Origin of the sequence: Paraburkholderia humisilvae, from assembly GCF_902859855.1 — a bacterium.
In the GTDB taxonomy this organism is placed as follows: Bacteria; Pseudomonadota; Gammaproteobacteria; order Burkholderiales; family Burkholderiaceae; genus Paraburkholderia; species Paraburkholderia humisilvae.
The window spans coordinates 114,769-171,706 of record NZ_CADIKH010000017.1; the positions used below are offsets into that span (position 1 = coordinate 114,769).

Below are 56,938 nucleotides of genomic sequence, written 5' to 3' on the forward strand. Positions count from 1 at the left end.
ACCTTCGCCGTGCGGCCCGCGAACAGCGCGGACAGCTTCGCGAGACGCGGATTCGCGAGTTCGCGGATCGCGGCGTCATTGGCGAGAATTTCACGAATCAACTCGTATTTGCGGCCGCGCTCGTCATCGTCGAGATGCACGCCCGCTTCGGCTTCTTTCAGACTGTCGACCAGACTGCGATACTCGTTCTGCATGTGAGCCAATTCGCCCCACAGCGCATCGCGGGCGGCCATCAACATCCGGCACGATATTGCCGCGATCGCCTCATAGCGGGCGAAGTATTCCTGATTCGCAGTCATCTCGCCGCTTCCGCGGATCCCTGTGCCGCAATCCGCGCCACCTCCGGCCCAATACCCGTCCATGCTTCCTCGAGCGTTGCGAGCAGACCGTCAACTTCGATCAGCATCGCTTCATTGCTTTTGATATTCGCTTCCAGCAGGCGCCTTGCCATGTAGCCGTACAGCGCATTGAGCCGCTCGGCGATTTCGCCGCCGGCATTGCGGTCCAGCGATGCCTGCAGGCCGCTCTCGATGATCGAGATCGCCTTGCCGATCGTTTCGCCGCGCCGTCCGACTTCGCCCTGCTGCAGATGAAAGCGTGCCTGTCCAATTGCCTTGCGCGCACCCTGAAACAGCATCGCGATCAGGCGATGCGGACTTGCCCCCATCACCCCTGTCTCGTTGCCCACGCGTGCGTAAGCGTTGGCTCCGGCGTGCCCTGGGGAAAACATCGGCGCTCCTCCTGTGTGATGCGCGCTGCGGTTGATCCAGACAAAGCCAGCCCCACTGCTGCGCGAAGGCGCGCTGCGGTGACTGTGTCCGTGTTATCGGACGGTCAGGACAAAGCTTTAGGGTGCCGAACGAGGGACTGCCGGGAGCGCTTCGCGCCGATCACACCTGCATCTGCATGATGTCGTTGTACGCGGTCACCAGCTTGTTGCGCACCTGCAGCGCGAACTGGAAGCCAATACCGGCCTTCTGGCCGTCGATCATCACATCGTTCAACGACACGTTCGGCGCGCCGACTTCGAACGCCTTCGCCTCGTTGTCGGCGCTCATCTGGTCATTGCTGACTTTGTCGAGCGACGCTTTCAGCGCGGCGCCGAAGCTGCCGGTGTACGTGGCGCCTGCTTGCGCGCCCGGCGCGGCCGGGTCGCCGGCCGCTTCCGACGCCATCGACTGGATCTGCTGCAGCGCGGAAGTCAGCGGGTTCGCGACGGTCATGATTGCTCCAGGGAAAAAGAACCGGCGCTGCGCGAACCGACCACGGCCGCCATGCCGGATTGACGGGAAGCATAAACGCGGGAGTCTTACGGACAGCCGCGAAACTGGGGGGAAAACCCTGCTCTATTCGGCCAATCACGTTGCATCCCGCCGTGGAAAATGCCCAACGTGAAAGTCTCTGTCCGCGCGCCCGCTGCGATTGCCGCGGCCCCCGCGGACCGAGCCCTGGCATCCCCGGAGAACCCCGACGCATGGATTCGTCAGCCAATTCTTTGATCAACCCCGAAAGCCGCAGCATGGGCCTCGCCAACCCGCAGCCCGCCGCCGCGGGCACGGCGGGCGCCGCTGCCGGCCAGGCTGCCGCAGCGGCCGACCTCGGCCTCGGCGGCAATTTCGCGCAGCGGCTGTCGTCGTTTCCGTCGTCGATTTCCCAGATGCGCGGCAACCCGCGCGCGCCGCTGATCGTCGCCGTCGCGCTGCTGATCGCGATCGTCGTCGGGCTCGTGATGTGGTCGCGTGCGCCCGACTATAAGGTTCTTTACAGTAACCTGACGGACCGCGACGGCGGCGCGATCGTCGCCGCGCTGCAGCAGGCGAACATTCCGTACAAGCTGTCCGACGGCGGCGGCGCGATCATGGTGCCCGCCGACCAGGTGCATGAGATGCGCATGCGCCTCGCCCAGCAAGGTCTGCCGAAAAGCGGTTCGGTTGGTTTCGAACTGCTCGACAACCAGAAGTTCGGCATCAGCCAGTTCGCCGAGCAAGTGAACTACCAGCGCGCGCTCGAAGGCGAGCTCGAACGCACGATCCAGACGATCTCGACCGTGCAGTCCGCACGCGTGCATCTGGCCATTCCGAAGCAGTCGGTGTTCGTGCGCGATGCCGAGCCGCCGTCCGCATCGGTGATGGTGAATCTGTATCCGGGCCGCGTGCTCGATGAAGGCCAGGTGAACGCGATCACGCATATGGTGGCGTCGGCGGTGCCGCAACTGTCGCCGCGCAACGTGACGATCGTCGACCAGGACGGCAACCTGCTCACGCAGCCGAGCGCCGGCACCGGGCTCGACGCGAGCCAGCTCAAATATGTGAAACAGGTCGAGCGCGACACGCAGCAGCGCGTCGACGCAATCCTCGCGCCGCTCTTCGGCGCCGGCAATGCGCACTCGCAGGTCAGCGCCGACATCGACTTCTCGAAGGTCGAGCAGACCGCCGAAACCTATCAGCCGAACGGTGGCAACCCGGGCCAGTCGGCAATCCGCAGCCAGCAGTCGAGCAGCGACGTGCAGACGCAGCAGGCCGGCGCATCGGGCGTGCCGGGCGCGCTGACGAACCAGCCGCCGCAGGCGACGCAGGCGCCGATCGACGCACCGAACGGCGCGAGCGGCGCCACCCCGCCGACGCCGATCAGCGATCACAAGGATTCAACGACCAACTACGAGCTCGACAAAACGGTGCGCCACTTCCAGCAAGGCGGCGGCGGCATCCGCAGGCTGTCGGTCGCGGTGGTGGTCAACTACATGCCGCGCGTCGACGCGAAGGGTCACACGACGATGCAGGCGCTGCCCGCCGATAAGCTCGCGCAGGTCGAACAGCTGGTGAAGGACGCAATGGGCTTCGATGCGAAGCGCGGCGACTCGGTGAACGTCGTCAATAGCCCGTTCACGGTGCCGGTCGACCCGAACGCGAACCTGCCGTGGTGGCGCCAGCCGGACATGATCGCGCTCGGCAAGCAGATCGCGACGTATCTGGGCATCGCGGCCGTCGCGCTGTTCCTCTACTTCGTGATGGTGAAGCCGGCGCTGCGCCGCGCGTTCCCGCCGCCGGCCGAGGCGACCGCCACCGCGGCGCTGCCCTCGTCCGACGAACCGATGCTGCTCGACGGCATGACAGCCGCCGAGAAGGCCGAAGATGGTCCGGACGCGGCGCTGCTCGCGTTCGAAAACGAGAAGCATCGCTTCGAGCGCAACCTCGAGTACGCGCGCACGATTGCCCGCCAGGATCCGAAGATCGTCGCAACCGTCGTCAAGAACTGGGTGTCCGATGAACGCTGAAGGCATAACCAAAAGCGCGCTGCTGCTGATGTCGATCGGCGAGGAAGAGGCGGCGGAGGTATTCAAGTTCCTCGGCCCGCGCGAGGTGCAGAAGATCGGCGTCGCGATGGCCGCGCTGCGCAACGTGACCCGCGAGCAGGTCGACGAGGTACTGCAGGAGTTTGCGCGCGAAGCCGAACAGCACACCGCGCTATCGCTCGATTCGAGCGATTACATCCGCTCGGTGCTGACCAAGGCGCTCGGCGAAGACAAGGCCGGCGCGATCATCGACCGCATCCTGCAAGGCAGCGACACGAGCGGCATCGAAGGCCTCAAGTGGATGGACTCGGCGGCGGTCGCCGAACTGATCAAGAACGAACACCCGCAGATCATCGCGACGATTCTCGTGCACCTCGACCGCGATCAGGCATCCGAGATCGCCGCATGCTTCAGCGAGCGGCTGCGCAACGACGTGCTGCTGCGCATCGCGACGCTCGACGGCATCCAGCCGGCCGCGCTGCGCGAGCTCGACGACGTGCTGACCGGCCTGCTGTCGGGTAGCGACAACCTGAAGCGCAGCCCGATGGGCGGCATTCGCACCGCGGCGGAAATTCTCAACTTCATGCCGAGCAACCACGAGGAGTCGGTGCTCGAAAACGTACGGCAGTACGACGCCGAACTCGCACAGAAGATCATCGACCAGATGTTCGTATTCGAGAACCTGCTCGACCTCGAGGACCGCGCGATCCAGCTGTTGCTGAAGGAAGTGGAATCGGAAGCACTGATCATCTCGCTGAAAGGCGCACAGCCCGCGCTGCGGCAGAAGTTCCTGTCGAACATGTCGCAGCGGGCGGCCGAACTGCTCGCCGAAGACCTCGACGCGCGCGGCCCGGTGCGCGTGTCCGAAGTCGAAACGCAACAACGGCGCATCCTGCAGATCGTGCGCAACCTCGCCGAAAGCGGCCAGATCGTGATCGGCGGCAAGGCGGAAGATGCTTATGTCTGAACGTGAGTCCGCGCGCAGCGACAGCCTGTCGGCGTATCAGCGCTGGGAGATGGCATCGTTCGACCCGGTGCCGGAACCCGAACCCGTTGATGAACGCGACATCGAGGCCGAGTTGCAACGGCTGCGCGACGCGGCACACGCGGAGGGCGTCGCATCCGGTCACGTGGCCGGCCAGGCGCTCGGCTATCAGGCGGGCTACGAGCAGGGACACACAAAAGGGGTCGAGCAGGGGCGCGCCGAAGCGCGCAAAGAAGCCGAGCGCGTAATCGCGATCGCCGATTCGTTCAAAGGCGCGCTCAACGCCGCGCAAACGGAAGTGGCCGAGACGCTCGTCGCGCTCGCGCTCGATATCGCGCAACAGGTGGTGCGCCAGCACGTGCAGCACGACCCCACTGCGCTCGTCGCCGCCGCGCGCGAAGTGATCGCCGCGGAGCCGGCGCTGTCCGGCGCGCCGCATCTGATTGTGAGCCCGGCGGATCTGCCGATCGTCGAAGCGTATCTGATGGAAGAGCTGCGTGCGCGCGGCTGGAATGTGCGCACCGATCCGGCGATCGAGCGCGGTGGCTGCCGCGCGCAGGCCGCCACCGGCGAAGTGGACGCGACCCTGAGCACACGCTGGGAGCGCGTTGCCGCCGCGCTCGGCAAGGTCAGCACATGGTAAGCCCGCCGACCCTCGACGAAATCGCCACCAGCGACCTCACGCCGCTCGAGCGCGAACTCGCACTCGCGTCGTTCGGCTCGAACCCGCCGCATGCGCAGACAGGCGTCGCGGCAGACAACCCGCATTTGGAGGCATGGCGCGCACGGCTCGACGGGCTGCGCACGCGCAATGCGATCGCGAAGCCACTACGGGCATGCGGGCGCCTCACGCGCGCAGCGGGTCTCGTGCTCGAGGCGGTCGGCCTGCGGCTATCGGTCGGCTCCGAAGTGATGATCGAACTGCCGCCCGGCAGCACGCTCGCGATGGCCGAAGCAGAAGTCGTCGGCTTCGCCGGCGATCGTCTGTTTCTGATGCCGACCACCGAAGTGCACGGACTGCTGCCCGGTGCACGCGTATTTGCACTCGAAAGCGCGCCGGTCGAAGACCCGATGACGGGCGCCAAGCGCCTGCCGGTCGGCTGGGGCCTGCTCGGCCGCGTGCTCGACGCATCCGGCAAGCCGCTCGACGATCTCGGCCCGCTCGCCGCCGTCGACGATGCGCCGCTGACCGCGCCGACCATCAACCCGTTGCATCGCGAGCCGATCCACAAAGTGCTCGACGTCGGCGTGCGCGCGATTAATGCGCTTCTGACCGTCGGCCGCGGCCAGCGGATGGGCCTGTTTGCCGGCTCGGGCGTCGGCAAGTCTGTGCTGCTCGGCACGATGGCGCGCTACACCAGCGCCGAAGTGATTGTGATCGGCCTGATCGGCGAACGCGGCCGCGAAGTGAAGGAATTTATCGAGCAGATTCTCGGCAAGGAAGGCCTCGCGCGATCGGTCGTCGTGGCGGCGCCAGCGGACGTATCGCCGCTGTTGCGGATGCAGGCTGCCGCGTACGCGACATCGCTCGCCGAATACTTCCGCGACCAGGGCAAGCACGTGCTGATGCTGATGGATTCGCTGACCCGTTATGCGATGGCACAGCGCGAGATCGCGCTGGCGGTGGGCGAACCGCCGGCGACCAAGGGCTACCCGCCTTCGGTGTTCGCGAAGCTGCCCGCGCTGGTCGAGCGTACCGGCAACGGACCCGCGGGCGGCGGCTCGATCACCGCGTTCTACACCGTGCTCACCGAAGGCGACGACCAGCAGGACCCGATCGCCGATTCGGCTCGCGCGATTCTCGATGGCCATATCGTGCTGTCGCGTGTGCTCGCCGAGGCCGGACACTACCCGGCGATCGACATCGAAGCGTCGATCAGCCGTGCGATGAACGCGCTGATCGACGACAAGCACCTCGAAAAGACCCGCATGCTCAAGCAGATGCTGTCGCGCTATCAGCGCAACCGGGATCTGATCAACGTGGGCGCCTATACGAGCGGACGCGATGCGCTGCTCGACCGGGCGATCGCCCTTTATCCGCGCATCGAAGCGTTCCTGCAGCAGGGATACCGCGAATGCGCACCTTATGACGCGAGCCTTAAAGCGCTCGGCTCGCTGTTCACCGAAGGAGGCTGACGATGTCGGACCCCACGCCGCTGCAGATGCTGATCGAGCTTGCCCAGGATGAACTGGATGGCGCAGCCCAACGCCTTGGCCGCGCGCAGCGCGAACGCAACGACGTCGAAGCGCAGCTCAACGCGCTGATCCAGTACCGCAACGAGTACTACACGCGTTTCACGACGTCCGCGCAGCTCGGCATGGCGGCCGGCAACATGCGCAACTTCCAGGCGTTTATCGATACGCTCGACGCGGCGATCGAGCAGCAGCGCAGACAGCTCACGAACGCGACCGCCCGCGTCGAGGCGGCCAAGCCCGAGTGGCAGAAGCAGAAGCAGAAGCTCGGCTCTTACGAAGTGCTGCAGGCGCGCGGCGACGCCGTCGAAGCGCGCAAGAGCGCGCGCCGCGAACAGCGGGATGCCGACGAGTTCGGCGCACGGATATTAAGAATGCGTACCGGCAACGCGTGACGCGAGTCACGCGGCCGGGTTTTCTGGACCAGGTTTGAGTAACGGCTTTGACCGACGGGAAACATCATGTCGAGAATTTCGATGATCGATTCGCTGCTGAGCGCGCAAGGCGCGGCAGTCAGCAACGCGTCCGGCGCAAATAGCGCCGCGCTTTTCGCGCAGACGCTGCAGCAAAGCATCAACGCACAGAACAACGCGGCCAATACGGCGGCCGCGCCGGCGCCGGCTGCGCAGCAGCAGCCGCCGTCGACGGCCAATCCATCCGGTTCGCAGCCGCAGCAGAACAACAGCGCGGACAATGCGAGCGCATCGACCGGCACAGGCACCGTGCACCCCGGCGACAGCGCACCGGCCTCGTCACAGCCGGCGCAGCCGGACGCGTCGCAGGACGCTTCGACGACGAAGCCGTCGTCATCGTCGTCGACGGACAACAGCACGCAGCAGGCCGGCAAACCGGATAGCGACAAGAACGGCGACACGGGTTCGAAGTCGCAGGACACGCAGGCGTCGAACAGCGCGGATGCAGCGGCAACAGCAGCGGCCGCCGCTGAAGCTGCCGCGCAAGCGCAGGCACGCGCCAACGCGGCAGCGGACGCGGCCAAGGACGCGAGCGCGACCGCCGACAACGCAACCGCGGACGACGCGGCCACCGCGCTTGCCGGCGGCGCAAAAGCCGGCGGCGTCGGCGCTCACAAAGGGCTCGCGGGCGACGGGAAATCCGTGCATCAAAAGTACGATTCGGTTCTCGCCGCACTCAACGGGCGTCAGGATCCGACCGCGCTGCCGGTGCAGAATCTTGCGGCGGGCGCGACCAGCGCCGCGACGGGTGACAAGGTGAACGCCGATCTGAGCGGCGGCGGCCACGGCACCTCGCAGGGCAAGGGCTTCGGGCTCGGACCGATGCTCGGCGACAGCAAGGCAGCGGCGGACAATGGCGCGAAAAATATGATGCCGATGGACAACAACGGGTCCGCCGCCACGACCGCGGCAACGCAAGCGGCGCAAGCCAGCGCGACGAGCGCCAGCGCCGCTGCGGCGGCCGCCGCGACGAACGCCGATAGCGCGGCGGCGGCGGCGAACAGCCTGCCTGTGGCAGCCGGCAACGGCGACGCGCTGAACGCGGCACTTGCCGCGACCCAAGCGGGCGCGGCAGCAGCGGCCGGAACCAGCGGCGCAGGCGCGTCGCAATCGGCAAAATCGGGAACGGCGGGCTCGGCGGCCGACGCGCTCGCGCCGCAAGTCGGCAGCACGGACTGGGACGAAGCGCTCAGCCAGAAGGTCGTGTTCCTGTCGAACGTGCGCCAGCAAAGCGCGGAACTGACGCTGAACCCTGCGAATCTCGGGCCGCTGCAAGTCGTGCTGCAAGTGGCGGACAACCATGCGCACGCGCTCTTCATGTCGCAGCACCAGCAGGTGCGCGACGCGGTGGAAGCCGCGTTGCCGAAGCTGCGCGAGGCGATGGAGCAGAACGGCATCAGCCTGGGCAGCGCGAGCGTCAGCGACGGTTTCGCACGACAGAACGGACAGCAGGCGCAGGACGGCGGCAGGAGTGGCGGCGGCCGGGGTGGCTATGGCGACATCGCTGCCGATGATGCTGCTGCAACGTCGGCGGCCACAGCGGTGCCGACGCGCCGCACAGTGGGATTGGTCGATACGTTCGCGTAGGGCAGGCGAAGTCAACGCAGGCGGGACGCCCGGCAGTAGAACACGGTATGGACCGGCGCTCCGCCCGTTGTGCGTGCATGCGCGCGCAGCGCCGTACGTACACAGCGACGCATGCCCGCATTTGCCGCCGCGAGCCGATCTCGAACCCACGAGCTAACCGCGAATCCCCCCTCTTTTCGACCCATCGCACGGCTTGCGTTTAACGAACAATGCACGGTAACAAACTGACTTCACGCTGACCTCGGGCAGCCGCCGCCTTCACAGACACGACACATGGCCACCACGACCGCAAACCAGCAAGTCGCCGCGCAGCCGCGCTCGCCAGGGCTTATCAAACGCACGCTCGTGATCGTGCTGATCGCGCTCCTCGCGGCCGCACTGGCCGGCGGCGGCACCTGGTTCTACATGAACCGCCACGAGAGCGCGCCGGCGCAAGGGATGCAAGCGCAGAAGCAGGCCGTCGCGCCGGTCATCCCGGTCTTCTTCGCGCTCGAGCCGATGACCGTCAATCTGCAATCGGACGACGGCGAGGCACACTATCTGCGCATCGGCCTCACGCTGAAGCTCAACGATCAGCAGACGCAGGAACACCTGACCGCGCACATGCCGGAGATCCGCAGCCGCGTGCTGCTCGCGCTGTCGAACAAGCATCCGGAAGATCTCGCACCGCTCGACGGCAAACGCGCGCTCGCGAAAGAACTCGCCACGCTGATCGAACAGCCGACCGAAACCGGCGCCCCGCCGGTCCACGTCGACGACGTGCTGTTCACCGAGTTCGTCGTGCAGTGATGACGCGTCGCGCCAGAGCGCGTCTTCCCCAATCGCGAACCGACGCACAAGGAATCTAGATGGGCCACGAAGAGTTCATGTCCCAGGAGGAGGTCGATGCCCTCCTGAAAGGCGTCACCGGCGAGCACGACGACAAGTCCGAGCAGGCCGACCGGGCGGGCGTACGCCCGTACAACATCGCGACCCAGGAGCGCATCGTCCGCGGCCGGATGCCCGGCCTCGAAATCATCAACGAGCGCTTTGCGCGACTGATGCGCGTCGGCATCTTCAACTTCATGCGGCGCACCGCCGAGATCTCGGTCGGTCCGGTGAAGGTGCAGAAGTACAGCGAGTTCACGCGCAACCTGCCGATCCCGACCAACCTGAATCTGGTGCACGTGAAGCCGCTGCGCGGCACGTCGCTGTTCGTGTTCGACCCGAACCTCGTGTTTTTCGTGGTCGACAACCTGTTCGGCGGCGATGGGCGCTTCCATACGCGCGTCGAAGGGCGCGACTTCACGCAGACCGAGCAGCGCATCATCAGCAAGCTGCTCAGCCTCGTGTTCGAGCACTACACGACCGCGTGGAAAAGCGTGCGCCCGCTGCAGTTCGAGTTCGTGCGCTCGGAAATGCACACGCAGTTCGCGAACGTCGCGACGCCGAACGAAGTGGTCGTCGTCACCCAGTTCTCGATCGAGTTCGGCTCGACCGGCGGCACGCTGCACATCTGCATGCCGTACTCGATGATCGAGCCGATCCGCGATGTGCTGTCCTCGCCAATCCAGGGCGAAGCGCTCGAAGTCGACCGCCGCTGGGTGCGCGTGCTGTCGCAGCAGGTGCAGGCCGCCGAGGTTGAGGTAACCGCCGACCTCGCGCAGATCCCGATCACGTTCGAGAAAATCCTCAACATGAAGGCGGGCGACGTGCTGCCGATCAACATCCCGGAATTCATTACCGCGAAGGTCGACGGCGTGCCGGTGATGGAATGCGGTTACGGAATTTTCAATGGTCAATACGCGTTGCGGGTCCTGAAGATGATCAGCGCCGCGGACACAATGAAGGAAGGCGGATATGAGTGACCTGAACGGGACCCCCACCCCGACCCCGAACCCGGTTCCGGCTATGCCGCTGCCGGAAATTGCCCCGGGTGCCGAAGCCGCGGCTGGCGAAGCAGGCGATCCCGCGCTCGACGATTGGGCGGCCGCGCTGGCCGAGCAGAACGGCAACGATGTGACGCCCGCCGCGGCAGGTGTCTTCCAGCCGCTGTCGAAGGTGACGTCGACTGCGACGCGCAACGATATCGACATGATTCTGGACATCCCCGTCCAGATGACCGTCGAGCTCGGCCGCACAAAGATCGCGATCCGCAACCTGCTGCAGCTCGCGCAAGGCTCGGTCGTGGAACTCGACGGCCTTGCCGGCGAACCGATGGACGTGCTCGTCAACGGCTGCCTGATCGCGCAGGGTGAAGTGGTGGTCGTCAACGACAAGTTCGGCATCCGCCTCACCGACATCATCACGCCGTCCGAGCGGATCCGGAAACTGAACCGATGAAACCCGCAGTGGTCGCGGCCGGGCATCGGACGTCCGCGCGCGACGGTTTATGGCGCTTCGGGAAACGCGCGATGCGCATGAACCGCGGCGCCTGTATCGCAACGGTCATCGCCGCGTGCGCACCGTTGTCCGCCCAGGCGGCGGACCTCAACGCAGTCAACCACGCCGCGCAGATCGCATCCGGCGTCGGCGCAGGCTCTGCCGTGCCGGCGCTCGGCGCGGGCGCGATCCTGCAAACCCTGATTGGCCTGGCCGTCGTGATCGCGCTCGTGTTCGGCTGCGCGTGGCTCGCGCGGCGCCTCGGCTTGCAGCCCGGTCAGCGCGGCGGCCTCGTGAAAACCATCGGCGGCACATCGCTCGGCGGCAAGGAGCGCGTCGCGGTCGTCGAAATCGGCGACCGCTGGCTGGTGCTGGGCGCGGCGCCCGGCAACGTGCGGCTGCTGTACGACATGCCGGCGGGGTCCACCCACGCCGGCCCGGGCGGGGCTGGCAATCCGTCCGCGGATGATTCCGCCCCGTCCGGCGGCGGCCTGCCCGGCACATTTGGCCAGCGCTTTCGCGACGCGCTGAAAAGCGAAGCGGCGAAACGTCTGCAACGGCACACCGGCGGAGACCGATAGATGCAAGCGAATCGTTCCGCCTTGCGCCGCGACGGCGCAGCTCATGCATTGATCCGAGTGGCGCGGCGCCTTTCGTCGGTCCGGCTGCGCACCGTCGCAGCGCTTCTGTTGCCGGCCCTGATGCTGGCGCTGCCTGCTGCCTCGTTTGCCCAGGTGGCGGGCCTGCCGGCGCTGAATGCGACCCCCGGCCCGAACGGCAGCACGACCTATTCGCTGAGCGTGCAGACGATGCTCGTGCTCACGATGCTGTCGTTCCTGCCGGCGATGGTGCTGATGATGACGAGCTTCACGCGCATCATCATCGTGCTGTCGCTGCTGCGCCAGGCACTCGGCACGACCACCACGCCGCCCAACCAGGTGTTGGTCGGCCTCGCGCTGTTTCTGACGCTGTTCGTGATGTCGCCTGTGCTCGACAAGGCGTACAACGACGGCTACAAGCCGTTCGCAGCCGGCACGCTGTCGATGGACGACGCGGTGCAGCGCGGCGTCGCGCCGTTCAAGACATTCATGCTGCGCCAGACGCGCGAGACGGATCTCGCGCTCTTCGCCAGGATCGCGCATACGCCGCCGATGCAGGGACCGGAAGACGTGCCGCTGTCGCTGCTCGTGCCGTCTTTCGTGACGAGCGAGCTGAAGACCGCGTTCCAGATCGGCTTCACGATCTTCATTCCGTTCATCATCATCGACCTTGTCGTCGCGAGCGTGCTGATGTCGATGGGTATGATGATGGTATCGCCGGTCACGATTTCGCTGCCGTTCAAGCTGATGCTGTTCGTCCTCGTCGACGGCTGGCAGCTATTGATCGGCTCGCTCGCGCAGAGCTTCACGTAACCGTCGGCTATCCCCCGACGTTTTCAACCCAGGCACCGGAGTCGAACCGCGATGACACCCGAAACCGTGATGACCTTCTCGCACGACGCGATGCGCGTCACGCTGCTGCTCGCGGGGCCGCTGCTGCTCGTCGCGCTGACGGTCGGTCTGGTCGTGAGCCTCTTTCAGGCCGCCACGCAGATCAACGAAAGCACGCTGACCTTCATCCCGAAGCTCGCCGCCGTGGCGCTCACGCTCGTGATCGCCGGCCCGTGGATGCTGACGACGATGATCGACTACATGCGTCAGATCCTGATGAACATCCCGAACGTCGCAAACTGAACGCAACCGGTGCAGCCGGGCACGCGCCCGGCCGCCGCATTCGGGTCCATCCGCCATGTTCACCGTCACCTATGCGCAACTGAACGCGTGGCTCACCGCGTTCCTCTGGCCGTTCGTGCGCATTCTCGCGCTGGTCGCGAGCGCGCCGATCCTCGGTCACGCATCGGTACCGATCCGCGTGAAAGTCGGTCTCGCAGCGTTTATGGCGGTGATCATCGCGCCGACGCTCGGCGCGATGCCGCAAGTGACCGTCTTCTCGGCGGCCGGCACGTGGATTCTCGTCAACCAGTTGCTAATCGGCCTTGCGCTCGGCTTCACGATGCAGATCGTGTTCGGCGCGGTCGAAACGGCCGGCGGCATCATCGGCCTCGGCATGGGCCTTGGGTTCGCGACACTGTTCGACCCGCAATCGCATGGCTCGACCGACGTGGTGTCGATGCTGTTGAACATGATCGCGATGCTGGCGTTCGTCGCACTCGACGGTCACCTGCAGGTAATCAGCGCGCTCGTGATGACCTTCCAGGCGGTGCCCGTCGATGCGAACCTGCTGAGCGCGCCCGGCTGGCGCACACTCGCTGACTGGGGCGCGACGCTGTTCGCGGGCGGCCTGCTGCTCGCGCTACCGGTGGTCGCCGCGCTGCTGATCGCGAACCTCTGCCTGGGCATCCTGAACCGCGCGGCGCCGCAGATCGGTATCTTCCAGGTCGGCTTTCCGCTCACGATGCTGGTCGGTCTGCTGCTGATCCAGCTGATGCTGCCGAACATGATTCCGTTCTTTGCGCGGATGATCGACAACGGCATTGAGGAAATGGGCCGCGTCGCCCTTGCGCTACGGCCCACGCCGTAACGCGGCGGCTTTCGCCCGCCACCGGCAAGAAGGGTGCGACGCCTGCCGGCACCGCGCCCTTCTCTTGTCCTCGACCCGCTCGCGGCAAGTTCAGAGATTGATCATCCCGAACAGCCCTCCCCCTTGCGTAACCGACGCAAACGTCTTTTCCGTCGCGTTCAGCATCGCCTCGATCTGCGTGAGCTGGCTCAATACCGTCGCCGGGTCGGCCTGTGTGATGTCGCTCAGGTTGCTGGTGTTCTGCAGCGTCTGCTTCGAGTTGACCGATGCCATCGCTGTCGTCAGTTGCTCACGTCCAGCGACCGCCGCCTGCACGGTCGCGACGTTCGTCATCGTGTTGTCGACTTGCGTGTGCGCGGCGTTAATCGCGTTCTCGATGGTCGCCATCGCGGCCGGATTGCTTTGCGCCGGGTTTTGGAGCGCGGCGATTACCGAGTCGATCGTCTGAAATATGTCCGTATTGCCCTGTGCGGCCGGCGTGACCGTGAACGAGTCACCTGCGGCCGGCGTGCCCGTAAGCGTCACGCTCTCGCCACCGTTGAGATCGATCGCCTGACCGGCGGTAAACGGTTGCGGCGTGCCGATCGCGGTGGGCGGCGTGGTCGACGTGTCGTTCACCTGGTAGACGAGATCGCCCGTGGTCGGATCGTTGCTGAACACGATCGAATACGGCGTGTTGTTGGTCGTCGCGCCCGGCGTCGTGATCGATACCGCGCCGATCACGCCGGTGCCCGTATTGGTCGACGCACCCGCGGCCACCGGCTGCGAAATGCCGGGCAGAACGCTCAGGAACACGCTCGCGCCATTGTCGGCGGTCGCAACGGACGTCGTACTCGAGATTTGCAGCGTGCGCGTGCCGAGGTCGCCGTTGTAGGTCACCCCGCCATTCGACGCATTTGAAAACGGCGGCGTCCCACCCTGGAAGCCGGAGAAGATGTAGTTACCCTGACCGTCGGTGGTGTTCGCCAACGACATCAGCTGGCTGCGTAGGCCCTGAAGGGCCTGCGCAGCCGCCTGCCGGTTGCTGTCGTTGAGGTCGCCCGCACCCAGTGCATTCAGCTGCGTGAGGACGCTTTGCAGCGCGGTCGATACGCTGCTCAGTGTCGAATCCTCCGTTTTCAGCATGCTCGTCGCCGTGTTCTGGTTCGCCGAGAATTGCGCGAGAACCGAGCCCGTGGCCGACAGTTGCACGGCTTGCGCCGCACCGAGCGGATCGTCGCCCGGCGTCGCGACGCGCACGTTCGTCGAAGCCTGCTGCTCCAACTGCGCGAGCAGCGTCTGCTGGTTACCCATGTTCTCGATCGTTTGGGAATAGATCGTAGATGTAGCGATACGCATTGTTCAATGCCTCAGCTGATTGCCTGCAGGATTGTGTCGAACATCGATTGTGCGGTCTGGATAACCTTGCTGTTCGCCTGGTAAAGCTGTTGATACTGGAGCAGATTGGTCGCTTCCTCGTCGAGGTTCACGCCGGATACCGACTGCTGCTGCGCGGTAATTTGCGCGAGCGTCGCGCTCTGCGTCGTGCTCATCGCCAGCAGGTTGCTCGTCGTATTGCCGACATTGTTCACGAACTGCGCGTAGCCGTTGGTCAGCGTCGTGCCGTTGAACACGGTGCTGGTACTCAAGTTGAACAACGCGGTCGCATTGCTGCCGTCTTGCGTGCCGCCGCTGTTCGGGCCGACCGTGAAGGTATCGCCTGTGGCCGGCGACCCCTGCAGCGAGAACGAAATGCCGTTGGGCGACGCCGGCGGCGTGGCGGTGCTGTTGATCGTATAGGTTGCGCCGTTCGTCGGATCGTACGGCACGGTGTCCGTCGTCGCGCCGATCGTGATGGTTTGCGGCGGCGTCGTGTTGACCGTCACTGTCGTGCCCGGCGGGAAACCGGAGAGCGTGTTCGTCGTCGCGTTGTACGTGAGCGTCATCGACGAGCTGATCACAAAGCCCGAGCTCGCCGCACCGATCGCGATCTTGCCCGTGCCAGTGTTCGCGCTGCCGTTCGATGCGATGGCCGGCGACGATGCCGCGATCGCGGAGCCAGCGGTGGTGGCGAGTCCGAAAGTATCGAGCGCGCCTTCGGTCGGCTGGATCGTGAACGAATCGCCGGCGGCCATCGCGCCGGTAATCGTGATCGCCACGCCGCCGATCGGGTTGGTTGCGGTCGGCGGCGTCGTCGACGTGCCGAGCACCTGGCCGGTCGATGTGTTCGTGAGTGTGTAGTTCGTGCCGTCGAACGTCAGCTTGAGGTCGCCAACCGGTGGCGAAGCCGGATTGGTGAGCGTCGCCGTCGCCGACGCGCCGCCGGTGTTGTTCCGGTTCGCGATTACCGTCGGGTCCGCGACCTTGAACAGCGGACCGCCAGCGTTACCGTTCTGGTCAATGCCAAGTTCGTTTTGTGCGTTCACCTGTGCGGCGAAACTGGTCGCGATCGCGCCGAGCTGCTGCGCGGCAGGATCGAGCGTCTGGCTGCGATACTGAAGCGTGCCACCCAGCGAACCGCCGGAGATCGACGAATCGGACAGCACCGTCGTGACAAACTTGCCCGGATTGGCCGAATCCGGATCCAGATACGTGATCGCCAGTTCAGACGGGTTGCTCGGCGACGGAGTCGTGCCCAGTTGATAGCTCTGGGTTCCCTGGACGAGCGTCATCCCGTTCGGCAGCGTGACCGTATCGGTGCCGTCGCTTGACGTCTGAACGTTCACGCCGACCAGTTGTGTCAATTGCGAGACCGCCTGATCGCGCGCATCGAGCAGCTGGTTCGGCGGCTGACCGTTCGTGCCGGCGCTGGCGATCTGCGCATTCAGCTGCGCGATCTGCGTGGTCAGGCTGTTGATCTGCGTCACTGTACTCGTCAGCGTCGTATTGACGCCCTGCCGCGCCTGGTCGATCTGCTGGCCCATCTCGTTGATCTGGCTCGCGAGCGCTTGAGCGCTGCTGATCACCGTCTGGCGGGTCGGACCGTCGTTCGCGGAGCCCGCGAGCGTCTGCAGGCTGTTGAAGAAGCTGGAGATGGCCCCGCCAATACCACTGGTCGGGTCGCCGATCAGATTGTTCAACGTCGAGATCAGCTGCGAATACGTGCTCGTCGCCGAGCTTTTCGATTGCGTGCTGAAAAGCTCGCTCGTCAGCGTCGAGCTGAACTGGCGCTGGATCGTCACCGTGGTGACGCCAACGCCGAGGAAGCCGGAGCCGGTTTGCATCCCGTTTGATTCCGCGAATATCGCAAGCTCGCGGTTGTATCCCGCCGTCGCCGAGTTGGCGATGTTGTTACCCGTCGTCGACATGCCGAGCTGCGCTGCATTCAGCCCGCTCAGACCAATGCCGAATAGGTTCGATGACGACATGCGTGCTCCTGAAAGGCGGGTCAGCGGACAGCCGCCCGTTGCGTGAACAAGCGGTATATCGGCGCGGCCAGCCGAAAATTTAGGGATTGCACGGATGCCAGCCGCGCATCGGGCGGGTCACCGGGCTGTATTCGGCATGACGCGACAGACTTGCCGACGCTGCATTATCGGTAGCGTCTGTGCAAGTCAAAACGTAGAGGACAAAGGAAATCGGGTGCTATATCGGCCAGACGCGCCTGGGCCACGGTCCGGTCAGGCATCCGGCCAGTGGCGAGGAAGTCCGTGCAAGTGGCGAAGGACGTTGGAAACGGATATACTTGCGGCCAAGTAGATCATTCGGGGTTCCGACAGGGACGTCTACCTACCGCCTGCTCTCGCAGGTTCCGGCCGTGCCGGTTCATCCTGGTTCATCAGGCAAGCGTACCCGCGATATACCGAGGCCCCTTCACAGGGGCCTCATCTATTTCCGCTGCCGCCTTCTGCTTCTACCCGCTCTGCGCAGGATCGCGGATCGGTTCGCCCCGTAAGATTTTGGCAGCCATGACGGCGAACTTGATTCTGCCGCGGCGATTTCGTGGAACGCCAAGTTTCCCCTTGGCGGGATCGCGAATGTACGCGCTTTCAACCACGAGGCGAAGCGTGTGCGGTGCGTCGCCGCGCCTCAGGCGAAAGAACACCTCATACTCGCAGCGCCTGCCTTCGTCATCGATCAGGTCGATCGCTAGCCAGTTTTCGCGGCCGGTGAAGTAGAGCAGGTGTGATTGCCGAGCTTCGCGATGATGCCGGGCAATTGCATCGACCAGCGGTAGCGGTCAAAACAGAATACGCGTTCGACGCCGCGATGATCGTACACGCGACGCGCTCAGGCTTGTGAAATCGAACGTCTCCCCGTTGCCCAAAGGACCATAACTGACGCAATGCGATGTGTATTCGACCCGCATGCTGACCGGCAGCAACGGATACTTGCCGGTGCCGGGAATCGTGAACTGCACGACGCCGGCAAGCAGATGCGTCAGGTCATAGCGCCGGCCATCGACATCGAGGTGACCTTGTTTGAGGAGTTGATGCCACTGCATCGCGCGAACCGTGTTTCGAAACGGACATTCTCGCGAACGTCGTCGTTTGAAAACAGTTCAGCCGGTTCACCTAGGCCAGATGGACGAATTGACCGCGCGGCCTGTCGCCGCGCGCCCATATTGGTCAAACCCGCACAAGCGAGCGGCGTTTCATCTCAAGCTGCGTGATCAAACGCTGGAGCGTGTTTTCCGCGCTGCCCGGCAACGACATGAACCGCAAACCCAGCAGATAGCGCGTACCGCCTCCATGCGGCACCGGCATCGCACGCAGCGAGACGATTTGCAGATCGAGCGACAGCGTGCCGCTGCCGTTCAGATTCACTTCGACATCGGACAGCACCGTGCTCAACGGCAGTGTCGCCGCGCGCTCATCGCTCGTGCGCAGCCCGATGCCGCCAAGCGACAGGTCGTGAATCTCGAAGCGGAATGTGTCGCCGCCGGGCAGCTTGCCCGAGCAATAGTACGGGTTGAGGATCGGCGTTTCGACGCGGAAGTACTCGCGCCGCTGGATGTAGTACAACACCTCGGGAAACGCGGACTCGAACGCCGGGCGGCCTTCGAACGACGTCTCGCGCGGCGTGCCGGTGCCGAACTCGACGCGCACACCTTCCGGCGCCGCGAGGAAATGGCAATGAGGCGCGGCGAGCAAGCCCCGGTTCTGCTCGGGCAGCGCGCCCCAGTCGAATACGAAAGTCTGCGTGCGTACGTCGACGTCGAGGATGCGCGTCACCAGCTGGCCGCCCTTGTACTGCACGGTCAGAAAATCGCCGCGGTTGAAAAGATTGCGCAGCTGAACGCCGATTTCCAGCGGATTGCGTCGACCGAAGTGCTCGGTCGGCTCAACGGCGTCCTCCGGCTGGGCGGTCGACAGATTGGGTTCCATGATGTCGTAATCTCGCGATGCGAACCGCCGGCGTCGCCGGCGACACGCGTATTCTATGATCGATCTGCCGGGATCCTCCGGCAATCGATCTTTACGCTATAGCGGCAATTATTCGACGAAGTTTAGAGTCGGATCGCAAATAATTTTGGCACGAGCACACGCGAGGTAGGCGAGACACGTAGACGGGAAGCGGCGCTCAGCTCATCTGCTGCATGATCGACATCAGCTTGCGCGCGTAGTGCGGATCGGTCGCGTAGCCGGCGCGCTGCATGCCGGCCGCGAAGCCCGCGGCGCTCTTTGCATGGGAAGCGTTCAACACCGCCGCATAGCGCGGGTTGTTCTTCAGCATGCTCGCGTAATCGCTCATCGCGTCCTCGTACGACGCGTACGAGCGGAACTTCTCGACGCGGCGCTGCGGTTGGCCGTCCACATACTCGGTCGTGACGGTCGACACCGTGTCGCCGGTCCAATCTTTGGTCGCCTTGATGCCGAACACATTGTGGCTCGTCGAGCCGTCCGGCTTCTTGATCTCGCGCTTGCCCCAGCCCGACTCGAGCGCGGCCTGGCCGATAATGAATCGCGCGGGAATGCCGGTCGCGGCGCTCGCCGCCTGCGCCGGCGTAGCCAGCTTGTTAACAAACGTGTCGACCTTCTCCGACTGGCCGTTGCCGCGCACAGGCGGCGTCAGCGCGCTGTTGGCCGAGTAGCCGCGGCCCGACGCAAGCGCACCGTTTGCCGCCGGATTCGCATAGGCGCGTGCGAGCGAACCTAGCGTCGCGAGCGAGCCCGTGCCGCCACCGAAGATCGAGCCGTTACCGTCGTCCGCGATGTTCGCCTGACGCGCGAGCTGCTTGATCATCATGTCGGCTACGCCGATCCCCTTGGACGACATCTGCTGCGACAACTGTTCGTCCAGCATCGACATGAACTGGTCGCCGTCGCGCGAATCGAGCGGGCCATCGTGCGGCGTCGCATCGCGCATGCTTTTCATCATCATCTGCAGGAACACCGCGTCGAACTGGCGCGCGGCAACCTTCAGCGCGGATTGCGGCGCTGCCTTCGCCTGCGCGCGCAATGCGTCGAAGCCTTGTACGTCGAGTGCGAAGCGCTGGTCGAGATCCGTTACCGGCTTGGGAGAGTCCGCATTCATCGTCGTGCTTCCTGCTCAGATGATTTCCAGGTCGGCGCGCAACGCACCCGCCGCCTTCATGGCCTGCAAGATCGACATCAGGTCGGCCGGCGTCGCGCCGAGCGCGTTCAGCGCCTTGACGACATCGGCGAGGTTCGCACCGGCCGTCACGTACTTCAGCGAACCATTGTCCTGTTTCAGCTGGATCTGTGACTGGCGCGCGGCGACCGTCTGCCCGTTCGAAAACGCATTCGGCTGGCTGACCACCGTCTGCGTATTGACGACCACCGACAGATTCCCGTGCGCGACCGCGCAGCTTTCGAGCGTCACCATCTGGTTCATCACGATCGACCCGGTGCGCGCGTTCAGGATGACCTTCGCCGCAGCTTTCGCCGGCTTGATCTCGAGGTTCTGCAACTGCGCGAGAAACGACACCTGCGATGCGGTATCGCCTGGCGCGTGCAACTGGATCGTGCGGCCATCAAGCGCCGTGGCGGTCCCCATGCCGAACGCATTGTTGACGACTGCGACGATCTTCTGCGCGTTGTCGTAGTCCATGTCGTTCAGGTTCATCTCCATCACGCCGCCCGCCTGCGCGACGTTGACCGGCAAGGACCGCTCGACGATCGCGCCGTCCGTGATGCGTCCGGCCGCAAGCTGGTTAACCTGTACGCGGCTGCCGTTCGCGCTCGCGCCGGCGCCGCCGACCGCGAGGTTGCCCTGCGCGAGGGCGTACACCGAACCGTCGGCGCCTTTCATCGGCGTAAGCAGCAACGTGCCGCCGCGCAGGCTTTTCGCGTTGCCAAGCGACGACACCGTGACGTCGATCGCTTCGCCCGGTCGCGCGAACGGCGGCAGCGTCGCCGTCACCATCACCGCGGCGACGTTCTTCAGCTGCATGTTGGTGAGCGGCGACACACCGCCATTCGTCGCGCCGGCCTGCTGGTTGTTAATGCCGATACCAAGGTTCGCCAGCATGTTCGCAAGCGTCTGCGTCGTGAACGGCGTCTGCGTGGTCTGGTCGCCCGTGCCGTCCAGGCCGACGACGAGGCCGTAACCGATCAGCGGGTTGTCGCGCACGCCCTGGATCGACACGAGATCCTTCAGCCGCTCCGCATGCGCGGCCGGTGACGATGCGGCGACGAGCGCGAGCACCGACACGACGAACAGCAGCGCGCCCGCCACCTGCCGCACGGCCCGCGCGGAGCGGCTCGCGCCGACGCGTGCCAGTGAGCGCGCGAGTGACCGCGAAAACGGGCCCATCAACGCGTGACGAAGAGTTGAGGCATGCATCGTCATCACCATGGCGAAATATTCATGAAGAAGCGCTGCAGCCAGCCCATCTGCTCGGCTTCATCGATATAGCCCTTCGCCGAGTATTCGATTTTCGCGTCGGCCACTTCGGTCGAGAACACCGAGTTGTCGCCCGCCACCGTGTTCGGATTCACGACACCGGAAAAGCGCACCCACTCGTTGCCCTGATTGATCAGCATCTGCTTCTGGCCGCTGACGATGAGATTGCCGTTCGGCAACACGTTCGTCACGGTAACGGTGATCACGCCGTTAAACGTGTTCGACGCATTCGCGCCACCGCTTGCCTGGAACTGGTTCTGGCCGGTGCCGTTGATGTTCGTCTTGTTCAGCAGGCCGGACAGGAAGTTTGCCTGCGTGACCGCGACCGTCGTGTTGCCCGCGCGGTTCGCGTTTGCGCCGGACTGCTTGGTCGCGTTGATGTTTTCCGCGATGACGATGGTCAGGATGTCACCGACATTGCGCGGACGCTGGTCTTCGAACAGCGGATGGCCGGCCGTGCCCGGATTGAAGATCGAGCCGGGCGCCTGCAATTGTGGCGGGACCGGCGGCACCGCGGTCATCGGCTGCTGCACGATCGGGTCTTTGGGCACGAGCGCGCAGCCGGCCAACGCGCCGGCGAGTGCGAGCGGCAGTGCCGCGCGCGCGGCACCGGTGCGAACCATGAGACTGATGAGCTGCGACATCTTCGTGAGCGCCTACCTGATAACTATCTGTTCGAAGCGACGACGAACGTTCAAACCTGCATCTGACTGAGCGTCTGCAGCATCTGATCGGACGTGCTCACCGCCTTGCTGTTGATTTCATACGCGCGCTGGGTCTGGATCATGTTCACCAGCTCCTGCACGACGTTCACGTTCGAGGTTTCGACGAAACCCTGCTGCAACGAGCCGATGCCGTTCAGGCTCGGCTGGCCGACGTTGGGCGCGCCCGACGACTGCGTTTCCTGCACCAGGTTCTGGCCAATCGAGTCGAGACCGGCCGGGTTGATGAACGTGGCGATCTGAATCGTGCCGATGTTCACCGTGTTGGTCGAATTGCCCTGCGTGATCGACACGGTGCCGTCCTGGCCGATCGTCAGATTGGTCGCGTTCTGCGGCAACGTGATCGCCGGCTGGAGCGGAAAGCCGCTCGACGTGACGAGCCGGCCTTGCTGGTCGGTCTGGAACGAGCCGTCGCGCGTGTACGCGATCGTGCCGTCCGGCATCTGCACCTGGAAGAATCCGTTGCCGTTGATCGCGACGTCCTTCGAGTTGCCGGTCTGCGTCAGGTTGCCCTGCGTGTACAGCCGCTCGGTTGCGATCTGCTGCACGCCCGTGCCGATCTGGCTGCCCGACGGAATCTCGGTGTTTTGCGTCGAGTTGGCGCCGGGCTGGCGCAGCGTCTGGTACATCAGGTCTTCGAACACCGCGCGCGAGCCCTTGAAGCCGTTCGTGCTGACGTTCGCGAGGTTGTTCGAAATCACGTCCATCTGCGCCTGCTGCGCATTCATGCCGGTCGCGGCAATGTAGAGGGAGCGGTTCACGGTCGTTATTCTCCTGGTGTTACACCATGGGTTTCAGTCGGGCGGCAGCGCGCCGCGTCAACTGAAACTGAGCAACTGGTTGGCCGACTGCTCGTTCTGGTCGGCGGTCTGCAGCATCTTCGTCTGCAACTGGAACTGGCGTGCGTTGGTGATCATCGACACCATCGCGGCAACCGGATTCACATTGCTGCCTTCCAGCGATCCCGACGCGACCTGCACGTTCGGATCCTGATCGGCCGGATTGCCGTCGGCCGGGCGAAACAGGCCGTCGTCGCCGCGCATCATCGTGTTCGCATCCGGGTTCACGAGCTTGATCTGATCGACCAGCGCAATCGCGTTCGGCGGATCCCCAGGCGCGAGCACGGACACGCTGCCGTCCTTGCCGATCGTCACCTGGGACTCGGGCGGCACCGCAATCGGACCGCCGTTGCCGACGACCGGCAGATTGTTCGCGGTAACGATCTGGCCGTTCTCGTCGACGTGCAGATTACCGGCGCGCGTGTACGCTTCGTTGCCGTCCGGCGTCTGCACGGCAATCCAGCCCGGGCCCTGAATCGCGACGTCGAGCGGGTTGCCGGTCTGCGAGATCGGGCCCGGCGTGTAGTCCGAACCCGGCGTCGCGGACAGCACGAAGGTGCGCGTGGTCTGGTCGTTGACGCTCGAGCCGTCGCCGAAGCTCATCGGCACGGAACGGAAGTTCGCGAGCTGCGCGCGAAAGCCGGTGGTCGACGCATTCGCAAGGTTGTTCGCGACGACGGCCTGCTGGTCGAGCGCCTGCGTGGCGCCCGTCATCGCGGTGTAGATCAGTCGGTCCATGACTTGCTCGTGTCCTTGTCAGGATTTCGCGGCAGCTTACGGTTGCCGCGTTACAGGTTGATCAGGGTCTGGTCGATCGTCTGCTGCGTCTTGATCGTCTGCGCGTTCGCCTGATAGTTGCGCTGCGCGGTAATCAGATCGACGAGCGAATTGGTCAGGTCGACGTTCGACGTTTCGACGGCGCTGCCTTGCACGGAGCCGAGGTTCGACGAACCCGGCACGCCGATTTGCGGCTGACCCGACTGGCTCGTCTCCGCGAACTGGTTGTTGCCGAGGTTCTGCAGGCCGTTCGGATTCGCAAAGTTCGCCAGCAGCACTTGACCGAGGATCGCGGTACGGCCGTCGCTGTAGTTGCCGGTGATCGTGCCGTCATCGCCGATCGAGAAGTTCGACAGCTGCGACGTGCCAAAGCCATCCGTCGTGGTCGCGGACGTTTGGGCGCTGCCGTTGCCGCCGGCGCCGAACTGGGTCAAGCCGGCCATGTTGAGCGACACGTTCTGGGCTGCGGCGCCGTCGGTGTTCGGAACGTTGATCGAGAACACACCGGGTGTCGCGGTCGCATTGCCCGCCGGGTCGGCGGACGACACCAGCGCGCCCGTCGAATCGAACGTCATGCTGCCGAGGTCGGTCGGCGCGGTGCCCGCCGGGCCCGCGAACACTTCCCACGTGTTGGCAGTCGGACTCTTCACGAAGTACAGGTTGACCTTGGTCGTCGCGCCGAGGGAATCGACCGTACTGACCGACGTCGTGAAGGTATAGCTATCCGGGTCCTGGAAATTGAACGGTGTGTTCGTCGGCTGCGATGCCGCCGCGTCCAGGTTGATGCCGAAGGTCGCTTCCGTGGTCGCGACGGGCGGCAACAGGCTCGCATTGGGAATCTGGATCGGCACGACCGAGCCGGTTTGCAGCTGGCCCTGTGCGTTCGCCTGGAAGCCCATCACCTCGTTGCCTTCGGCGTCGACGATAAAGCCGTTCTTGTCCTCGATGAACTGGCCGTTACGCGAGTACGTAACCGAGCCGTTCGGGTTCTGCATCTGGAAGAAGCCGTTACCGTTGATCGCCATGTTGGTCGGGCTGCCGGTGGTCGTCACCTGGCCCTGCGAGAAATCCTGCTGCACACCGGCGAGGCGCGTACCGATACCAATCTGATTGTTGACCGCGGTCGCGATCGAGTTCGCGTATAGATCAGCGAATACGGCCGTGCTCTGCTTGAAGCCAACGGTTTGCGCGTTGGCAATATTGTTGCCGACCACGTCGAGGTCGTTGGTTGCGGCCGCCAGACCGCTCAAGCCTTGCTGATAACTCATGTTGCGCTCCGAATCGAATGAGAATCAAAGGATGCCCGAGGGGCCGCCGTTCAATGGGATGGTCTGACCGTTCGCCAAGGTCAGGCCCGGTGTGCCGTCCGCCTGCGTAACGACGCTTACCACCGTGATGCCGGTCAGGGCGACCGGCGCGTTGGCACCGGTCGCGGTACCGCCCGCGTCCGTCACCGTAAACGTGTAGTTGCCCGTCGGCAGCGCAGCGCCGGTGTCGTCGACCGGCTTGAAGCCCGGGACCGGAATGACGCCAGCCGGCTGCGAGCCGAGATCGATCGTCCGCACCACCGCACCGGTCGAGTCCGAGATCTGCAACCGCAGGTCCGACGCGGCGGCCGGCAGCTTGATGCCGAACGGCGACGAGGCTTCCGTGGTACTCGTCGTACCGTCGGCGTTCGTGGGGAAATCGACCGTGAACGTATTGCCCGGCACGAGCACGGTGCGCCCGATCAGCGACGCCGACTGGCCTGCCTCGGTCGCCGACAGTTGCGACGACAGCGACGTCAGCGACTGGTTGAGCTGCGCAATGCCGCTCACCGTGTCGATCTGCGCGAGCTGCGACGTCATCTGCGAGCTGTCCATCGGCGCGGTCGGGTCCTGGTTCTGCAACTGCGTGACAAGCAGTTTCAGGAACGTCTGCTGCAAATCCGCCGCGGACGTGCCTGCCGAATTCGCGCCCATCGTGTCGTTCGGCGTGGTGTTGGTCGTGGTGCCGCTGCTTCCAATTGGCGAGCTCAAAAGGTTCTCCTCACGTACCGATCGTCAGCGTCTTCAACATCAGGGTCTTCGCGGTGTTCAGCGTCTCGACGTTGGCCTGGTACGAGCGCGACGCCGAGATCATGTTCACCATCTCCTGCACCGGATCGACGTTCGGCCCGGTCACGTAGCCGTCCGCGTTCGCCGCCGGGTTGCTCGGGTCGTACGTCGTTTTCATCGGCGTCGGATCGTCGACCACGCCGGTCACCTGCACGCCGCCGACCTGTTGCCCCGAAGCCGAGCGCGCGCCGCCGAGCGGATCGACCGCGAACACGACCTGCTTCGCGCGATACGGCTGGCCGTCCGGACCGGTCGTGCTGTCCGCGTTCGCCAGATTCGACGCGGTGACGTTCAGGCGCTGCGACTCCGCCGTCAGCGCCGAACCCGCCACCTTGAAGATGTTCATCAATGACATGGCTTTTCGAGCCTCCTTCGTGATTCAACCCGTAGCGTTAATTGAGTGCTGCCGTTCGTGCGTTGCTGTTCTTGTGTCGCGCGGCGTCCTGCTGTTCGTCGTGTGGACTGCGGCGTTGGCCACGCATGTATCCGTGCATGGGCTCCGTTAGCTGCCGGACGTGATTGCCGACAGCAAGCCCTTGATCTGCGACGACACCAGCGTCATCCCCGATTCGAGATGCAGCGTGTTGTCGGCGAACTGCACGCGTTCCGAGTCGAGGTCGACTGTGTTGCCATCGAGCGCGGGCTGCACCGGAATCCGGTACTTCAGCTGGCCGTAGTCTTCGACCGAGCCCCCGGTCGGGATCAGCTTCGCCTTGCCTGCCATATGACCCGACGCGGTGGTGGCAAGCGTCATTCCACTCGTCACGCCGGCCGGCTGCGTCATCTGGAGCGGCGCCGCACCGGAGCTGGGCTGGCCGTCCGCCTTGCGCAACGCGCCGGCAAGCGACGACGCAAAGTTGATGTCACGCGCCTTGTAGTTCGGCGTGTCGGCGTTCGCGATATTCGACGACAGCACCTCCTGCCGGTAGGCGCGTACGTCGAGCGCTTCCTTGTTGAACGCAAAGTCCTGGTCGAGCTTGTCAAGCATCGTGCGTATCTCCGTCTGAACGGTCCGCGATCATGTTTGGCTGTCGCCCCGCGTCTGCGTGCCGCGGCAGGTGACCAGCAGCGGCACGGGCGATACGCGGAGGCTTTTTCGCATGGAGTGCATCTTAGGGGCGCGATGCAAGAGCCAATTGAACGAATAGCTGGGGAAGCCCCCCTCTATTCAACGTTTGCCAGGAGGGGGCGCTCTCTAGAATGCGTTTCGTACCCGCAAGTCCCGCTGCGCGTCGTTCTGTTATCGATTCTGGAGAATTGCCATGGCCCTGCCCGCTTTCGCTGCTCTGCCCGGCGTGTCTCGCGCCGCGCGGCTGCACGGCGCGGCGCGGCAAGCGTTACGCGCGTCGCGGGTCGGCGCGCTGCTCACCATTGCGTTGCCCGGGCTTGCGTTGACGGTGATCGCCGCGTTGCCGGTCACGGTTTACGCACAGGACAATGGCGGCCCGATCGTGATCCCGGGTCCCGGTGAAAAGAATCCCGCTGATGCGCAGGCACTGGTTGCGCGCATGGGCATGACGCCTCATAGCGCGCAGCCGAGCGCGGCAGCGCTCGCCGCGCTGCGGCCAACACCCGCCTCCCAGCGCGTGGCGGACCCCGACGACGGCCAGATCGTGATTCCCGGAACCGCCGAGCCCGGCAATCTGACTGGCGACGGCGGTTATCCCGCCAACGCCGCTAGCGCGACACGCGGGACCGTCACGAGCGGCACCGTGACGATTTCCAACGCGGCGCCCGGCATGCCGGTAACCCTGCAGCGCGTGAACATGCCGCCGGCGGCAAACCGCGTGGCGCCGGTGGTCGTCAGCAATGCGCAAGCGCGCTACAGCCCGCCGGCTTCCGATATCGGCGCAGCCGATGCAGCAGACGCCTCGGCGCCGGTCGTGATCGAGCCGCTTTCGGCCCGCGGTGAGCCGCCTCAGTTGGGCGGGCCCGGTGGAACGGCAGCGGTCAAAACCCAGCTGGTCGCGGCAAAGGCCGCGCCGGCACAGCCTGCGCCGGCGGAACAAGCGAGCGCCGCTGGACCAGCCGCGCGGGCCGCCGTAGCACCGGCCACCCAGACGGCCGTCGCGCAGACTGCTCAACGGCCTGCGCAATCGGCACAGATCGCGCAGTTGCAGGCCGCGCGTTATGCACAGCGCACGGTCGCGGCAGGCAACGCCGTTCCTGCGGCCGCCTTCACCGCCGCTGCCAGCTCCGACGCCGCGGCAGCCGCCGGCCAGCAAGACCCCGAGTCGATCCGCGCGACGGCGCTTGCTTTCCTGCAGCAGCAAACGGCCGGACTGCCCGGCAAGATCACGATTACCGTCGCGCCCGGATTTCAGCGCGGCCTCGCGGCCTGCACCGCACTCGAGCCATTCTTGCCGGTCGGCGCGCGTTTGTGGGGGCGCACGTCGGTCGGCGTGCGCTGCGCGGGCGCGCGTCCGTGGACGATCTATCTGCAGGCGCGCATTTCGCTGCTGGCGACCTACTACACCGCGGCGCGGCAGATCGCGCCAGGCGAGACGCTGTCGGCCGCGGATCTCGTCGCGCACGATGGCGACCTTGCGGTTCTGCCGCAAACGGTGATCACCGATCCGTCGCAGGCGGTGGGCGCGGTCGCGCTGCAGCGCATCGGCACCGGGATGCCGCTGCGTCAGGACACGCTGAGGAGCGCGGCGTCGGTGACCGCCGGACAGACGGTGCGCGTCGTTGCGTCGGGCGACGGATTCACGATTTCGGCGGAAGGCAGCGCGATGAACAACGCGGCGCCGGGCCAGCAGGTGCGCGTCAAGACCACCAACGGCCAGATCGTCACCGGCGTGGTGAAGGACGGAGCAACCGTCGAGATCCAGATGTAAGTGCAGTTACCGCGTAACAGACGGCGGCGACAACGGCACGCCGAACGCGGCGACAAGCGGTTTCAGGCGGCGTCAAGGAGCATCAAGCGGCGACAACAGACGGCGACAGGCGGCACCAAGCCGCTCCAGATCACGGAGAAGGCAGCAGAAGCGGGAAACTGACGGTCTCCGGTTGGGCTAAAGTTTCGGCTGGCGATTGCCGATATCAAGGTCAAATCGTTCAGGAAGCCCATCGTGAAAGTCGATTCCAGCACCAATCCGAATCTGTCGCCGCTAAATGGCGGCGTGCAGCGCAGTCAGCAGGGCGAAACCGCCGCAGCTGGCACGAGCGGCGCAGGAACTGCGGCGCCGGCCACGAGCGGCGGCGCGGCCGCGGATGTCAACCTGTCGGCGCTGGCGGGCCAGTTGCGTAGCCTCGCGGCGTCCGGCTCGGCCGACATCGACACCGCGCATGTCGAGTCGATCAAGCAGGCGATCCGCGAAGGCACGCTGCAAATCGATCCGTCGAAGATTGCCGATGGCGTGCTGGAAACCGCACGCAGCCTGCTGCAAGGCAACCCGCCCGCCGGCAACTGAGCGTCCATCCGTTGTTTCCGAGGGCGCTCTTTCTGCCGGAAGGCATGTAAAACCTGCGCCGCCCGCGATCTGCGGGCGGAACAACGTTTGAGTGAGTGATGAAAGACGCCCTGCTTGACACCATCATCGACGAATACGCAACCGTCGAAGCCTTCGCCTCCCTGCTCGTCTACGAACAACAAGCGCTGTCGACCGCGTGGCCGGGCGAGGTGCTCAAGCCGATCGTCGAACAGAAAACCTCGATGGCCGACAAGCTCTCGATGCTCGAGCGCACGCGCGATGCGCAATTGCGCGAGCGCGGCCTACCCGCCGGGAAGCGGGGCATGGATCTCGCGGCGGCAAAGGACGCGCGTCTGAATGAGCACTGGAGCGCGCTGCAGAAATCGGCGGAACGGGCGCGCATGCTCAACTTCAATAACGGCCTGATGATCCGCACGCGCATGGACTACAACCGCCGCATTCTGGCGGTGCTGCGCGGCACGCCCGAAAAAGCGGCAAGCTTCTACGGCCCGGACGGCAAGGTGCCGTCGCACTACGGCGTATAGACGAGCCGTTTCGCGCGCTATCCGGCGCCGCCCAGGTCGGCCAGAAAATCCCGCGCGCGTTCAGACAGATCCAGCTCGAAGTTCAGCACAAGCGCCGCGGCTGTCGCTACGCGCGGCCGTGCTTTCTTCTCGAGCCGCGCTGCCGCCTCGTCCAGCGAGTCGGGGAAGCGCTCCATCAGCGCATCGATCAGCACCGCCGCCTGGCGGCGGTCCTTGCCGGCCTTCGCGGCAAATGACGGGCCGCGCAGCGTGCTGACAATCAGTTTGTGAAGCGCAAATCTCGCGGGGTCCGGCAGCGTGACCGGGACCGCATGCTCCTTGCCAAGTACGAAACTGCTCGCCGATTCCGACAACAGATACCTGAAGTACGGCAACCCGGTCGCGTGCGCGCGCAAATGAGCCAGCGGTTTGGTCTCGTAGGCTTCGGTGCCGGGCACGAGCAGATCGACTTTCAGCGGTTGCCCGCGCGCCTTGAAGGAGGTGGCGGGCCTGCGCGAATCGAGCTCCGGGACCTCGAGAAAAGGCAGGCTGCTGTCGCGCAGAATGTCGAGAAAACTGCGATTTTGCGGAATCGCGACCGAGATGGCGCCTGTGCTGCCAATGTCGATGTCCTCGGTCCGGTAGTTCGCCGTCATCCGTACGCCAAGGCCGTTCAACAGCGCGCCGAATGCGTGCGAGCCGACCAGCACGCCACCGTGGCTGAAGATACCTGCGTTGTAAAGCGTGGCGATCGTGAGGGCAGCGGAGTTGTCGGCAGCGGCAAAGCCGGCCTTGCGCAATACCTGAACGTCGGCCGCCAGCGCGCGCATTTGCACGCTTTCCTGCATTTTCGCTTCGAGCGCGGCATTGGTTTCCGGTTCGCCGGCGCGGCCCAGCAAGAGTTCGACGCGCTTGCCGGATGCGAGATAGACGCGCCAGTAGACATAGGTTTTCCCGCCGACGATCTTGCGCCCGGCCGAGCCCGGCGAATGAAGCGCGATGTGCGTTTGCGCAGCGGCGCGCTCGGCAACCGAAGCGTATAGCGTTTGCAGCGCGTCGTTGTAGAAGGTCGGCATGGCGAAAGCGGTTATACCCTACGATCCAATTGTAGGGTATAAAACTGGTCACTGCCAGACTTATACCCCAAGATCAAATCGTGGGGTATAAACTCCCGCCAAACCCTTGTCGGGTGGCCCTCCTGTTTAATGCTCCTCGGCCGCCCAGGCCATTTCGCGCAGGCGCGCGCGCAACCGTGCGACCGCCTGGCTATGCAGCTGGCAGACACGCGATTCGCTCACTTCGATCACCGCGCCGATCTCGCGCAGGTTCATGCCACGCTCGTAATACAGCGACATCAGCAGCTTCTCGCGCTCGGGCAGACGTTCGATCGCCTCGATCAGCGCGCCGCGCAGGCTCTCGTCGAGCAGCGCGGACAGCGGGTCGGAATGATCGACGCAATAGCGGTCGAGGAAGGGCTCGTCGTCGGCGGAGCGGTCGAAGTCTTCGTAGTAGATCAGCTGGCTGCCGTGCAGGTCCTGCAGCATCGCCTGGTATTCGTCGAGCGGCATGTTCAGGTGCTGCGCGATTTCCGCTTCGCTCGCCGCCCGGCCAAGCTGCTGCTCGACCTGATGCACGGCCATCTCGAGCTCGCGCGACGTGCGTCGCACGCTGCGCGGCAGCCAGTCGTTGCTGCGCAGCTCGTCGAGCATCGCGCCGCGAATGCGCTGGCTCGCATACGTCTCGAACTGTGCGCCCTGGTCCTCCTTATAGCGGCTCGCGGCATCCAGCAGGCCGATCATGCCAGCCTGGATCAGATCGTCGAGGTCCACGCTCGCCGGCATCTTCGCCACCAGCTGCAGACCGAGCCGCCGCACAAGCGGCGTGTATTTCGTCAGAACGTCGGCCTGAGAAATCTTTCCTTGAGCGTTGTACATCGAGCTCCCCTTGTCCCCAGCCTGTCAGGCGTGCTGAGCGGACGGTTGTTCGGCGTGTGACGCCGGTGTGACAGCCGCGCTCGCCGACCACGGCGCGCGCGACGACATCGCTGGCCGCATCGGCCAGTACTGCAGTTCCGCGGCAAGGTGCCGGAAATCGCGCGCGGCAGGTGTCGACGGGAACGCGTCGACGATGCAGCGCGACAGCTCCCCGGAGCGCGCCATCAGCGGGTCCGCCGCGACGCAGCCGGCTCCTTCGAGCGCCACGGTCAGATAACGCCCTGCGACGTCCGCGAGGTTGTCGAGCGCGAGGTGCGCATCGGCGACGCTGTGCACGTGATTGACGAGCACACGGAACTGCGCAATCGCATACGCGTAGTGCAATCGCTTCATGCACGCGTACGTGTCGGTAATCGCCTGCGCGGCGACGCGCGTCACCATCATCAGATCGTGTGCCTGCAACGCGAGGTCCGACAGCATGCCGTCACGCTCGAACTGCACGTCGATCAACACCACATCGGCCGGGCCGTCAAACACCGCGGCAAGCTGCGACGGCCTGCACGCTTCGCGATGGCGACGCGGCGCGGCCAGCACCGCGAAGCCCGCGCCGTGACGCTCGACCGCCGTATCGAGCGCGATCTCGCCGCGCGCGAACGCGAGAAAGCGCTCCGCCGCCACGCCGTCGGGCTTCGCGACGATCGCGTGCGGCTCGCCCGCATGTTCGTCGACGACCAGCACGTCCTTGCCCTGCGCAGCCAACGCAGCGGCGAGATTCACGACCGTCGTCGAACAGCCGACGCCCACCGAACCGCCGGTGACGGCGATCGCGCGCGATCCGTGGCGCGCGAGCAGACGCCGCAACCCTTCCGCCTGATCGGACATGAACTTAGCCAAACCGGACCTCATGCTGCTCGGCAGTCGAGCGTGCGGACAGCGCGGACAGCAGGCCCGGGACATCGTCTTCCTGGGGGACAAACGGCGAGTGATCGCGCGGGATGCAGAACGCGCTGCGAATCAGGAATTTCTTCGTCGCGACGTACAGGTTCTCCGGCACCTTCTGCCCGGTCGATACGTAGTGGACCGGCAGGCGGTAACGCAGTACCGCGTCGAGCGTGCTGCCCAGATTGGTCGCCTCGTCGAGCTTCGTGAGAATGCAGCCGGCAAGCGGCTGCCTGTCGGGCGCGCTTTGATAGGCCTGCACGACTTCATTCAGCGTGTCGCCGTGGCTCGTCGCGTTGAGCAGCAGCAGGCGCTGCACCGGCTGGCCGGCGCGGCACAGCATCGCGATCTGATCCGACACGAGGCGGTCGCGCTGGCTCATGCCGATCGTGTCGATCAGCACAATGTGCTTGTTGCGCAGTTCCGAAAGCGCGAGCTGCAGGTCCGCGCCGTCCTTCACCGCATGCACCGACACGCCGAGAATCTTGCCGAAGATACGCAGTTGTTCGTGGCCGCCGATCCGGTAGCTATCGGTCGTGAGCAGCGACACCTTGCTCGCGCCGTAACGCATCACGCAACGTGCGGCGAGCTTCGCGGTCGTCGTCGTCTTGCCGACGCCGGTCGGACCCATCAGCGCGAACACGCCGCCGTGTTCCATCAGCGCGTCTTCGCTTTCCATCACCGGCAGGTTCGACTCGAGCACCGAGTTGACCCATTCCATGCCCGCGTCGAAGCTCTCGACGGCCGGCAGGTTGTCGACCACCATCCGCACGAGCTGCGCGGAAAAGCCCGCGGCGAACAGGTGTCGCGTAAGCGCTGACTGGATCGGGCTGCGGCGCTGGCTGTCGGCCCACAGCAGGCCGGCGAAGTGCTCTTCCATCATGCCGCGCAGCGACGCGAGCTCGTGCATCACCGTTTCGTTGACGATCTGCGACATGCGCGCATTGATCGCGTCGGTGACGGCGGCGGTCACGTGCTCCGGATAGCCCGACGCGGACGTCGCGCGCTGCGTCGCACGGCGTGCCGCAAGCTGCGCGGCTTCGCGCGCCCAGTCCGGCGTGTCGTTCGACAGCGTCGGAATCGGCGCAAGCGCCGCAAGCGGCGCGCTATGCGCATCGTCGCGGCGCGCGGCGAGTGCCGGCGCATCGGTCGGCGCGCCGAGGCCCTTCGCCGCGGCGGCGGCCGGTGTCAGCGGCGGCTGCTTCAAGCTGTACATGCCCAGCTTGCTATCCGGCCGGTTGACGATCTCTTGCGCGTGGTCGATCAGCCACGGATTCGTTTCGGCCATCGTCACGGGGCGCGGCGCGGCGTGTTTCTCGACCGGCTTCATGATCGACGCGGCCGGCACAGCAGGCTTCGTGGCCGGCGCCGGTTCGCTCTTTTCGATGCGCGGCTTCGGTTCTTCGACCTCGGCAGCATTCAGCGCGGCAGCCACGCTCGCAGCGGGCGCCGGCGCGGCAGGTTCGTTGTTGTCGGCGCCGGCTTCGGGGCTTGCGCCAAATACCGACGAAAACACATCGGGCAGGCCGCTCGCATACGGATTCGCGAACATCGGGGCTGAACCGGCGCGCGCCGCGCCCTCGTCCGCGGCCACCTTGCGTGCGGCCGGCGCAATCGCGGCGAGTTCGCTGTCGGCGAGCGCAACGATCTCGACGGTGCCGTCGGCGAGCGCACGGTTCGACAGCACGACCGCGTCGGCGCCCAGCGCTTCGCGAACGAGGCGCAACGCGTCGCGGCTGGTTGCGCCGTTGAATTTACGGATGTTCAAGCTTGACCCCCGATGAGGTTAACGACCCTGATGTTTCTTGTGTCGGGCACTTCCGCGTACGAAAGCACCTTGAGTTGTGGCAGGCTGCGGCGCAGGAAACGCGCGAGCATCGCGCGCAGCGCGTGCTGCACGAGCAGCACCGGCGCGTAGCCGAGACTTTGCTGGCGTGTCATCGCCTTTTGCGTTTCGGTCAGCAGGTTCTGCGCGAGGCCCGGTTCGAGGCCCGGGTTCGGACCGGTCGTCAGCGCCTGCGCGAGCACGCGTTCGAGATTCGAATCGAGGCCCATCACCTGCATGTCGCCGCTGCCGGGGAACCATTGCTGCGTGATCGCGCGGCCGAGCGCGAGCCGCACGATCGCGGTCAGATCGTGTGCGTCGGACACCTTCGGCGTGTGCTCGGCGATCGCTTCGAGAATCGTGCGCATATCGCGAATCGGCACGCCCTCTTCGAGCAGGTTTTGCAGCGTCTTTTGCAACGTCGTGAGCGATACCAGCTTCGGCACCAGCTCTTCGACGAGCGACGGCGTGTTCTTCGTGGTCCGCTCGAGCAGCGCCTGCACTTCCTGGCGGCCGAGCAGTTCGGACGCATGCGTGACGACCAGATGGTTCAGATGGGTCGCGACCACCGTGCTCGAATCGACCACCGTATAGCCGTATACCTGCGCCTGCTCGCGCAGGTTCGTGTCGATCCAGATCGCCGGCAGGCCGAACGCCGGGTCGGTCGTCGGCGTGCCCGGCAGCGCCGCGCTGACCTGGCCCGGGTTGATCGCGAGCCACTGGCCCGGATACGCTTCGCCGACACCGATCTCGACGCCCTTCAACGTGATCCGGTAGCCGTTCGGCCGCAATTCCAGGTTGTCACGGATGTGAATGACCGGCGGCAGGAAGCCGATTTCCTGCGCGAACTTCTTGCGGATGCTCTTGATCCGCTTGAGCAGCTCGCCATCCGAATTGCGGTCGACGAGCGGGATCAGCCGGTAGCCGACCTCGAGGCCGAGCGTGTCGATCATCGTCACGTCATCCCAGCTTGCTTCGGTGTTCTCCGGGGCGGCGAGTGCCGTCGGCGCGACGTCGACCAGCGCGCCCTCCGTCTTGCGCCGCTCGGCGCGCTTCTTCAGCACACGGCCAAGCTGGATCGCGCCGCCGCCCAGCGCCAGAAACGCGAGGTGCGGCATGTCCGGAATCATCCCCATCAGCACGAGGATCGCGCCGGTGATCATCAGCACGCGCGGGTTCGAGAACAGTTGCGACGTGAGCTGCGTGCCGATGTCCTCGTTGGTCGCGACGCGCGACACGATCACGCCGGCTGCGGTCGAAATGACGAGCGACGGGATCTGCGCGACGAGACCGTCGCCGATCGTCAGCAGCGTGTAGTTCTTGCCGGCGTCCGCGAAGCTCATGCCGTGCTGCGCGACGCCGACAATCAAACCGCCGAGGATGTTGATCACCATGATCAGCAGGCCCGCGATCGCGTCGCCGCGCACGAACTTGCTCGCACCGTCCATCGAACCGTAGAACTCGGCTTCCTGCGCGATCTCGGTGCGGCGCTTTTTCGCCTGCTCTTCGTTGATCATGCCGGCGTTCAGGTCAGCGTCGATCGCCATCTGCTTGCCGGGCATCGCATCGAGCGTGAAGCGCGCGGACACTTCGGCGATCCGGCCCGCACCCTTCGTGATCACCATGAAGTTGATCACCATCAGGATCACGAACACGACGATACCGACCGCGAAGTTGCCGCCGACGAGGAAGTGGCCGAACGCCTCGATCACCTTGCCGGCCGCGTCCGGGCCGGTGTGGCCTTCGAGCAGCACGATGCGCGTGGAAGCCACGTTCAGCGACAGACGCAGCAGCGTCGAGAACAGCAGCACGCTCGGGAACGCCGCGAAGTCGAGCGGCTTCATCGTGTACATGCTGACGAGCAGCACCATCACCGCCAGCGCGATGTTAAACGTGAACAGCAGATCCAGCAGGAACGGCGGCAACGGCAGAATCATCATGCCGAGGATCATGCAGATCAGGATCGGCCCGGCGAGCGCGCGCAGGTTCGCGGTCTGCAGCATCTCGGGGCGGCGCGACAGGAAGCCGGCGCGGGGCGTGCTCATGCGCGGCCTCCGTCATTGCGCGGGGCGCTTCGGTCACTACCGTCGTTCTGGCCGCTGCTGCGGCGGGCTTGCGGATCGCGTTGTTCCACGTCTTCGATATCTTCGATGTCGTCGTCTTCGTCCGCCACCGGGCGGCGTGTGTCGAGTTCAGCCGGCACTTCGAGATCGCTCGGCTTGACGGGCTCCGCGCCGCCGTGCGTATTGAAGCGGCGCAGCTGATACACCCACGCGAGCACTTCGGCGACCGCGCTGTACAGCACGCCGGGCACTTCGGCGTCGAGCCGCACGTTGTAATAAAGCGCGCGCGCCAGCGGCGGCGCCTCGAGCAGCGGCACGTTGTTTTCCGCCGCGATCTCGCGAATGCGCGCCGCGACGAGATTCACGCCCTTGGCAACCACCTTCGGCGCGCGCATCTTGCCGTCCGTGTACTGCAGCGCGACCGCGAAGTGCGTCGGGTTCGTCACGACGACGTCGGCCTTCGGCACCTGCGACATCATCCGACGGCGCGCGATCGCCCGTTGCTGCGAGCGAATGCGGGCCTTCACGTGCGGATCGCCTTCGTTTTCGCGGTGCTCGCGCTTGACCTCTTCCTTGGTCATGCGCAATTTCTTCTCGTACTGCCAGATCTGATACGGCACATCGAGCGCCGCGATCAGGAACATCCCGGTGACGGTCGTCGCGCAGCACACGGCGATCAGATGACCGGCGCTCGCGAGCGCGACCGACATCGGCTGGGTCACGAGCGCGAGCACGTCGTCCTTGTGATTCCAGAAAGTAAGCGCGCCAATCCCGCCGACCACCACGGTCTTCGCGAGCGCCATGCCGAGCTGGATCGCTCCGTTCGGCGAGAAAATCCGGCCAAGACCTTTGATCGGATTGAGCTTGTTCCACTTCGGCTCGAGCGACTTGGCCGACAGCAGCCAGCCGCCGAGCGCGATCGGCGCGACCAGCGCGGCCAGACCGGTCAGCAGCAGCACCGGCGCCAGTGCGGACAGGCCCTCGATGCCCGCGTCGCCCGCGCCGATCAGCATCCGGTGCGTGTCGAACGCGGTTGCGTGATCGAACGTGAACGCGCCGCGCACCATCGTCTGCAGGTGGCTGCCGATATGGCCGAATAGCCCCCACCCGCCGAGAAAGCCTGCCGACAGCAACGCGAACGACACGAGCTCGCGCGAACGCGCAACCTGCCCCTCCTCGCGCGCCTTCTGACGGCGGCGAGGGGTGGCTGGTTCGGTCTTTTCGAGGTCGCTGTCCTCTGCCACGGGGCTCTCCAGGCGGTCACGGCACCCACTGCCGGTTTTCCGGGTGAGAGCGATTATTCCCGTAGACGTAAAGGGACGATCGCCGGATAAGGGGCGTTAAACGGGGGTATTTCGCCGGATGGAAGGCGGCTTGCCGGGCGGCTGCGGACGCCGCCCGACGGGAGCGGCCCCAGGGCGAGGCCGCTCGTCATGGCTCTTCGCGGCTAGAACGCGATAAACGGCGCCTGGCCGCCGTTCGAGCTCAGGTCGAGCCCGTGGTAGACGGTCCGGCCGAAGTAGAACGGCAGGCCGAGGTCGAGGGTCGTGCCGGGTGCCGTGCCGGCCAGATTGCTGAGCGCAAAATTGCCGGATTTGAAGAGATTATTCGCGTTGTCGGCGGCGAACGTGACCGTCGCCGACGTCGTGCCCGCCACGCCCTGCAATGTCGCACTGAAGGTCTGCTTGCTGGTCGGACAATAAAAGTCCGGCGCGCTGCTGCCGCACGACGGCAGCGACGCGCTGAAGAAAAGACCGTTCGAGCCGGTGTCGAGGAACGCGTCCACGCCGGGCGCGCCATTGAACGTACTGTTCCTCAGGTCGCCGGCCGCGCCGGTCGCGAACGTCGTCACGGTGCCCGGCATCGCGTTGTTCGCCTGCGTGTTGATACCGAAGATAACCAGTCCCGTCACGGTGCTCGAGCCGCCGTCCGGGACCGCCGGAAACTGCACGAGCACGCCGTTGTTGTCGGTCGCGAAGTGCGCGATCGGGTTGGCGACCTGCTGGTTGAGCGCGACCGGCGCGCGTGCACAGCTCGCGGTGGTCACGTTCGGCGGGCACGAAAAGTAGGTGCTGGGATTGCTGTTCGAGATCGGCAGCGAGCACGCCGACCCGCAGTCGTTCACCGCCACGCCGATCCCGAGAATGCCGTTCGCATTCAGCGCGCTTGCGGTATCTTCGGCATTCGTCGCCGGCACCGTATCGGTGCAGTGGTCACTCGGGATCGTCGCGTCGGGCAGGTCGCCGATCACCTGAATCGGGATGCTGCTCGCCGTCTCGCCGCCGATATGCACGTCCGCCGTGCGGACCGTCCCCCAGGTCAGGCCGTCCGCGAAAAGCGCGCATTGAGCGAGATTGCCGGAACCCGACGGCAGGGTCGGCAAACTGCCGAGGATCGAACTGAGCGACGAGTTGACGATCCGCAGGCCGAACGACTTGGTGTCGAGCAGCACATTGTCGATGGTCTGGCACGCGCTCGCCGAACCCGGCGCGCAGACCGTGACGCTGACCGTCGGAATGTTCGGGACGGCCGATACCCCCTTGTTGACCACCGTCGAGATCTGGTTCGATCCGCTCGGCGCCGGGCTGCTCGGCGACGAGTTCTGGCTGTTGTTGCTGCCGCCGCCCCCACCGCACGCGGCGATCAGCGAAACGGCGAGCGCAGCAGCGGCGGCTTTCAGCCACCGCGTCATTCTGGTTGTTCGTTGCACGTCGATTCTCCAGTCGTCGGTGGGTTAGCGGATATCGTCGCCGGTCACGCCGCCCGGCAGCTGCGCCGGCAACCATGCGGCGCCGACGAAGTGGCCCATATGGCCGCCCGACCGGACGACGATGCCGCCCTGTTCGACTGTCGCCGGGCCGCGCTTGACACCGCGAGCGGCCCGCGCGGCACTCGCCCCTTCCGCGTATTGCTGGTAGTACTGGTCGCCGAAGATCTGACTGAGCTGCGGCATTGCCGGGCCGTCCCACGCGGCGCCGAACACGATGCCCGCCGGCGACACGTACTCGCGCACGACGGTGCCGGTTCCAAGCGTCGTCTGACGCACGGTGTAGGCCGCGGCACCCGATGTGCCCGACGCGCCCGATGCCGCCGGCATCGTCGACGAGGCGCCTGACGCAATGGCATTGCGCATCGTCGCGGTCGCCGTCGTCGGTGACGGACTGGACGAAGTGACCGTCGCGCCCTCCGGCGTCGCCATCGGACTGCCGCCCAACGCCGCTTGCGCGGATGGCGCGGCTGCCAGCAAGCCGGCCGCGCCGAACGCGGCAGCGGCCAGAGCGCGCGCGCATGCGCGCACCGGCCGCGACTGATTCGAATCGAACATCAGCACTCTCCCCCGTTTGAAGACGCTGCGGCCTATGGGTGCCCAGGCCCTCAAGCCCTCCAGGCCCCCAAGGCCGCAACCAGCCCGAACCCGGTTTGCATCACGCCGCTCAACAGCCCATGCCGCTTAGCTGGCATTCCTCACAACGCCGGCGCTGACCGAAAGCGACCCGGAAAGCGCCCCGGCCAGCATCCGACAGCGCATCGCAAGCTCGCTCGCTGGTCGCGTTGCGTGATGGCTAGTATGCCTGTGGACGCCGCAGAGGGACAGGCTCCGCAGCCGTTCAAACGGCCGCGGACTGGAAAATTGCGGAGGCTGTCGGATTAGAAGCCGAGGCTGGCGAGCAGATCGTCGACCTGCGATTGATCCTGCATCACGTCGGCCTTGCCTTCGGGGTTGATCTGCGGACCGTTCAGCAGACCCTCCGGGCTGCCCGTCGCGGACGTCTCGGCGACCAGCGCGGCGGCGGTCGCCGCGAACTGTTCGCGCCGCTCGGGCGCGATGTTCTCGACCAGCACGCCGAGCAGCTGCTGCTCGATCACGTAAACGATCTCGGTGATTTTCTTGATCACCTGGCCGGTCAGATCCTGAAAATCCTGCGCGAGCATGATCTCGAGCAGTTGCTGGTTGGTCGCCGCCGTCGCGTCGGGCAGCTTGCCGAGAAACGCGTGCGTGTCGTCCATGAGCGTGCGCACCTGGTTGCGCTCGAGCGGCGCCGCATACCATTGCGTCCAGCGCGCATCGAGCGCGCCCGCTTCCTGTTGCAGCTGCTCCTGAATCGGCTTCGCGACTTCGATCGCGGTCAGCACCTTTTCGGCCGCCTGCTCTGTCATCGTCGCGACATATTTCAGACGGTCACGTGCGTCCGGCACCGCTTCCGCCGCACGCTCGACATGCTTGTCGATGCCGAGTTCGCGCATCGAATCGCGCAGCGTGCGTGTCAACTGGCCGATCCGGGCGAGAATCCGATCGGTGGTGTGATCGCTGTCGTCGCGCGCGACCGCGTCCTGCGCGTTGGTCGGCTGGTCCACATCAGCTCCCGGTTTTGCCCATCTTTTCAAGAATCTTGTTCAGCTTCTCGTCGAGGGTCGCCGCGGTGAACGGCTTCACGACATAGCCGCTCGCACCAGCCTGGGCGGCCGCGATGATGTTCTCCTTCTTCGATTCGGCCGTGACCATCAGCACCGGCAGATGGGTCAGGTTCGCGTCCGCGCGAATTTCCTTCAGCATCGCGAGACCGTCGAGGTTCGGCATGTTCCAGTCCGAGATCACGAACTCGTACGTGCCGCCGCGCAGGCGTGCGAGACCCGCCGCGCCGTCTTCCGCCTCGTCGACGTTCGAATAGCCCAGCTCTTTTAGCAGGTTGCGGACGATCCGGCGCATCGTCGGAAAGTCGTCCACCACCAGAATTTTCATTCCCTTGTCCATCTTCTCATTCCCCTGGATTGCTTGATCCGGCCGGGTGGCGCGCCGCCGCCCGTTCGTCATTCAGTTCCCGTCCACGCTCACGCCAACGTGCGGCACAACCGCAGCGAGCCGCATCGATTCCTCGTATAGCAAGGTTATCGGCGCTACCGCGGTTACTCTGTAACCCAATCGACCCACATGGACCCCGCCGCCGCGCGCTCGCCGAGGCAAGCGCGCCGCGACCGGCATGATTACACACGCTGCACCCGTTCGCCCATTGCGTTGAGTCGCGCCATCACGCGGCGGCTCATATCGGCAAGCGGAGAGATATCGTCGGCGGCGCCCATCGCAATCGCTTCGCGCGGCATGCCGAACACGATGCAGCTCGCTTCGTCCTGCGCGAATGTATAGGCTCCGGCGCGGCGCATATCGAGCAGACCTGCCGCGCCATCGCGACCCATGCCGGTCAGAATCACCCCCACCGCGTTCTTGCCCGCATGCTGCGCGGCCGAGCGAAACAGCACATCGACCGATGGTCGGTGACGGTTCACCGGCGGATCGTCCGACAAATGCGCGATATAGTTCGCGCCGCTGCGCGCCAGCAGCAGGTGGGCGTGGCCCGGTGCGATGTACGCGTGGCCAGGCAGCACCCGTTCGCCATGCTCCGCTTCCTTCACCGTAATGCGGCACAGGCCGTTCAGGCGTTGCGCGAACGACTTCGTGAAACCCGGCGGCATATGTTGCGCAATCAGCACCGCGGGTGCATCGGGCGGCAGCGGCACGAGCACTTCGCGAATCGCCTCGGTGCCGCCGGTCGACGCGCCGACGATGATCAGCTTCTCGGTACTGACAAGCGGGTTGTTGAAAAGCGGCGCGGGCGTCGCGGCCCCGGCCGGATGCGCACCCGCCGCATGCGCGGCCGGCGCGGCTTGCCGCACGCGCGCACGGGCCGCCGCGCGGACCTTGTCGGCAAGCTTCTCCGCGTACTCGAGCATGCCGTCGCGGATGCCGACGCGCGGCTTCGTCACGAAGTCCACCGCGCCCAGTTCGAGCGCGCGCAGCGTGATTTCCGAACCGCGCTCGGTCAGCGACGACACCATCACGACCGGCATCGGACGCAGCCGCATTAGCTTCTCGAGGAAATCGAGGCCGTCCATGCGCGGCATTTCGACATCGAGCGTCAACACGTCCGGGTTGTGCTGCTTGATCAGCTCGCGTGCAACGAGCGGGTCAGGCGCGGTCGCGACCACTTCCATGTCCGGCTGGCCATTGATGATCTCGGTCATCAGGCTGCGGATCAGCGCCGAATCATCGACGCACAGTACCTTGATCTTTTGCACAGTTGTCACGCCTCCTCCGCGGTCCGCGCATTATTGGAATCGTTCTCGCGGCCGCCCGCGCCGAACAGCTCGATACGAGGTCTTGCCGCGCCGCCGGTGCCGCCCGCACCCGGCGCTGAGCGGCCGGCGCTGAACAGCTCGACGCGCGCACGCGCTTTCGCGAGACGCTCGGCGCGGGCCTCGGCAGTCTGCCGGGCCAGCACGCGTTCGCGCTCCGCCACATCCGGATCCTGCTGCAACCCGAGCTTCTTGACCATCACCTGGCCGGTGCGCGGCAGGAACGCAACCTTGCGCGGATGCGCACCCTGCAGGTCTTCGGCGACGATACGGATCTTTTCGAGCGCCAGATAGCGCCGCACGAATTCCGAGTTGCGATCGCCGATGTTCATCGTCGTCATGCCCGCGAGTACCGCCGCGCCGCCGAATACCTTCGCTTCGAGCCGCTCGCGGCGCCCGCCTGCCTTGATCAGCTCGTTGATCAGCACTTCCATCGCGTACGCGCCGTAGCGCATCGCATCGGAGGCCGCCTGCACGACTTCCGCGCCGTCGTCCGGCAGCATGAAGTGGTTCATTCCGCCGATGCCGGCGGTGCGGTCCTGAATGCAGGCGGCGACGCACGAGCCGAGCACGGTGACGAGCACCATGTCCTCGCCCGTCGTATAGAACTCGTTCGGCAACAGCTTCACGCCGGGTCGCTTGAAGTGATTGTCGTAATAGAGATTGTTCGCGATCGGCAGACCGGTGCTCATGCGTTCACCTCATGGGTCGCACCGTGCGCGCGGCTGCCACCGTGCGGGCGCGCCTGAGCGGACGCGGAGCCGGTGTCGCGCGTCAGTTCATAGACGGTCTGTCCGCGCAGCCGGAACGCCTGCGTCACATACGTGAAATTCTCCGAGTGGCCTGCGAACAGCAGGCCACTCGGCTTGACGAGCGGCTCGAAGCGCGCCAGCACCTGCGCCTGAGTCGGCTTGTCGAAGTAGATCATCACGTTGCGGCAGAAAATCGCATCGAACGGGTTGCGCAAGCCGTAGTCATGATCGGTGAGATTGATCCGGTCGAAACGGATCATCGCGCGCAGCTCGGGGCGTACCTTGACGAGCCCCGCATGCGCGCCGGTGCCGCGCAGGAAGAATCGCTTCAGACGTTCAGGCGACAGATGCCGCACTTGCTCGTACTGATAGACGCCTGCCTCGCATTTCGCGAGCACCTGTGTATCGATGTCGGTTGCCAGCACCGTGGCCTGGCGCGCGACCGATTCGCCGAGCGCCTCGACCAGCGTCATTGCGATCGAATACGGCTCTTCACCGGTCGAGGCCGCTGAACACCACACCGAAACCGGCTGCGGCCGCTGTTTGACGAACTCCGCGAGAATCGGAAAGTGATGGGCTTCACGGAAGAACGCGGTCAGGTTGGTCGTCAGCGCGTTGGTGAACGCCTCCCATTCGGCCGGATCGTCGCTTGATTCGAGCTGGTCGAGATAGATGCGGAAGCTGTCGATGCCGAGCGCGCGCAAGCGGCGCGCAAGCCGGCTGTACGCCATGTCGCGTTTATGGTCGGACAGCGAGATGCCCGCGCGGCGATGGATCAGCTCGCGAATGCGTGCGAAGTCCGACGACGTGAACTCGAAGTCGCGCCCGGGTTCGCCGGCGCGCGGCGAATCCGCACGACCGTTGCGTGGCGATGCGCGCATATCGCTCATTGAATTCCCCGCTCGCGCGCTGCGTGGCTGGCACGATCTGCACAGGCGCACGCCGGCAACGGACGGCCTCGCCCGCGCACGCTGAACCAGCGCGCTGTGCCGTTTCGCCCGTTCGCGGGCGCGAAGCCGTACCCCTGCATTTCCCGTCAATCCTTCTAGAACGTTTCCCAGTCCGCATCCGAGCCGGCCGGCGACGCCGATACCGCCGGCGCCGATGCCGCCGCGGCACGACTTATCGTCGGCCGCTTCAACACCGGTTCGGTACGGCCAGCCGGCGTCTCGCGTTTCGGACCATCGTGTTTCGCCGCGTCGTGTTTCGCCGCCGCATGTTTCGGCGCAGCGGCGTCAGCACGTGCAGCGCTGCTGTGCGCGGCAAGCGCTGGCTTCGTTGCGGATGCAAGCGGTTTTGCCGTGCTCGCCGGCGCGGCCGACTGCGGGCGAACCGGCGCACGCAGCGGCGCTGCGAACGTCGCGAAATCCGCGCCGCCCGTGCTCAACACGCGCCAACTGGCCACCACGCCGCGCAATTGCCGCGTCTGCTCTTCGAGCGATGCCGCCGCAGCGGCCGCCTGTTCGACCAGCGCGGCGTTCTGCTGCGTCACGTCGTCCATCTGGCTCACCGCGCGATTGACCTGTTCGATCCCGCCCGACTGCTCTTCCGACGCGGCGCTGATCTCGCCCATGATGTCGGTCACGCGGCGCACCGCTTGCAGGATCTCTTCCATCGTCGTGCCGGCGCGACCGACCAGTTCCGAGCCGCCCTGCACCTTCGCGGCGGAGTCGCCGATCATCTCCTTGATTTCCTTCGCGGCGCTCGCGCTGCGCTGCGCGAGGCTGCGCACTTCGCCGGCCACCACCGCGAAGCCGCGGCCCTGCTCGCCGGCGCGCGCCGCTTCGACTGCGGCGTTCAGCGCAAGGATATTGATCTGGAACGCGATCCCTTCGATCACGCCGATGATGTCGACGACCTTGTTCGAGCTCGCCGCGATGTCGCGCATCGTGACGACCACTTCGCTCACCACTTCGCCGCCGCGCGTCGCGATATCGGACGCATTCACCGCAAGCTGGCTTGCCTGGCGCGCGTTCTCGGCGTTCTGGCGCACGGTGCCGGTCAGTTGCTCCATGCTCGACGCGGTTTCCTGTAGCGACGCCGCCTGCTGCTCGGTGCGTTGCGACAAATCGGTATTGCCCATCGCGATCTCACGCGCACCGGTATCGATCGACTCGGTGCTTGTGTGCACCGCCCTGACCAGCGCGGCCACGCCGTCCTGCATTTTGCGGATCGCCGCGAACAGTCGCCCCATCTCGTTGCGGCTCGTGGTCCGCACGCTCTGCGTCAGGTCGCCGGTCGCGATCCGCTCGAAGCATTCGATCGCTTCATCGAGCGGCTTCGTGATCATTCCAGTCATCACGACGCGCACAACCACCATCATCAGCACCGCCACCACGACGCCGGCGATGATCAGCACTTTCATCGTCGAGATCGTCGCGGCGGCGTCGGCCTGCTGGCGGCTTGCGCGGTCCTGCAATGCCTTGACGATCGGCGCCGCCGCGTTGTCGAACGAGACGAACAGCGGGCTGATTTTCGTGTTCGCGATTTTCCGGTAAGTGGTCAGATCGACGTCGCGCAGCGCGGCGATCTCCGGCTCGACACCGTCGTGCAGCAGCGAAGTACGACGCGCGAGCGCTTCGTCGATCAGCCCCTGATCGACGCCGCCTTTTTGCAGCGACGCGAAGGTCTGCCACGCTTCATTCGATTTGTTGAGCAGCTCCTGCGCACGATCGATCGCCACCTTCGCCTGATCGAGCTCGCCGTCGCTCAGCAAACCGCTTGCGCGATCAAGCGAGACGCGCCCGCGCAGCAGATAGGTCGACGTATCGCTCAACGCGCGCGTCGCCGCCAGATCGCCGTTTGCAATTTCGTCGAGCGCATCGCTCGCGCGCGTGAGCGAAAACAGCCCGAGCGCGCCGACTGCCACGGTCAGCAGCACCAGCACGGCGCCGACCATGGTCATCGCCGCGCGGATCGACCATCGGTTCAACATGTCGTTCTCCCGCCGCTTCCGCTGTTAAAGGCTGACCGCCTCGATCAGCTCCATTTCGCGGCTCGTCATCAGCTTCTCGATGTCCATCAGGATCAGCATGCGACCGTCGACCGTGCCGAGGCCGGTCAGGTATTCGGTCGTCAGCGTCGCGCCGAACTCGGGCGCCGGCATGATCTGATCGGCGGTCAGCGTCAGCACGTCCGACACGCCGTCGACCACCATGCCGACCACGCGGTGCGCGACGTTCAGGATGATCACCACCGTCTGATGGTCGTATTCGACGCGGCCCAGATGGAACTTGATGCGCATGTCGACGATCGGCACGATGATGCCGCGCAGGTTGATCACGCCCTTGATGAAGTCCGGCGCGTTCGCAATGCGCGTCACGCTGTCGTAGCCGCGAATTTCCTGCACCTTCAGAATATCGATGCCGTATTCCTCGGCGCCGAGCGTGAAGACGAGGAACTCCTGGCCGCCGGCTTCGGCCTGCGCTGCATCGCGGCGGCTCACTGCGCCGCCCAGGGCCGGGTTGATCGATTGAATGTCTGCCACGTTAGCCCCCAAAGGGTATTGGTTGGTGTGTCAATGGTTGACGGTTACCGGATGCCGCTGCGTCGCCCGCTCACGCCAGCGCGAGCGCGCCGTGCGCGGCGCGCGTCTCGCGGTTGAGCGCGGCCACGTCGACAATCAGGGCAACGCTGCCGTCGCCGAGAATGGTCGCCGCGGATATGCCATGCACTTTCCGGTAGTTGGTTTCGAGGTTCTTCACGACCACCTGCTGCTGGCCGACCAGTTCGTCGATCAGCATCGCAAAACGGCGGCCTTCGGTTTCCATGATCGTGACGATGCCCTGCGTCGGATCGGTGCGCGCGCCTTCGACGGTGAACACGCCATGCAGTGCAACGAGCGGCAGATATTCACCGCGCACCCGCACCACGCGCTCGCCGTTCGCGACCGTGTAAATATCTTCGGCGCGCGGCTGCAGCGACTCCATCACGAAGTTCAGCGGCAGGATGAAGATCTCGTTGCCGACCTTCACCGACATGCCGTCGAGAATCGCCAGCGTGAGCGGCAGCACGATGCGTGTCGTGCTGCCCTTGCCCGCGTGTGACGTGATTTCGACGTGACCGCCCATCGACTGGATGTTGCGCTTCACCACATCCATGCCAACGCCGCGGCCCGACACATCGGTCACCTGTTCGGCCGTCGAGAAACCCGGCAGGAAAATCAGGTTCCACACTTCCTCGTCGGTCATCGATTCGCTGACCGCCATCCCCTGCTTCAGCGCCTTCGCGAGAATCTTGTCGCGGCGCAGACCCGCGCCGTCGTCGCTCACTTCAATCACAATGTTGCCGCCGTGATGCGCGGCCGACAGCACCAGCTGGCCGGTGCCGTCCTTACCCAACGCGCGGCGCGTCTCGACGGTCTCGATGCCGTGATCGAGACTGTTGCGCACGAGGTGCGTGAGCGGGTCGATGATGCGCTCGATAAGGCTCTTGTCGAGTTCGGTCGCCTGACCGAAGGTGACGAGTTCCACTTCCTTGCCGAGCTTCGCCGCCAGATCGCGCACCAGGCGCGGGAAGCGGCTGAAGACGTAATCCATCGGCATCATGCGGATCGACATCACCGCTTCCTGCAGGTCGCGCGCATTGCGCTCGAGCTGGGCCATCCCGTTGTACAGGCGGTCGTGCAGCGCCGGATCGAAGGTGCTCGTCGTTTCCGCGAGCATCGCCTGCGTGATCACCAGTTCGCCGACGAGGTTGATCAGCTGATCGACCTTCTCGACGCCGACCCGGATCGAACTGCCTTCCGCCCCCGCCGCCGCTGCCGGACGCGCCTTGCGGTCGTGGTCGCCGGATGCCTGCGCGGCGGCCGGCGCGGATGCTGCGGCAGGCGCGGGCGAGAGGCCCGGCGCGGCGGCGCCGTCGCTACCCGCATGGCCCGCTGCGCCGGCGGCTTGCGCGGCAACGGGCACCACCGCAGCCGGCGCCGCAGCAGCAGCCGGAACCGGTGCCGCAACCACCGGTTGCGCCGGCGCTTGCGGCGCGGCGTGTGCGGCTTGCGCCGCCGCTTCCTGAGGTTGTCCGTCGCCCGCCGGCGCGCTGCCGCGGCCGATCGAGATCTGGCTCTCGTCAATGACGAAGCAGCACACCGCGATGATGTCGTCGGACGGCACATCGGTTTCCAGCCACAGCGTCAGATCGCTGCCGGTCTTCACCTGGCCGACGATCTGTCCGAGGTTGCCCAACTCTTCAGCGAGCAGCGCCTCGTCTTTCTCACCAACTCCCCGTAGCGTAATTTTCAGATGTGGCCCGGCGGTGTCTGCTGCGCCGCTTGATGCCGGTGTTGCATGGGCCGCCGCGTCGCCGCCCTGGCGCGCGTTGGCCGCATCGACAGCCTGGTCGACCACGTGCTCGGGCGTCGCGCCCGCCGTAGCCGGCGCTGGCTGCGCAATCGTTGGCGCGGCGGCGGCTGGAACGGCGGCGGGCGCCGGTGCGGGTGCGGCCGCTGCTTCGGCGCCGAAACGGTTCTCCGCGTTGAGCCGCTCGAGCTTCGCGCAGATCGCCGCGGCCACCGCCGCGTCGGGCTCCTGGCTCGCGCGGTAGTCGGCGAGCTGACCGGACAGCACGTCCTTCGTTTCGAGGAACGTGTCGATCATGTCCTTGCGCAGCACGAGTTCGTTGTTGCGCGCGCGATCGAGCAGCGATTCGAGGATGTGCGTCGTCTCGGTGAGCGCGGTGAAGCCGAACGTCGCGGCACCGCCCTTGATCGAATGCGCGGCGCGGAATATCGCAGCGAGATCTTCCGGGTCGGGTTGGCCGACGTTGAGATTGAGCAGCAACTGCTCCATCTGCGCGAGCAGTTCGTCCGCCTCATCGAAGAACGTCTGATAGAACTGTGTGATATCGAGTGTCATGCCTGGTTCACCGCGAATGATTCTGTCTGCTGGGCTCGTGCTGCTTGCTGCGCTTTTTGCTCTGCTGTCCGCTACGCAAGGTGCCGCGTGGCGGTGCGTTCAGGTTCAGTCAGGCGCATCGAGCGTCTGGACCAGCTCGGTCAACATGTCCGGGTCGAGGGGTTTCTCGATCCAGCCGGTTGCGCCCGCCGCGCGCGCCGCCGCCTTGAACGGCTCGCCGGATTCTGTTGTCAGCAACAGGATCGGCGTCGCCTCATAGGCCGGGTTCGCGCGCAGTTCGACGATCAGATCGACGCCGGTCTTGCCCGGCATGTGCTGATCGGTCAGCACCAGATCGAACGCCATCGCAAGCGCGTGCTCAAGTCCTTCGTCGCCATCCGCCGCGACGGTCACGTCGTAGCCGGCGGTCGTCAGCGTCGCGGAAAGAATCTCCCGCATGGCGGCCGAATCGTCGATCGCGAGAATGTGCCTGATCATGAAAACCTCGCTGCGTCTCGAATATGGGTTTACTTGATCTGCGGTGCCGCGGGCGCTGGCTGCGGCGTCGCGATGCCCGGCGCCGGAACGTCCGGCACCACCACGCCCGGCGCCCGCGCAGCCGGTGCGGCCGGTATGGCGACAGCCGGCTGCGCGATCTTCTGCAGCAGCGGCGGCGCGAACGCCGCCGAACCGCCGGCATCGTTCGACAGCGTGGTCGTCGTCGTATCGTCCTGCATCATCTGGTCCTCGGACTTCTTGTTGAGCACGATGATGCTGATGCGCCGGTTCTCCGGGTCGAGCGGGTCGGCCTTGTTCAGGTTCTGCGTCGATGCAAGACCAATCACGCGCAGCACCTTCGACTCGTCCATTCCGCCTGCCACCAGTTCGCGCCGCGACGCGCTCGCGCGGTCCGCGGACAGCTCCCAGTTGCTATAGCCTTTCTCGCCGCCCGCGTAAGGCACCGCGTCGGTGTGACCCTGCACGACAATCCGGTTCGGCACGTCGTTCAGCGTCTTGCCGATCTCACGCAGGATGTCGCGCATATACGGTTCAACGACGTCTTTCGCAGTCGCAAACATCGGCCGCTTCTGCGAGTCGACGATCTCGATGCGCAAGCCCTGGATCGTCGAGTCGATGCGGATCTGCTGCTTGAACTGGCGCATCACCGGGTTCGCCTGGATCGCGGCCATCAGCTTCACCTGCAGGTCGTGCAGGCGCACCTGTTCGCGCCGTTCGAGCTGGCCTTGCAGTTGCGCCGCCGCTTCGTCGTCGTTGTGCGATACCGAATGCGTGCCGTTGCGCGTCGTGCCGTCGGTCTGGCGCATCACACCTTGCCGGTCGGTCGACACGTCGCGGCCGCCCGCGCGCAGCACGCTCGAGTCGGTCGAGCTGCGGTCGCCGCCCCACAGCGTGATCTTCAGCGGCTGGTTGAAGTAGTCGGCAATGCCTTTCAACTGCACGGTGCTGGCCGAGCTGAGCAGCCACATCAGCAGGAAGAACGCCATCATCGCGGTCATGAAATCCGCGTAGGCGAGCTTCCACGCGCCGCCGTGGTGACCCTTCTTGCCCGGCGACGAGCGTTTAACGACAATCGCGCGATCCTTATCCTTGCTCATTCGGCTGCTCCGCCTGCCCCTGCCTTCAAATCCGCTTTGCCGGTTCGCCTGCCTGACTCAACCCGGCCTGTTTCGCCGGCTTTACTTCGCCTGCTTACTTCGCTTTCACGCGCCGCACGTGCTCTTCGAGTTCCGAGAACGACGGACGCTCGGTCGAGAACAGCACCTTGCGGCCGAACTCGACGGCAATCGCCGGCGCATAGCCGTTCAGGCTCGCGAGAATGGTCACCTTGATGCACTGGAACATCTTGGTCGACTCGGTCACGCGCTGTTCCGCAACGCTCGCGAGCGGCCCGATCAGCCCGTACGAAAGCAGAATGCCGAGGAACGTGCCGACCAGCGCCTGCGCGATCATCTGGCCGAGAATCGCGGGCGGCTTGTCGGCGGACGCCATCGTATGCACGACGCCCATCACCGCCGCGACGATACCGAAGGCCGGCATCGCGTCGCCGATCTTCGCGAGCGCATGGCTTGGCGCCTCGCCTTCCGCGTGATGCGTTTCGATCTCTTCGTCCATCAGGCTTTCGATCTCAAACGCATTCATGTTGCCGCCGACCATCAGCCGCAGATAGTCGGTCAGAAATTCGACGATATGCCGGTCGGCGAGGATCTTCGGATACTGCGTGAAAATCGGACTCTTCTCCGGATCGTCGATATCGGCTTCGAGCGTCAGCGTGCCTTCCTTGCGGGCCTTCGCGAGCAGCACGTACAGGAGCGCCATCAGCTCCATGTAGACGTCCTTGTTGTATTTCGAGCCCTTGAAGAGCGTCGGAATCACGCGCACGGTCGCTTTGATGGTTTTCATCCCGTTGCCGAGAATGAAGGCTCCAACGCCCGCGCCGACGATCATCAGCACTTCGACCGGCTGCAGAAGCGCAGCCAGATGGCCGCCCTCCAGCATGTAGCCGCCGAAGACGGACAGCAGCGTCACGAGTGTTCCCAGGAAAATCAGCACCGCGGAGCCCCCAAAATAGGCGACGGAGATCGTCGTTAAAGGGGTTTACGGCAGAGGAACGAAAAACCTTTGATGGAAAAAGCGACATGCCGCCCCGGTGTAAACCTTGGGGCGGCGGCGCTTTGCGGCCGGTTCAGGCGGCCCGCGCAGCCGGCGTCGCCGGCCATTTGCGCCGCGCGCGAACGGGCCGACGGGCCAACCCGGGCCCCAGTCACGCCGCCGCGCGCGCCCGGTCGTCCGCGGCCTTGCGGGTCTTGCCCGCCCGCGAAGGCGGCTGGCACAGTCCGCACACGAAGCCAGCGCGCGGATCATGTGCGTGGGCGACGAAATGACCGCCGCAACGCGTGCACTGCATCAGCTGCAGCATCCCGGAATCGAAGAAGCGCACGAGCGTCCAGGCTCGCGTCAGGCTCAGCACGGGTTCTTCGCCGTGCATCTGCACGTGCTCGCGGTACAGCCGGTAGCCCTTGACGATCGACTGGATCGTCTCGCACCCGCCGCGCGCCGACATGAACCGGTAGATGTTGTAGAACAGCGACGAATGAATGTTCGGCTGCCACGTCATGAACCAGTCGGTCGAGAACGGCAGCATGCCCTTCGGCGGCGATTCGCCTTTCAGCTCCTTGTACAGCTTGATCAGGCGGTCGCGCGACAGGCTGGTTTCCGCTTCGAGCAACTGCAAGCGCGCGCCGAGTTCGATCAGTTCGATCGCGAGCGTGATTTCGCGCACTTCGAGCACCACGCTCTTAGTGGCCATGGGCGGCGCGCTCCGTCTGATAGCCGGCGGCCGGCCGGATCGGCCGCAAGCCGAACCGCGCAATGAGTCGCGTGCAATCCTGCGACGCGGCGCGCATCAACCGATCTGCTCGACGGGCTGGCCCGCCATCAGGATCGCGGAGTGCGCCTGGCTGACGGAAGACGGCTTGCCCTTGTCGGCGAGCGAAGAAAGAATCGCGTGATCGTCGAAACGGAACCGGCACAGCAACTGGTTCGACGCCGACAGCTTCACGGTCTGCGCGAGCGTCAGATTCGCAAGCACGTCGGCGAGCTGCTCCGAGATTCCCATGCGGAACATGCCCATCGGTTTGTCCTCTCGCAGCAAACGTTGCGCGAGCAACAGATACGACAGGTTCACTTCCTTGATCTCATTGAGCATGTCACTACTAGCGACGGCAGCGCTCATGATTCCCCCGAATTTGATGCCTGGATTGAAGCTTGATTGGTCTTGACTGATCTTGTCTGGCCGGCACGAAATCGTTTGCCTTCGCGTCCGCACTCAACTCGTTATGGGGACACGAACGGCAGTGTGATGACCGTGCACGCATTGTGTCCTTAGTGCATTCGCACGAAAAGCGGACATACGCCCCTTTTATGCGACGGAATTGTCCATTAATTCTGTAGGAATTTTTCCTACAGAAACGGGGAAGGAAGCTTGAGGGATTTTTTGACCGGACGAATGCGCCGGACGGAGGGGAAAACGGCGAGCGAATTATAGGGCGATTTCATCAGACCGCAACAAAGAACGTGTAACCGCCGACGTACCGCTTGCCATCAGGGGGCCGGCTCGCCGATCATGTCGGGCGGCCGCAAAGGGTTGTCGGATAAGGCCGGCATGCCCGGTGGGGCAATTGCAACAGCCGGTGTTTCCCGCTGTAACAACATTAAGCGTTTGAAAAATAGGTCGAATTATCACGCTGGATACCGATAATGGGCCTTAAGGGATAACCCGATTTTGGCCTGCTTCGGCTTCAGGCCGCCATCGGGCGAGTGCACCCAGATGTTTGCACGCGCCCCGCCCGTCCGTCCGACCGGCACTCGCCTTTCGCTGCGCCTCTTGCGCCGCCGTGCGAAGTAGCCCTTTGAACAGGAGTCAATACAATGCGAATCGCACAAATCGCGCCGCTTTACGAAGCCGTTCCTCCGAAGCTCTATGGCGGCACCGAGCGCGTCGTGTCTTACCTTACCGAGGCGCTGGTCGACCTCGGCCATGACGTGACGCTCTTCGCGAGCGGCGATTCCGTGACGTCCGCCAGGCTCGAAGCCGCATGGCCGCGCGCGCTGCGTCTCGATCCAACGATCCGCGATGCAATGGCGCCGCACATGCTGTTGCTCGAGCGTGTGCGCCGCATGGCGCACGAATTCGACGTGCTGCACTTTCACCTCGACTACCTGCCGTTTCCGCTGTTCACGCAGCTGGACACGCCGTTTGTGACCACGCTGCACGGCCGGCTCGACTTGCCCGAACTGCAGCCGGTGTTCGATACATTCGCCGATGCGCCGGTCATCTCGATCTCCGATTCGCAGCGCCAGCCGCTGCCGCAGGCGAACTGGCTGAACACGATCTACCACGGCCTGCCGGACGATCTGCTCACGCCGCGTACCGATCGCAAGCCCGAGTATCTGGCCTTCCTCGGCCGGATCTGCCCGGAAAAGCGTGTCGATACAGCCATCCGGATCGCCGCGCAAAGCGGCTTGCCGTTGAAGATCGCCGCGAAGGTCGACAAGGTCGATATGGAGTACTTCAAGGCGGAAATCGAGCCGCTGCTCTCGCAGGCGCACGTCGAATTCATCGGTGAGATCAACGAGGCGCAGAAGCCCGAGTTTCTGTCGGGCGCGAAGGCGCTGCTGTTCCCGATCGACTGGAGCGAGCCATTCGGCCTCGTGATGATCGAGTCGATGGCGTGCGGTACGCCGGTGGTCGCGTTCAACCGCGGCTCGGTGCCGGAGGTGATCGATCACGGTCTGACCGGCTACATCGTCGAGGATCTGCAAGGCGCGGTTGCCGCCGTGCAGCGGATCGACGAGCTGTCGCGCGAGAAGATCCGCGCCCAGTTCGAGCGGCGCTTCAGTGCGAAGACGATGGCGCAGAACTATGTCGACGGCTATATGACGCTGATCGAGGCTGCACGCCGGCCCATCCTGCGCCGCGTCGCCGCCGCAGGCTAACGATGGCGGTGCGTATGGCGCCGGACCGAGCGTCGGCGCCACGCGGTTTCGTCACCGGCTTTGCGATGTTTTGAACCATGCGCTTTTCGTGAATATCCAGATGTAAAACGTTTGCGCACATCCGGATCACGGTAGAACGCGGGGAATTTGTAAAAAAGCCGCCTTTCGAAGGCGGCTTTTTAATTGCCCGCAGCCGGGCCAGGTATCTGACCTGGGGCACGGTTTTCGGGTCGATCGATTGCAGGTTCTTTTGGATCGCCCTTACATCGCGCATTACCCGTGTTCGCCGAATTCCGAATTACTCTGACAGAGCCGGTTTTCAGCAAACACCGGATAACCATTGCGAAACCGTGTATGGTTCAGTCCACGCCCGGTTACGCAATATCCATACACTTCGATTACGCCTGACCGATCAGGAAGCGGTCGCGGCTCTTGCCGGCAATCCATTTCGGCGGCTTGCCGCGGCCGCTCCACGTATTGCCGGATTTCGGATCGCGGTATTTCGGCGGCAGCGGCGCCTTCTTCGGCGGGCGGCCGCGCCGTGCCGCAGCGGCAAAGCCCAGGTCTTGCGGCGTCAAACCGTACTCGGCAATCTGGCGTTGAATTTCGGCAATCACATTGCCGACTTCCACACGGCGGGCTTCGTCCGCCTGAGCTTGCAGCTTGGCGATCTGAACCTTCAGATCAGCATATTGCGACATTTCGGCCTCCCTTTTTGTCCAACCCCGTCGGTTCGGAGATTAGCGTTGTTTAATAAAGTCCGCAACAGACAATAATGCATTTTACGCGAAAACTTCTGATAATTTTTGCGAAAGAATCCGCTAAATGCGCCGCAAATTTTACGAAGAATATGGGGTCCCCCAGTGCGGAATTAACAAAAGTTGACACCTGCATTCGAAATGAGTCTGTTCGAATGCGCTCCAATCGGGATATATCCGGGTAATTGCGGGTTCCGTTAGGCGAGTCTCGCGAATCGCTTGTGTGAGGTTCATCTGGCGTTTTGCATCGTAGTGAAGCGCGCTTGCCGGCACGGCCACGGGGGCTCGATTAAAGAAACGGCACAGATGTAAGACGGGTTTACGGCACATGCCACGCGATTCTGCACTGCGCGCATACGCGGTTCGCCAACGCCACGCGCGATACGGCTTTGCAGCACGCGGCGAGCGTGGTCGGTTCATTCAACCGCAAAACGGCGCTTGCACTCCGTAACATCCTGTCTCAGTACCCCGCCAGCGGAATGCGTAGATTGGACTTGTGCGACCGAGGTGTCGCGTTATGGGAGAACCAACATGAAGCGCATCGTCACTCATCTGCTCATCGCAGCAGGTCTCGCGGCCGGTGCATGCGGGGTCGCGCAGGCGCATAGCAGCCTTAGTATCGGGCTGTCGCTCGGTACGCCGGCACCCGCATATGTTCAGCCAGCGCCGGCGTATGCGGCTGCGCAGCCGGTCTACTATCCGCACTGGGACCGCGGCGCGGACTATCACGGCTGGAACCGCGGCGACGATCATCGCTGGGCGTACCGCGATCAGAATCCCCGCGGCTGGGACCACGACCGAAGCCGAGGCAACTGGCATGACTAACCGGAGCTGAGTCTCAGGTATGGACTGCCATCGACTGGCAGCGACGCAGCATACGGCTACGCGTGTCGACCGGCCGTGTCGATCTACTGTGTGACTGACGCGCCGCTGCCGCCGCTAACGACTCCGGAAGTGACCGGCTCAAAATCAACTCATTGCGGGCGCAACGGATTGCGTCCGCCCACTCCTTCTTCAAAACCTTCAAGGCATCACTTCGTCGGGCAGCTCAAACAGCTTGCGCAGATGATGCGCGACACCCGCCTCGAAGTTATTGCCGATGCGCGGTACCGCCGGCAGCCTTGCGATCAGATCCGGGTTCGCGTTGTTCATCATGAACGGGTGACCCGCGGTTTCAAGCAGATCGATATCGTTCATGTTGTCGCCGAACGCGACGCAGCGGGCGGCATCGATGCCGAGACGGTCCAGCACGACCTGCAGGGCGCGCCCCTTCGACACGTTCGGCGCCATCACTTCGAGGCAGTCGGGCATCGAATACGTCACGTATAACGACGCACCGAATTCGAGTTCGAGATTGGCCGACACGGCGGTGAGATCGTCGGGCTCGCCGATATAAAGCACTTTGGCGATGTCGCGGCCATCGTGCGCATGCAGATCGACGACCTCATAAATAAAGCCCGAATCCTGGTGGTAGCGCAGCAGGTGCGGTGCATCGCGGTCGATGAACCATTCGCGGTCCGCAAACAGATTGGCGATCACGCGGCCATGCGCGCCGGT

At 64.9% G+C, this 56,938-nt stretch carries 57 protein-coding genes (2 of these 57 running past the window's edge); 18 read left to right on the forward strand and 39 right to left on the reverse strand.

Annotation, left to right across the window (positions count from 1 at the left end; genetic code table 11):
- The 3 genes from HV796_RS19420 to fliE form a co-directional block, all read right to left on the reverse strand.
- On the reverse strand, positions 1–299 hold the 5' portion of the coding sequence (locus HV796_RS19420) for a flagellar protein FliT (protein ID WP_175228122.1). 28 nt of this gene lie to the left of the window's left edge; only the first 299 of its 327 coding nucleotides appear in the window; its start codon is at positions 297–299; the stop codon falls past the left edge of the window.
- Entirely contained in the window at positions 296–730 is a 435-nt protein-coding gene (gene fliS / locus HV796_RS19425; protein WP_175228123.1) for a flagellar export chaperone FliS, read from the reverse strand. The genes HV796_RS19420 and fliS overlap by 4 nt, the downstream gene beginning before the upstream one ends.
- A gap of 160 nt (positions 731–890) precedes the next feature.
- The gene (fliE, locus tag HV796_RS19430; protein WP_484555915.1) at positions 891–1,226 is read right to left on the reverse strand and encodes a flagellar hook-basal body complex protein FliE; all 336 of its coding nucleotides are present in this window, start codon (positions 1,224–1,226) and stop codon (positions 891–893) included.
- Between the two features lie 248 nt (positions 1,227–1,474).
- On the opposite strand from fliE, the gene fliF reads away from it, so the two are divergent.
- The 13 genes from fliF (at position 1,475) to fliR (ending at position 13,471) form a co-directional block, all read left to right on the forward strand.
- On the forward strand, positions 1,475–3,274 hold the full coding sequence (gene fliF, locus HV796_RS19435; protein WP_175228125.1) for a flagellar basal-body MS-ring/collar protein FliF: 1,800 nt from the start codon (positions 1,475–1,477) through the stop codon (positions 3,272–3,274).
- On the forward strand, positions 3,264–4,259 hold the full coding sequence (gene fliG / locus HV796_RS19440; protein WP_175228126.1) for a flagellar motor switch protein FliG: 996 nt from the start codon (positions 3,264–3,266) through the stop codon (positions 4,257–4,259). The genes fliF and fliG overlap by 11 nt, the downstream gene beginning before the upstream one ends.
- Complete coding sequence (gene fliH, locus HV796_RS19445) at positions 4,246–4,920, forward strand: flagellar assembly protein FliH (RefSeq protein ID WP_175228127.1); 675 nt, start codon at positions 4,246–4,248, stop codon at positions 4,918–4,920. Before fliG ends, fliH begins: the two co-directional genes overlap by 14 nt.
- A complete protein-coding gene (gene fliI / locus HV796_RS19450) occupies positions 4,914–6,413 on the forward strand; it encodes a flagellar protein export ATPase FliI (protein WP_175228128.1) in 1,500 nt (499 codons plus the stop codon). Before fliH ends, fliI begins: the two co-directional genes overlap by 7 nt.
- Before the next feature lie 2 nt (positions 6,414–6,415).
- Positions 6,416–6,865 (forward strand): flagellar export protein FliJ, encoded by a 450-nt coding sequence (gene fliJ, locus HV796_RS19455; protein WP_175228129.1) that lies wholly within the window; start codon positions 6,416–6,418, stop codon positions 6,863–6,865.
- A gap of 66 nt (positions 6,866–6,931) precedes the next feature.
- Entirely contained in the window at positions 6,932–8,530 is a 1,599-nt protein-coding gene (locus HV796_RS19460) for a flagellar hook-length control protein FliK (protein ID WP_175228130.1), read from the forward strand.
- 273 nt (positions 8,531–8,803) lie between these two features.
- Positions 8,804–9,319 carry a flagellar basal body-associated protein FliL gene (fliL, locus tag HV796_RS19465; RefSeq protein ID WP_175228131.1) on the forward strand — a complete coding sequence of 172 codons (516 nt, stop codon included), beginning with the start codon at positions 8,804–8,806 and terminating at the stop codon, positions 9,317–9,319.
- Positions 9,320–9,378: 59 nt separating this feature from the next.
- Positions 9,379–10,377 carry a flagellar motor switch protein FliM gene (gene fliM / locus HV796_RS19470; RefSeq protein ID WP_175228132.1) on the forward strand — a complete coding sequence of 333 codons (999 nt, stop codon included), beginning with the start codon at positions 9,379–9,381 and terminating at the stop codon, positions 10,375–10,377.
- Positions 10,370–10,852 (forward strand): flagellar motor switch protein FliN, encoded by a 483-nt coding sequence (gene fliN, locus HV796_RS19475; protein ID WP_175228133.1) that lies wholly within the window; start codon positions 10,370–10,372, stop codon positions 10,850–10,852. The genes fliM and fliN overlap by 8 nt, the downstream gene beginning before the upstream one ends.
- A gap of 71 nt (positions 10,853–10,923) precedes the next feature.
- The gene (fliO, locus tag HV796_RS19480) at positions 10,924–11,472 is read left to right on the forward strand and encodes a flagellar biosynthetic protein FliO (protein WP_377693199.1); all 549 of its coding nucleotides are present in this window, start codon (positions 10,924–10,926) and stop codon (positions 11,470–11,472) included.
- The gene (gene fliP / locus HV796_RS19485; protein WP_246355934.1) at positions 11,473–12,303 is read left to right on the forward strand and encodes a flagellar type III secretion system pore protein FliP; all 831 of its coding nucleotides are present in this window, start codon (positions 11,473–11,475) and stop codon (positions 12,301–12,303) included.
- A gap of 51 nt (positions 12,304–12,354) precedes the next feature.
- Entirely contained in the window at positions 12,355–12,624 is a 270-nt protein-coding gene (gene fliQ / locus HV796_RS19490) for a flagellar biosynthesis protein FliQ (RefSeq protein WP_175228134.1), read from the forward strand.
- Between the two features lie 55 nt (positions 12,625–12,679).
- Entirely contained in the window at positions 12,680–13,471 is a 792-nt protein-coding gene (gene fliR / locus HV796_RS19495) for a flagellar biosynthetic protein FliR (protein ID WP_175228135.1), read from the forward strand.
- 90 nt (positions 13,472–13,561) lie between these two features.
- On the opposite strand, the gene flgL is transcribed toward fliR, so the two are convergent.
- The 13 genes from flgL to flgB all read right to left on the reverse strand — a co-directional run bounded on the left by flgL (position 13,562) and on the right by flgB (position 26,681).
- On the reverse strand, positions 13,562–14,809 hold the full coding sequence (gene flgL, locus HV796_RS19500; RefSeq protein ID WP_175228136.1) for a flagellar hook-associated protein FlgL: 1,248 nt from the start codon (positions 14,807–14,809) through the stop codon (positions 13,562–13,564).
- Positions 14,810–14,820: 11 nt separating this feature from the next.
- Positions 14,821–16,818: a flagellar hook-associated protein FlgK gene (gene flgK, locus HV796_RS19505; protein ID WP_175228137.1), complete on the reverse strand. Its 1,998-nt coding sequence runs from the start codon at positions 16,816–16,818 to the stop codon at positions 14,821–14,823.
- A gap of 812 nt (positions 16,819–17,630) precedes the next feature.
- Complete coding sequence (locus tag HV796_RS19510; RefSeq protein ID WP_175228138.1) at positions 17,631–17,894, reverse strand: hypothetical protein; 264 nt, start codon at positions 17,892–17,894, stop codon at positions 17,631–17,633.
- Between the two features lie 124 nt (positions 17,895–18,018).
- The gene (locus HV796_RS19515; protein WP_175228139.1) at positions 18,019–18,777 is read right to left on the reverse strand and encodes a flagellar brake protein; all 759 of its coding nucleotides are present in this window, start codon (positions 18,775–18,777) and stop codon (positions 18,019–18,021) included.
- Between the two features lie 196 nt (positions 18,778–18,973).
- Positions 18,974–19,927: a flagellar assembly peptidoglycan hydrolase FlgJ gene (gene flgJ, locus HV796_RS19520; RefSeq protein WP_175228140.1), complete on the reverse strand. Its 954-nt coding sequence runs from the start codon at positions 19,925–19,927 to the stop codon at positions 18,974–18,976.
- Between the two features lie 15 nt (positions 19,928–19,942).
- Complete coding sequence (locus tag HV796_RS19525) at positions 19,943–21,169, reverse strand: flagellar basal body P-ring protein FlgI (RefSeq protein WP_377693197.1); 1,227 nt, start codon at positions 21,167–21,169, stop codon at positions 19,943–19,945.
- A 35-nt stretch (positions 21,170–21,204) separates the two neighbouring features.
- A complete protein-coding gene (gene flgH / locus HV796_RS19530) occupies positions 21,205–21,882 on the reverse strand; it encodes a flagellar basal body L-ring protein FlgH (protein ID WP_175228181.1) in 678 nt (225 codons plus the stop codon).
- A gap of 71 nt (positions 21,883–21,953) precedes the next feature.
- Positions 21,954–22,742, reverse strand: coding sequence for a flagellar basal-body rod protein FlgG (gene flgG, locus HV796_RS19535; RefSeq protein WP_175228141.1), 789 nt, complete (start codon positions 22,740–22,742; stop codon positions 21,954–21,956).
- A 57-nt stretch (positions 22,743–22,799) separates the two neighbouring features.
- Positions 22,800–23,558 (reverse strand): flagellar basal-body rod protein FlgF, encoded by a 759-nt coding sequence (flgF, locus tag HV796_RS19540; RefSeq protein ID WP_175228142.1) that lies wholly within the window; start codon positions 23,556–23,558, stop codon positions 22,800–22,802.
- 50 nt (positions 23,559–23,608) lie between these two features.
- Positions 23,609–24,865, reverse strand: coding sequence for a flagellar hook protein FlgE (flgE, locus tag HV796_RS19545; protein WP_175228143.1), 1,257 nt, complete (start codon positions 24,863–24,865; stop codon positions 23,609–23,611).
- Positions 24,866–24,889: 24 nt separating this feature from the next.
- Positions 24,890–25,615, reverse strand: coding sequence for a flagellar hook capping FlgD N-terminal domain-containing protein (locus HV796_RS19550; protein WP_281369801.1), 726 nt, complete (start codon positions 25,613–25,615; stop codon positions 24,890–24,892).
- A 10-nt stretch (positions 25,616–25,625) separates the two neighbouring features.
- Entirely contained in the window at positions 25,626–26,048 is a 423-nt protein-coding gene (gene flgC, locus HV796_RS19555) for a flagellar basal body rod protein FlgC (RefSeq protein ID WP_175228144.1), read from the reverse strand.
- 147 nt (positions 26,049–26,195) lie between these two features.
- Positions 26,196–26,681, reverse strand: a complete 486-nt coding sequence (gene flgB / locus HV796_RS19560; RefSeq protein WP_175228145.1) for a flagellar basal body rod protein FlgB — start codon at positions 26,679–26,681, stop codon at positions 26,196–26,198.
- Between the two features lie 274 nt (positions 26,682–26,955).
- Here flgB and flgA point away from each other — a divergent pair, with 274 nt between their 5' ends.
- From flgA to HV796_RS19575, 3 genes are all read left to right on the forward strand, one after another.
- Positions 26,956–28,533, forward strand: coding sequence for a flagellar basal body P-ring formation chaperone FlgA (gene flgA / locus HV796_RS19565; protein WP_175228146.1), 1,578 nt, complete (start codon positions 26,956–26,958; stop codon positions 28,531–28,533).
- Positions 28,534–28,767: 234 nt separating this feature from the next.
- Positions 28,768–29,109: a flagellar biosynthesis anti-sigma factor FlgM gene (flgM, locus tag HV796_RS19570; protein WP_175228147.1), complete on the forward strand. Its 342-nt coding sequence runs from the start codon at positions 28,768–28,770 to the stop codon at positions 29,107–29,109.
- Between the two features lie 98 nt (positions 29,110–29,207).
- Positions 29,208–29,654, forward strand: a complete 447-nt coding sequence (locus tag HV796_RS19575; protein WP_175228148.1) for a flagella synthesis protein FlgN — start codon at positions 29,208–29,210, stop codon at positions 29,652–29,654.
- Between the two features lie 17 nt (positions 29,655–29,671).
- On the opposite strand, the gene HV796_RS19580 is transcribed toward HV796_RS19575, so the two are convergent.
- From HV796_RS19580 to flhD, 21 genes are all read right to left on the reverse strand, one after another.
- Positions 29,672–30,709 carry a GSU2403 family nucleotidyltransferase fold protein gene (locus tag HV796_RS19580; RefSeq protein WP_175228149.1) on the reverse strand — a complete coding sequence of 346 codons (1,038 nt, stop codon included), beginning with the start codon at positions 30,707–30,709 and terminating at the stop codon, positions 29,672–29,674.
- A gap of 126 nt (positions 30,710–30,835) precedes the next feature.
- Entirely contained in the window at positions 30,836–31,567 is a 732-nt protein-coding gene (locus tag HV796_RS19585) for an RNA polymerase sigma factor FliA (RefSeq protein ID WP_175228150.1), read from the reverse strand.
- 24 nt (positions 31,568–31,591) lie between these two features.
- Complete coding sequence (locus tag HV796_RS19590) at positions 31,592–32,461, reverse strand: MinD/ParA family ATP-binding protein (RefSeq protein WP_175228151.1); 870 nt, start codon at positions 32,459–32,461, stop codon at positions 31,592–31,594.
- Positions 32,454–34,274 carry a flagellar biosynthesis GTPase FlhF gene (flhF, locus tag HV796_RS19595; protein WP_175228152.1) on the reverse strand — a complete coding sequence of 607 codons (1,821 nt, stop codon included), beginning with the start codon at positions 34,272–34,274 and terminating at the stop codon, positions 32,454–32,456. The genes HV796_RS19590 and flhF overlap by 8 nt, the downstream gene beginning before the upstream one ends.
- Positions 34,271–36,376: a flagellar biosynthesis protein FlhA gene (flhA, locus tag HV796_RS19600; protein ID WP_175228153.1), complete on the reverse strand. Its 2,106-nt coding sequence runs from the start codon at positions 36,374–36,376 to the stop codon at positions 34,271–34,273. The genes flhF and flhA overlap by 4 nt, the downstream gene beginning before the upstream one ends.
- The gene (gene flhB, locus HV796_RS19605) at positions 36,373–37,638 is read right to left on the reverse strand and encodes a flagellar biosynthesis protein FlhB (protein ID WP_175228154.1); all 1,266 of its coding nucleotides are present in this window, start codon (positions 37,636–37,638) and stop codon (positions 36,373–36,375) included. Before flhB ends, flhA begins: the two co-directional genes overlap by 4 nt.
- Before the next feature lie 203 nt (positions 37,639–37,841).
- Positions 37,842–39,104 carry a DUF3443 family protein gene (locus HV796_RS19610; RefSeq protein ID WP_246355936.1) on the reverse strand — a complete coding sequence of 421 codons (1,263 nt, stop codon included), beginning with the start codon at positions 39,102–39,104 and terminating at the stop codon, positions 37,842–37,844.
- Positions 39,105–39,128: 24 nt separating this feature from the next.
- Entirely contained in the window at positions 39,129–39,719 is a 591-nt protein-coding gene (locus HV796_RS19615; protein ID WP_175228155.1) for a DUF2844 domain-containing protein, read from the reverse strand.
- Positions 39,720–40,042: 323 nt separating this feature from the next.
- Complete coding sequence (gene cheZ / locus HV796_RS19620; RefSeq protein ID WP_175228156.1) at positions 40,043–40,750, reverse strand: protein phosphatase CheZ; 708 nt, start codon at positions 40,748–40,750, stop codon at positions 40,043–40,045.
- A 1-nt stretch (position 40,751) separates the two neighbouring features.
- Positions 40,752–41,147 (reverse strand): chemotaxis response regulator CheY, encoded by a 396-nt coding sequence (gene cheY, locus HV796_RS19625; RefSeq protein WP_175228157.1) that lies wholly within the window; start codon positions 41,145–41,147, stop codon positions 40,752–40,754.
- A 230-nt stretch (positions 41,148–41,377) separates the two neighbouring features.
- Positions 41,378–42,466 (reverse strand): protein-glutamate methylesterase/protein-glutamine glutaminase, encoded by a 1,089-nt coding sequence (locus tag HV796_RS19630; RefSeq protein ID WP_175228184.1) that lies wholly within the window; start codon positions 42,464–42,466, stop codon positions 41,378–41,380.
- 5 nt (positions 42,467–42,471) lie between these two features.
- Entirely contained in the window at positions 42,472–43,215 is a 744-nt protein-coding gene (gene cheD / locus HV796_RS19635; protein WP_175228158.1) for a chemoreceptor glutamine deamidase CheD, read from the reverse strand.
- Complete coding sequence (locus HV796_RS19640; RefSeq protein WP_175228159.1) at positions 43,212–44,165, reverse strand: CheR family methyltransferase; 954 nt, start codon at positions 44,163–44,165, stop codon at positions 43,212–43,214. Before HV796_RS19640 ends, cheD begins: the two co-directional genes overlap by 4 nt.
- 155 nt (positions 44,166–44,320) lie before the next feature.
- Entirely contained in the window at positions 44,321–46,210 is a 1,890-nt protein-coding gene (locus HV796_RS19645; protein WP_175228160.1) for a methyl-accepting chemotaxis protein, read from the reverse strand.
- A gap of 24 nt (positions 46,211–46,234) precedes the next feature.
- A complete protein-coding gene (cheW, locus tag HV796_RS19650; protein ID WP_175228161.1) occupies positions 46,235–46,762 on the reverse strand; it encodes a chemotaxis protein CheW in 528 nt (175 codons plus the stop codon).
- Between the two features lie 70 nt (positions 46,763–46,832).
- Positions 46,833–49,127 carry a chemotaxis protein CheA gene (gene cheA, locus HV796_RS19655; RefSeq protein ID WP_175228162.1) on the reverse strand — a complete coding sequence of 765 codons (2,295 nt, stop codon included), beginning with the start codon at positions 49,125–49,127 and terminating at the stop codon, positions 46,833–46,835.
- 105 nt (positions 49,128–49,232) lie between these two features.
- A complete protein-coding gene (locus tag HV796_RS19660; protein ID WP_175228163.1) occupies positions 49,233–49,604 on the reverse strand; it encodes a response regulator in 372 nt (123 codons plus the stop codon).
- 29 nt (positions 49,605–49,633) lie between these two features.
- Positions 49,634–50,722: a flagellar motor protein MotB gene (motB, locus tag HV796_RS19665; RefSeq protein WP_175228164.1), complete on the reverse strand. Its 1,089-nt coding sequence runs from the start codon at positions 50,720–50,722 to the stop codon at positions 49,634–49,636.
- Positions 50,723–50,816: 94 nt separating this feature from the next.
- Positions 50,817–51,677, reverse strand: coding sequence for a flagellar motor stator protein MotA (gene motA, locus HV796_RS19670; protein ID WP_134191637.1), 861 nt, complete (start codon positions 51,675–51,677; stop codon positions 50,817–50,819).
- A 211-nt stretch (positions 51,678–51,888) separates the two neighbouring features.
- Positions 51,889–52,434, reverse strand: a complete 546-nt coding sequence (gene flhC / locus HV796_RS19675) for a flagellar transcriptional regulator FlhC (protein WP_175228165.1) — start codon at positions 52,432–52,434, stop codon at positions 51,889–51,891.
- A 96-nt stretch (positions 52,435–52,530) separates the two neighbouring features.
- Entirely contained in the window at positions 52,531–52,860 is a 330-nt protein-coding gene (gene flhD / locus HV796_RS19680) for a flagellar transcriptional regulator FlhD (protein WP_175228166.1), read from the reverse strand.
- Positions 52,861–53,555: 695 nt separating this feature from the next.
- On the opposite strand from flhD, the gene HV796_RS19685 reads away from it, so the two are divergent.
- Entirely contained in the window at positions 53,556–54,623 is a 1,068-nt protein-coding gene (locus tag HV796_RS19685; protein WP_175228167.1) for a glycosyltransferase family 4 protein, read from the forward strand.
- Positions 54,624–55,021: 398 nt separating this feature from the next.
- On the opposite strand, the gene HV796_RS19690 is transcribed toward HV796_RS19685, so the two are convergent.
- Positions 55,022–55,324, reverse strand: coding sequence for an H-NS histone family protein (locus HV796_RS19690; protein WP_175228168.1), 303 nt, complete (start codon positions 55,322–55,324; stop codon positions 55,022–55,024).
- A 588-nt stretch (positions 55,325–55,912) separates the two neighbouring features.
- Here HV796_RS19690 and HV796_RS19695 point away from each other — a divergent pair.
- Complete coding sequence (locus HV796_RS19695; RefSeq protein WP_175228169.1) at positions 55,913–56,206, forward strand: hypothetical protein; 294 nt, start codon at positions 55,913–55,915, stop codon at positions 56,204–56,206.
- Between the two features lie 198 nt (positions 56,207–56,404).
- Here HV796_RS19695 and HV796_RS19700 read toward each other — a convergent pair whose 3' ends face one another.
- Positions 56,405–56,938 carry the 3' portion of a Cof-type HAD-IIB family hydrolase gene (locus HV796_RS19700; protein WP_175228170.1) on the reverse strand. 288 nt of this gene lie beyond the right edge of the window, so the window shows 534 of its 822 coding nt (coding positions 289–822); the start codon falls outside the window, past its right edge — the gene reads right to left on this strand; the stop codon is at positions 56,405–56,407.

Excerpts from the sequence above, each read along its gene's own strand:
- fliS (WP_175228123.1), bottom strand. The coding sequence starts at position 730 with ATGTTTTCCCCAGGGCACGCCGGAGCCAACGCTTACGCACGCGTGGGC.
- fliF (WP_175228125.1), top strand. The coding sequence starts at position 1,475 with ATGGATTCGTCAGCCAATTCTTTGATCAACCCCGAAAGCCGCAGCATG.
- fliG (WP_175228126.1), top strand. The coding sequence starts at position 3,264 with ATGAACGCTGAAGGCATAACCAAAAGCGCGCTGCTGCTGATGTCGATC.
- fliH (WP_175228127.1), top strand. The coding sequence starts at position 4,246 with ATGCTTATGTCTGAACGTGAGTCCGCGCGCAGCGACAGCCTGTCGGCG.
- fliI (WP_175228128.1), top strand. The coding sequence starts at position 4,914 with ATGGTAAGCCCGCCGACCCTCGACGAAATCGCCACCAGCGACCTCACG.
- fliJ (WP_175228129.1), top strand. The coding sequence starts at position 6,416 with ATGTCGGACCCCACGCCGCTGCAGATGCTGATCGAGCTTGCCCAGGAT.
- HV796_RS19460 (WP_175228130.1), top strand. The coding sequence starts at position 6,932 with ATGTCGAGAATTTCGATGATCGATTCGCTGCTGAGCGCGCAAGGCGCG.
- fliL (WP_175228131.1), top strand. The coding sequence starts at position 8,804 with ATGGCCACCACGACCGCAAACCAGCAAGTCGCCGCGCAGCCGCGCTCG.
- fliM (WP_175228132.1), top strand. The coding sequence starts at position 9,379 with ATGGGCCACGAAGAGTTCATGTCCCAGGAGGAGGTCGATGCCCTCCTG.
- fliN (WP_175228133.1), top strand. The coding sequence starts at position 10,370 with ATGAGTGACCTGAACGGGACCCCCACCCCGACCCCGAACCCGGTTCCG.
- fliO (WP_377693199.1), top strand. The coding sequence starts at position 10,924 with ATGCGCATGAACCGCGGCGCCTGTATCGCAACGGTCATCGCCGCGTGC.
- fliP (WP_246355934.1), top strand. The coding sequence starts at position 11,473 with ATGCAAGCGAATCGTTCCGCCTTGCGCCGCGACGGCGCAGCTCATGCA.
- fliQ (WP_175228134.1), top strand. The coding sequence starts at position 12,355 with ATGACACCCGAAACCGTGATGACCTTCTCGCACGACGCGATGCGCGTC.
- fliR (WP_175228135.1), top strand. The coding sequence starts at position 12,680 with ATGTTCACCGTCACCTATGCGCAACTGAACGCGTGGCTCACCGCGTTC.
- flgL (WP_175228136.1), bottom strand. The coding sequence starts at position 14,809 with ATGCGTATCGCTACATCTACGATCTATTCCCAAACGATCGAGAACATG.
- flgK (WP_175228137.1), bottom strand. The coding sequence starts at position 16,818 with ATGTCGTCATCGAACCTATTCGGCATTGGTCTGAGCGGGCTGAATGCA.
- HV796_RS19510 (WP_175228138.1), bottom strand. The coding sequence starts at position 17,894 with ATGCAGTGGCATCAACTCCTCAAACAAGGTCACCTCGATGTCGATGGC.
- HV796_RS19515 (WP_175228139.1), bottom strand. The coding sequence starts at position 18,777 with ATGGAACCCAATCTGTCGACCGCCCAGCCGGAGGACGCCGTTGAGCCG.
- flgJ (WP_175228140.1), bottom strand. The coding sequence starts at position 19,927 with ATGAATGCGGACTCTCCCAAGCCGGTAACGGATCTCGACCAGCGCTTC.
- HV796_RS19525 (WP_377693197.1), bottom strand. The coding sequence starts at position 21,169 with ATGGGCCCGTTTTCGCGGTCACTCGCGCGCTCACTGGCACGCGTCGGC.
- flgH (WP_175228181.1), bottom strand. The coding sequence starts at position 21,882 with ATGGTTCGCACCGGTGCCGCGCGCGCGGCACTGCCGCTCGCACTCGCC.
- flgF (WP_175228142.1), bottom strand. The coding sequence starts at position 23,558 with ATGGACCGACTGATCTACACCGCGATGACGGGCGCCACGCAGGCGCTC.
- flgE (WP_175228143.1), bottom strand. The coding sequence starts at position 24,865 with ATGAGTTATCAGCAAGGCTTGAGCGGTCTGGCGGCCGCAACCAACGAC.
- flgC (WP_175228144.1), bottom strand. The coding sequence starts at position 26,048 with ATGTCATTGATGAACATCTTCAAGGTGGCGGGTTCGGCGCTGACGGCG.
- flgB (WP_175228145.1), bottom strand. The coding sequence starts at position 26,681 with ATGCTTGACAAGCTCGACCAGGACTTTGCGTTCAACAAGGAAGCGCTC.
- flgA (WP_175228146.1), top strand. The coding sequence starts at position 26,956 with ATGGCCCTGCCCGCTTTCGCTGCTCTGCCCGGCGTGTCTCGCGCCGCG.
- HV796_RS19575 (WP_175228148.1), top strand. The coding sequence starts at position 29,208 with ATGAAAGACGCCCTGCTTGACACCATCATCGACGAATACGCAACCGTC.
- HV796_RS19580 (WP_175228149.1), bottom strand. The coding sequence starts at position 30,709 with ATGCCGACCTTCTACAACGACGCGCTGCAAACGCTATACGCTTCGGTT.
- HV796_RS19585 (WP_175228150.1), bottom strand. The coding sequence starts at position 31,567 with ATGTACAACGCTCAAGGAAAGATTTCTCAGGCCGACGTTCTGACGAAA.
- flhA (WP_175228153.1), bottom strand. The coding sequence starts at position 36,376 with ATGAGCACGCCCCGCGCCGGCTTCCTGTCGCGCCGCCCCGAGATGCTG.
- HV796_RS19615 (WP_175228155.1), bottom strand. The coding sequence starts at position 39,719 with ATGTTCGATTCGAATCAGTCGCGGCCGGTGCGCGCATGCGCGCGCGCT.
- cheY (WP_175228157.1), bottom strand. The coding sequence starts at position 41,147 with ATGGACAAGGGAATGAAAATTCTGGTGGTGGACGACTTTCCGACGATG.
- cheD (WP_175228158.1), bottom strand. The coding sequence starts at position 43,215 with ATGAGCACCGGTCTGCCGATCGCGAACAATCTCTATTACGACAATCAC.
- HV796_RS19640 (WP_175228159.1), bottom strand. The coding sequence starts at position 44,165 with ATGAGCGATATGCGCGCATCGCCACGCAACGGTCGTGCGGATTCGCCG.
- HV796_RS19645 (WP_175228160.1), bottom strand. The coding sequence starts at position 46,210 with ATGTTGAACCGATGGTCGATCCGCGCGGCGATGACCATGGTCGGCGCC.
- cheA (WP_175228162.1), bottom strand. The coding sequence starts at position 49,127 with ATGACACTCGATATCACACAGTTCTATCAGACGTTCTTCGATGAGGCG.
- HV796_RS19660 (WP_175228163.1), bottom strand. The coding sequence starts at position 49,604 with ATGATCAGGCACATTCTCGCGATCGACGATTCGGCCGCCATGCGGGAG.
- motB (WP_175228164.1), bottom strand. The coding sequence starts at position 50,722 with ATGAGCAAGGATAAGGATCGCGCGATTGTCGTTAAACGCTCGTCGCCG.
- flhC (WP_175228165.1), bottom strand. The coding sequence starts at position 52,434 with ATGGCCACTAAGAGCGTGGTGCTCGAAGTGCGCGAAATCACGCTCGCG.
- flhD (WP_175228166.1), bottom strand. The coding sequence starts at position 52,860 with ATGAGCGCTGCCGTCGCTAGTAGTGACATGCTCAATGAGATCAAGGAA.
- HV796_RS19685 (WP_175228167.1), top strand. The coding sequence starts at position 53,556 with ATGCGAATCGCACAAATCGCGCCGCTTTACGAAGCCGTTCCTCCGAAG.
- HV796_RS19690 (WP_175228168.1), bottom strand. The coding sequence starts at position 55,324 with ATGTCGCAATATGCTGATCTGAAGGTTCAGATCGCCAAGCTGCAAGCT.
- HV796_RS19695 (WP_175228169.1), top strand. The coding sequence starts at position 55,913 with ATGAAGCGCATCGTCACTCATCTGCTCATCGCAGCAGGTCTCGCGGCC.